This window comes from Halobellus captivus, from assembly GCF_007655485.1.
GTDB lineage: Archaea > Halobacteriota > Halobacteria > Halobacteriales > Haloferacaceae > Haloquadratum > Haloquadratum captivum.
On the sequence record NZ_VJXQ01000002.1, the window covers coordinates 259812 to 312909 of the forward strand.

65 protein-coding genes (1 of these 65 running past the window's edge) are annotated in these 53098 nt (G+C 66.0%); 31 read left to right on the plus strand and 34 right to left on the minus strand.

All coding sequences use genetic code 11. The annotated features are described in order from the left end of the window. Positions 1 to 422, plus strand: a 422-nt coding sequence (locus FJT57_RS06635) for an FAD-dependent oxidoreductase (RefSeq protein WP_238993934.1), incomplete at its 5' end; no start/stop codon positions are given. A gap of 110 nt (positions 423 to 532) precedes the next feature. On the opposite strand, the gene FJT57_RS06640 is transcribed toward FJT57_RS06635, so the two are convergent. After that, complete coding sequence (locus tag FJT57_RS06640; RefSeq protein ID WP_144903285.1) at positions 533 to 1165, minus strand: TetR/AcrR family transcriptional regulator; 633 nt, start codon at positions 1163 to 1165, stop codon at positions 533 to 535. Positions 1166 to 1498: 333 nt separating this feature from the next. Between FJT57_RS06640 and FJT57_RS06645 the strand changes: the two genes are divergently transcribed. Continuing rightward, positions 1499 to 1843 carry a hypothetical protein gene (locus FJT57_RS06645; RefSeq protein WP_144904468.1) on the plus strand — a complete coding sequence of 115 codons (345 nt, stop codon included), beginning with the start codon at positions 1499 to 1501 and terminating at the stop codon, positions 1841 to 1843. Between the two features lie 99 nt (positions 1844 to 1942). On the opposite strand, the gene FJT57_RS06650 is transcribed toward FJT57_RS06645, so the two are convergent. The 3 genes from FJT57_RS06650 to FJT57_RS06660 all read right to left on the minus strand — a co-directional run bounded on the left by FJT57_RS06650 (position 1943) and on the right by FJT57_RS06660 (position 4158). Further along, entirely contained in the window at positions 1943 to 2680 is a 738-nt protein-coding gene (locus FJT57_RS06650) for an isopentenyl phosphate kinase (protein WP_144903288.1), read from the minus strand. A 2-nt stretch (positions 2681 to 2682) separates the two neighbouring features. Further along, positions 2683 to 3759, minus strand: coding sequence for a mevalonate kinase (gene mvk, locus FJT57_RS06655; protein ID WP_144903290.1), 1077 nt, complete (start codon positions 3757 to 3759; stop codon positions 2683 to 2685). Positions 3760 to 3843: 84 nt separating this feature from the next. After that, positions 3844 to 4158 (minus strand): hypothetical protein, encoded by a 315-nt coding sequence (locus tag FJT57_RS06660; protein ID WP_144903293.1) that lies wholly within the window; start codon positions 4156 to 4158, stop codon positions 3844 to 3846. A gap of 148 nt (positions 4159 to 4306) precedes the next feature. Between FJT57_RS06660 and FJT57_RS06665 the strand changes: the two genes are divergently transcribed. From FJT57_RS06665 to FJT57_RS06700, 8 genes are all read left to right on the plus strand, one after another. Then, complete coding sequence (locus FJT57_RS06665; RefSeq protein ID WP_144903296.1) at positions 4307 to 5365, plus strand: M20/M25/M40 family metallo-hydrolase; 1059 nt, start codon at positions 4307 to 4309, stop codon at positions 5363 to 5365. Between the two features lie 152 nt (positions 5366 to 5517). Then, positions 5518 to 5994 carry a 50S ribosomal protein L11 gene (locus tag FJT57_RS06670; RefSeq protein WP_144903300.1) on the plus strand — a complete coding sequence of 159 codons (477 nt, stop codon included), beginning with the start codon at positions 5518 to 5520 and terminating at the stop codon, positions 5992 to 5994. A 300-nt stretch (positions 5995 to 6294) separates the two neighbouring features. Continuing rightward, positions 6295 to 6933, plus strand: coding sequence for a 50S ribosomal protein L1 (locus FJT57_RS06675; RefSeq protein WP_144903303.1), 639 nt, complete (start codon positions 6295 to 6297; stop codon positions 6931 to 6933). Beyond that, on the plus strand, positions 6930 to 7973 hold the full coding sequence (locus FJT57_RS06680; protein WP_144903306.1) for a 50S ribosomal protein L10: 1044 nt from the start codon (positions 6930 to 6932) through the stop codon (positions 7971 to 7973). The genes FJT57_RS06675 and FJT57_RS06680 overlap by 4 nt, the downstream gene beginning before the upstream one ends. An 18-nt stretch (positions 7974 to 7991) precedes the next feature. Next, entirely contained in the window at positions 7992 to 8327 is a 336-nt protein-coding gene (gene rpl12p / locus FJT57_RS06685; protein WP_144903309.1) for a 50S ribosomal protein P1, read from the plus strand. A gap of 177 nt (positions 8328 to 8504) precedes the next feature. Then, a complete protein-coding gene (locus FJT57_RS06690; protein WP_144903311.1) occupies positions 8505 to 9797 on the plus strand; it encodes a tripartite tricarboxylate transporter permease in 1293 nt (430 codons plus the stop codon). A gap of 67 nt (positions 9798 to 9864) precedes the next feature. Beyond that, on the plus strand, positions 9865 to 10044 hold the full coding sequence (locus tag FJT57_RS06695; protein WP_144903314.1) for an HVO_2753 family zinc finger protein: 180 nt from the start codon (positions 9865 to 9867) through the stop codon (positions 10042 to 10044). Positions 10045 to 10047: 3 nt separating this feature from the next. Next, entirely contained in the window at positions 10048 to 10314 is a 267-nt protein-coding gene (locus FJT57_RS06700; RefSeq protein WP_144903317.1) for an elongation factor 1-beta, read from the plus strand. A gap of 177 nt (positions 10315 to 10491) precedes the next feature. Here the strand turns inward: FJT57_RS06700 and FJT57_RS06705 are convergent, their stop codons facing one another. Next, on the minus strand, positions 10492 to 10752 hold the full coding sequence (locus FJT57_RS06705) for a hypothetical protein (RefSeq protein ID WP_144903319.1): 261 nt from the start codon (positions 10750 to 10752) through the stop codon (positions 10492 to 10494). A 143-nt stretch (positions 10753 to 10895) separates the two neighbouring features. On the opposite strand from FJT57_RS06705, the gene FJT57_RS06710 reads away from it, so the two are divergent. The 8 genes from FJT57_RS06710 to FJT57_RS06745 all read left to right on the plus strand — a co-directional run bounded on the left by FJT57_RS06710 (position 10896) and on the right by FJT57_RS06745 (position 17471). Beyond that, positions 10896 to 11186 carry a 50S ribosomal protein L21e gene (locus FJT57_RS06710; protein WP_144903322.1) on the plus strand — a complete coding sequence of 97 codons (291 nt, stop codon included), beginning with the start codon at positions 10896 to 10898 and terminating at the stop codon, positions 11184 to 11186. Positions 11187 to 11198: 12 nt separating this feature from the next. Beyond that, positions 11199 to 11555, plus strand: coding sequence for an RNA polymerase Rpb4 family protein (locus FJT57_RS06715; RefSeq protein WP_144903324.1), 357 nt, complete (start codon positions 11199 to 11201; stop codon positions 11553 to 11555). 64 nt (positions 11556 to 11619) lie between these two features. Beyond that, positions 11620 to 12276 carry a DUF655 domain-containing protein gene (locus FJT57_RS06720; RefSeq protein ID WP_144903327.1) on the plus strand — a complete coding sequence of 219 codons (657 nt, stop codon included), beginning with the start codon at positions 11620 to 11622 and terminating at the stop codon, positions 12274 to 12276. A 98-nt stretch (positions 12277 to 12374) separates the two neighbouring features. Beyond that, positions 12375 to 13241: a 16S ribosomal RNA methyltransferase A gene (locus tag FJT57_RS06725; RefSeq protein WP_144903329.1), complete on the plus strand. Its 867-nt coding sequence runs from the start codon at positions 12375 to 12377 to the stop codon at positions 13239 to 13241. 12 nt (positions 13242 to 13253) lie between these two features. Further along, positions 13254 to 14669 (plus strand): mechanosensitive ion channel family protein, encoded by a 1416-nt coding sequence (locus FJT57_RS06730; protein WP_144903332.1) that lies wholly within the window; start codon positions 13254 to 13256, stop codon positions 14667 to 14669. Then, positions 14666 to 15319, plus strand: coding sequence for a HemK2/MTQ2 family protein methyltransferase (locus FJT57_RS06735; protein WP_144903335.1), 654 nt, complete (start codon positions 14666 to 14668; stop codon positions 15317 to 15319). Before FJT57_RS06730 ends, FJT57_RS06735 begins: the two co-directional genes overlap by 4 nt. A 74-nt stretch (positions 15320 to 15393) precedes the next feature. Next, on the plus strand, positions 15394 to 16404 hold the full coding sequence (locus FJT57_RS06740) for a 5-methyltetrahydropteroyltriglutamate--homocysteine methyltransferase (protein WP_144903338.1): 1011 nt from the start codon (positions 15394 to 15396) through the stop codon (positions 16402 to 16404). Continuing rightward, positions 16404 to 17471, plus strand: a complete 1068-nt coding sequence (locus FJT57_RS06745; RefSeq protein WP_144903340.1) for a methionine synthase — start codon at positions 16404 to 16406, stop codon at positions 17469 to 17471. Before FJT57_RS06740 ends, FJT57_RS06745 begins: the two co-directional genes overlap by 1 nt. A 152-nt stretch (positions 17472 to 17623) precedes the next feature. On the opposite strand, the gene ndk is transcribed toward FJT57_RS06745, so the two are convergent. From ndk to rpl7ae, 4 genes are read right to left on the minus strand one after another with little or no spacing between them, the layout of a single operon-like run. Then, positions 17624 to 18103 (minus strand): nucleoside-diphosphate kinase, encoded by a 480-nt coding sequence (ndk, locus tag FJT57_RS06750; protein ID WP_144903343.1) that lies wholly within the window; start codon positions 18101 to 18103, stop codon positions 17624 to 17626. Continuing rightward, positions 18100 to 18297 carry a 50S ribosomal protein L24e gene (locus tag FJT57_RS06755; RefSeq protein WP_144903346.1) on the minus strand — a complete coding sequence of 66 codons (198 nt, stop codon included), beginning with the start codon at positions 18295 to 18297 and terminating at the stop codon, positions 18100 to 18102. The genes ndk and FJT57_RS06755 overlap by 4 nt, the downstream gene beginning before the upstream one ends. Positions 18298 to 18300: 3 nt before the next feature. Further along, complete coding sequence (locus FJT57_RS06760; protein ID WP_049986948.1) at positions 18301 to 18525, minus strand: 30S ribosomal protein S28e; 225 nt, start codon at positions 18523 to 18525, stop codon at positions 18301 to 18303. Between the two features lie 6 nt (positions 18526 to 18531). Continuing rightward, positions 18532 to 18894 carry a 50S ribosomal protein L7Ae gene (gene rpl7ae / locus FJT57_RS06765; RefSeq protein ID WP_144903348.1) on the minus strand — a complete coding sequence of 121 codons (363 nt, stop codon included), beginning with the start codon at positions 18892 to 18894 and terminating at the stop codon, positions 18532 to 18534. Positions 18895 to 19272: 378 nt separating this feature from the next. Between rpl7ae and tmcA the strand changes: the two genes are divergently transcribed. The 4 genes from tmcA to FJT57_RS06785 all read left to right on the plus strand — a co-directional run bounded on the left by tmcA (position 19273) and on the right by FJT57_RS06785 (position 23137). Then, complete coding sequence (gene tmcA, locus FJT57_RS06770; RefSeq protein WP_144903351.1) at positions 19273 to 21630, plus strand: tRNA(Met) cytidine acetyltransferase TmcA; 2358 nt, start codon at positions 19273 to 19275, stop codon at positions 21628 to 21630. A 74-nt stretch (positions 21631 to 21704) separates the two neighbouring features. Further along, positions 21705 to 22184, plus strand: coding sequence for a DUF456 domain-containing protein (locus FJT57_RS06775; RefSeq protein ID WP_144903352.1), 480 nt, complete (start codon positions 21705 to 21707; stop codon positions 22182 to 22184). A 79-nt stretch (positions 22185 to 22263) separates the two neighbouring features. Next, positions 22264 to 22755, plus strand: coding sequence for a GNAT family N-acetyltransferase (locus FJT57_RS06780; RefSeq protein WP_144903355.1), 492 nt, complete (start codon positions 22264 to 22266; stop codon positions 22753 to 22755). 58 nt (positions 22756 to 22813) lie between these two features. Continuing rightward, on the plus strand, positions 22814 to 23137 hold the full coding sequence (locus FJT57_RS06785) for a DUF7130 family rubredoxin-like protein (RefSeq protein ID WP_238993936.1): 324 nt from the start codon (positions 22814 to 22816) through the stop codon (positions 23135 to 23137). Between the two features lie 77 nt (positions 23138 to 23214). On the opposite strand, the gene FJT57_RS06790 is transcribed toward FJT57_RS06785, so the two are convergent. From FJT57_RS06790 to FJT57_RS06800, 3 genes are all read right to left on the minus strand, one after another. Next, complete coding sequence (locus FJT57_RS06790) at positions 23215 to 24072, minus strand: translation initiation factor eIF-2B (RefSeq protein WP_144903357.1); 858 nt, start codon at positions 24070 to 24072, stop codon at positions 23215 to 23217. A 93-nt stretch (positions 24073 to 24165) separates the two neighbouring features. After that, entirely contained in the window at positions 24166 to 24435 is a 270-nt protein-coding gene (locus FJT57_RS06795) for a DUF5822 domain-containing protein (RefSeq protein ID WP_144903360.1), read from the minus strand. Positions 24436 to 24544: 109 nt separating this feature from the next. Next, positions 24545 to 25324 carry an alpha/beta fold hydrolase gene (locus FJT57_RS06800; RefSeq protein WP_144903363.1) on the minus strand — a complete coding sequence of 260 codons (780 nt, stop codon included), beginning with the start codon at positions 25322 to 25324 and terminating at the stop codon, positions 24545 to 24547. A gap of 300 nt (positions 25325 to 25624) precedes the next feature. On the opposite strand from FJT57_RS06800, the gene FJT57_RS06805 reads away from it, so the two are divergent. Together FJT57_RS06805 and FJT57_RS06810 are read left to right on the plus strand one after the other, a co-directional pair. Beyond that, the gene (locus FJT57_RS06805; protein ID WP_144903365.1) at positions 25625 to 25873 is read left to right on the plus strand and encodes an Hsp20/alpha crystallin family protein; all 249 of its coding nucleotides are present in this window, start codon (positions 25625 to 25627) and stop codon (positions 25871 to 25873) included. Further along, positions 25870 to 28131, plus strand: coding sequence for a CDC48 family AAA ATPase (locus FJT57_RS06810; RefSeq protein ID WP_144903368.1), 2262 nt, complete (start codon positions 25870 to 25872; stop codon positions 28129 to 28131). The genes FJT57_RS06805 and FJT57_RS06810 overlap by 4 nt, the downstream gene beginning before the upstream one ends. Before the next feature lie 306 nt (positions 28132 to 28437). On the opposite strand, the gene bcp is transcribed toward FJT57_RS06810, so the two are convergent. The 4 genes from bcp to trmB all read right to left on the minus strand — a co-directional run bounded on the left by bcp (position 28438) and on the right by trmB (position 32250). Continuing rightward, positions 28438 to 28905: a thioredoxin-dependent thiol peroxidase gene (gene bcp, locus FJT57_RS06815; protein ID WP_144903371.1), complete on the minus strand. Its 468-nt coding sequence runs from the start codon at positions 28903 to 28905 to the stop codon at positions 28438 to 28440. Positions 28906 to 28976: 71 nt separating this feature from the next. Continuing rightward, on the minus strand, positions 28977 to 29939 hold the full coding sequence (locus FJT57_RS06820) for a DNA replication complex GINS family protein (protein WP_144903373.1): 963 nt from the start codon (positions 29937 to 29939) through the stop codon (positions 28977 to 28979). Next, on the minus strand, positions 29936 to 31093 hold the full coding sequence (gene priS, locus FJT57_RS06825) for a DNA primase small subunit PriS (protein WP_144903376.1): 1158 nt from the start codon (positions 31091 to 31093) through the stop codon (positions 29936 to 29938). Before priS ends, FJT57_RS06820 begins: the two co-directional genes overlap by 4 nt. 95 nt (positions 31094 to 31188) lie before the next feature. Next, a complete protein-coding gene (trmB, locus tag FJT57_RS06830; RefSeq protein ID WP_144903379.1) occupies positions 31189 to 32250 on the minus strand; it encodes an HTH-type sugar sensing transcriptional regulator TrmB in 1062 nt (353 codons plus the stop codon). A gap of 186 nt (positions 32251 to 32436) precedes the next feature. Here trmB and FJT57_RS06835 point away from each other — a divergent pair, with 186 nt between their 5' ends. The 4 genes from FJT57_RS06835 to FJT57_RS06850 all read left to right on the plus strand — a co-directional run bounded on the left by FJT57_RS06835 (position 32437) and on the right by FJT57_RS06850 (position 37599). Then, positions 32437 to 33249, plus strand: a complete 813-nt coding sequence (locus tag FJT57_RS06835) for an XdhC family protein (RefSeq protein WP_144903381.1) — start codon at positions 32437 to 32439, stop codon at positions 33247 to 33249. Positions 33250 to 33520: 271 nt separating this feature from the next. Continuing rightward, positions 33521 to 34171: a (2Fe-2S)-binding protein gene (locus FJT57_RS06840; RefSeq protein WP_144903384.1), complete on the plus strand. Its 651-nt coding sequence runs from the start codon at positions 33521 to 33523 to the stop codon at positions 34169 to 34171. Positions 34172 to 34177: 6 nt separating this feature from the next. Further along, positions 34178 to 36607 carry a xanthine dehydrogenase family protein molybdopterin-binding subunit gene (locus FJT57_RS06845; protein WP_144903387.1) on the plus strand — a complete coding sequence of 810 codons (2430 nt, stop codon included), beginning with the start codon at positions 34178 to 34180 and terminating at the stop codon, positions 36605 to 36607. 2 nt (positions 36608 to 36609) lie between these two features. After that, entirely contained in the window at positions 36610 to 37599 is a 990-nt protein-coding gene (locus FJT57_RS06850) for an FAD binding domain-containing protein (RefSeq protein WP_144903389.1), read from the plus strand. Between the two features lie 68 nt (positions 37600 to 37667). Here the strand turns inward: FJT57_RS06850 and FJT57_RS06855 are convergent, their stop codons facing one another. After that, a complete protein-coding gene (locus FJT57_RS06855; protein ID WP_144903392.1) occupies positions 37668 to 38363 on the minus strand; it encodes an FxLYD domain-containing protein in 696 nt (231 codons plus the stop codon). Between the two features lie 193 nt (positions 38364 to 38556). Here FJT57_RS06855 and FJT57_RS06860 point away from each other — a divergent pair, with 193 nt between their 5' ends. Then, positions 38557 to 38889 (plus strand): hypothetical protein, encoded by a 333-nt coding sequence (locus FJT57_RS06860; protein ID WP_144903394.1) that lies wholly within the window; start codon positions 38557 to 38559, stop codon positions 38887 to 38889. A 99-nt stretch (positions 38890 to 38988) separates the two neighbouring features. Here FJT57_RS06860 and FJT57_RS06865 read toward each other — a convergent pair whose 3' ends face one another. The 6 genes from FJT57_RS06865 to FJT57_RS06890 form a co-directional block, all read right to left on the minus strand. Beyond that, on the minus strand, positions 38989 to 39408 hold the full coding sequence (locus tag FJT57_RS06865) for a hypothetical protein (protein WP_144903395.1): 420 nt from the start codon (positions 39406 to 39408) through the stop codon (positions 38989 to 38991). Between the two features lie 84 nt (positions 39409 to 39492). Continuing rightward, positions 39493 to 40092 carry a nucleotidyltransferase family protein gene (locus FJT57_RS06870; protein ID WP_144903397.1) on the minus strand — a complete coding sequence of 200 codons (600 nt, stop codon included), beginning with the start codon at positions 40090 to 40092 and terminating at the stop codon, positions 39493 to 39495. A 1-nt stretch (position 40093) separates the two neighbouring features. After that, positions 40094 to 40507: a hypothetical protein gene (locus FJT57_RS06875; protein ID WP_144903400.1), complete on the minus strand. Its 414-nt coding sequence runs from the start codon at positions 40505 to 40507 to the stop codon at positions 40094 to 40096. A 26-nt stretch (positions 40508 to 40533) separates the two neighbouring features. After that, positions 40534 to 41688 (minus strand): hypothetical protein, encoded by a 1155-nt coding sequence (locus FJT57_RS06880; protein WP_144903403.1) that lies wholly within the window; start codon positions 41686 to 41688, stop codon positions 40534 to 40536. Between the two features lie 44 nt (positions 41689 to 41732). Continuing rightward, positions 41733 to 42692, minus strand: a complete 960-nt coding sequence (locus FJT57_RS06885; protein ID WP_144903405.1) for a cytochrome b/b6 domain-containing protein — start codon at positions 42690 to 42692, stop codon at positions 41733 to 41735. Between the two features lie 123 nt (positions 42693 to 42815). Further along, complete coding sequence (locus tag FJT57_RS06890) at positions 42816 to 43553, minus strand: proteasome assembly chaperone family protein (RefSeq protein ID WP_144903408.1); 738 nt, start codon at positions 43551 to 43553, stop codon at positions 42816 to 42818. Positions 43554 to 43841: 288 nt separating this feature from the next. On the opposite strand from FJT57_RS06890, the gene FJT57_RS06895 reads away from it, so the two are divergent. Further along, entirely contained in the window at positions 43842 to 44816 is a 975-nt protein-coding gene (locus FJT57_RS06895; protein WP_238993958.1) for a mechanosensitive ion channel family protein, read from the plus strand. Between the two features lie 75 nt (positions 44817 to 44891). Here FJT57_RS06895 and FJT57_RS06900 read toward each other — a convergent pair whose 3' ends face one another. From FJT57_RS06900 to FJT57_RS06935, 8 genes are all read right to left on the minus strand, one after another. Then, positions 44892 to 45299 (minus strand): universal stress protein, encoded by a 408-nt coding sequence (locus FJT57_RS06900; RefSeq protein ID WP_144903413.1) that lies wholly within the window; start codon positions 45297 to 45299, stop codon positions 44892 to 44894. Positions 45300 to 45499: 200 nt separating this feature from the next. Next, positions 45500 to 46894: a bifunctional metallophosphatase/5'-nucleotidase gene (locus tag FJT57_RS06905; protein ID WP_144903416.1), complete on the minus strand. Its 1395-nt coding sequence runs from the start codon at positions 46892 to 46894 to the stop codon at positions 45500 to 45502. A gap of 54 nt (positions 46895 to 46948) precedes the next feature. Beyond that, positions 46949 to 47152 (minus strand): dodecin, encoded by a 204-nt coding sequence (locus FJT57_RS06910; protein ID WP_144904472.1) that lies wholly within the window; start codon positions 47150 to 47152, stop codon positions 46949 to 46951. A gap of 105 nt (positions 47153 to 47257) precedes the next feature. Then, positions 47258 to 47914: a hypothetical protein gene (locus FJT57_RS06915; protein WP_144903419.1), complete on the minus strand. Its 657-nt coding sequence runs from the start codon at positions 47912 to 47914 to the stop codon at positions 47258 to 47260. Continuing rightward, entirely contained in the window at positions 47911 to 48687 is a 777-nt protein-coding gene (locus FJT57_RS06920; RefSeq protein ID WP_238993937.1) for a hypothetical protein, read from the minus strand. The genes FJT57_RS06915 and FJT57_RS06920 overlap by 4 nt, the downstream gene beginning before the upstream one ends. Before the next feature lie 102 nt (positions 48688 to 48789). Further along, on the minus strand, positions 48790 to 49131 hold the full coding sequence (locus FJT57_RS06925; RefSeq protein WP_203229120.1) for a DUF7116 family protein: 342 nt from the start codon (positions 49129 to 49131) through the stop codon (positions 48790 to 48792). Positions 49132 to 49235: 104 nt separating this feature from the next. Further along, positions 49236 to 49487, minus strand: a complete 252-nt coding sequence (locus FJT57_RS06930; RefSeq protein WP_144903422.1) for a DUF5816 domain-containing protein — start codon at positions 49485 to 49487, stop codon at positions 49236 to 49238. 147 nt (positions 49488 to 49634) lie between these two features. Next, the gene (locus FJT57_RS06935) at positions 49635 to 50003 is read right to left on the minus strand and encodes a HesB/IscA family protein (RefSeq protein ID WP_144903426.1); all 369 of its coding nucleotides are present in this window, start codon (positions 50001 to 50003) and stop codon (positions 49635 to 49637) included. A gap of 188 nt (positions 50004 to 50191) precedes the next feature. Between FJT57_RS06935 and FJT57_RS06940 the strand changes: the two genes are divergently transcribed. Further along, positions 50192 to 50611, plus strand: a complete 420-nt coding sequence (locus tag FJT57_RS06940; protein WP_144903428.1) for a universal stress protein — start codon at positions 50192 to 50194, stop codon at positions 50609 to 50611. A gap of 155 nt (positions 50612 to 50766) precedes the next feature. Here FJT57_RS06940 and FJT57_RS06945 read toward each other — a convergent pair whose 3' ends face one another. The 3 genes from FJT57_RS06945 to FJT57_RS06955 all read right to left on the minus strand — a co-directional run. Beyond that, positions 50767 to 51543, minus strand: a complete 777-nt coding sequence (locus FJT57_RS06945) for an SAM-dependent methyltransferase (protein WP_144903431.1) — start codon at positions 51541 to 51543, stop codon at positions 50767 to 50769. Between the two features lie 4 nt (positions 51544 to 51547). Continuing rightward, on the minus strand, positions 51548 to 52900 hold the full coding sequence (hisD, locus tag FJT57_RS06950) for a histidinol dehydrogenase (protein ID WP_144903434.1): 1353 nt from the start codon (positions 52898 to 52900) through the stop codon (positions 51548 to 51550). 130 nt (positions 52901 to 53030) lie between these two features. Continuing rightward, a protein-coding gene (locus tag FJT57_RS06955) for a hypothetical protein (RefSeq protein WP_144903436.1) crosses the window boundary here: on the minus strand, positions 53031 to 53098 show its 3' end. It continues 484 nt past the right edge of the window; the window shows 68 of its 552 coding nt (coding positions 485-552); its start codon lies off the right edge, out of view; its stop codon occupies positions 53031 to 53033.

Sequence of the window (53098 nt, forward strand, 5' to 3'; positions counted from 1 at the left end):
CGGTGCGGAGCATCAGCGGCGACGAGTTCCTGACCGTCGCGCGCGGGCAGGTCCGCGACCGCGGCGCAACCCTCGTCGAAGAGGAAGTGACGGCTGTCGGGGAGGCCGACGAAGGCTTTGTCGTCTCGACTGACGACGACGAGTACGATGCCACGTACGTCGTGCTCGCGACAGGCGGCGATCGGAGTTTCGCGGAGGAGCTCGGCTGCGACTTCACCGAGGAGGACGTCGTCGACGTGACCCTCGATATGGAGACCTCAGTCGAGAACGTGTACGCGACGGGTGCGATGGGCCGCGCCGAGAAGTGGCAGGCGGTCATCGCCGCCGGGGACGGCGCTGCCGCCGTCCTCGACATCCTCTCGAAGGAGAAAGGCGAGTACTACCACGACTTCGATATGCCGTCTGACGTCCCCGAGCTGTAACCGACGACGGCGACATCCGAATCGACTCCGTCAAACACCCGAATCGACTCCGTCAAACACCCGAATCGACTCCGTCAAACACCCGTAAACACTCAGACCAATCTCTGGAGCTACTGATTCTCGGGCTCGTCGGACGCGCGGTACAGCGAATCGAGAACGAACTCGTCGATCGCCCGTCGGGCCGATTCCGGGGCATCCTCGTGTCCGAGCGCGAGCCGTCGCTCCCGCGAGACGTGTATCAGATCCGTGAGAAGTTGTCCCATCAGATCGGCGTCGACCTCCCGGAACGCCCCCGCTTCGATGCCGCGCTCGATGACGTCGACGATCCGCTCACGAAGGCGGTCGTAGTGTTCGGTGAACAGTTCGCGGTGGGCCTCGTCGTGCTGTGCCGAGGCGTACAGCTCGTGATACACCGTCATCCGATCCCAGTGGGAGAAACCCTCCCGCTCGGGACCGAACAGACAGCGGTCGATCCGCATATCCAACTCCTCGCGGGGCCCCGTTTCCTCGTCGACCTCGATGCTGCCTTCGTACTGCTCGATGACGTACTCCAGGAACGACGACAACAGGTCGTACTTGCCGTCGAAATGATAGTGGATCACCTGCCGCGAGAGGTCCATCTCCGCCCCGATGTCGCGGACGCGGAGGTCCGAGTACCCGTGTTCGCGCAGCGCCCGGAAGGTGGCCTCCATAATCACCTCGCGGGTGTCTTGGGCGTCGACCGTCCCGTCCGATTCGCTCATAGGCGGACGTTGCGCCGCGAGGCACATATCGGTTTCCTCGCGGATTCAGCGATCGATCACGCCGCCGGTGACGAACCCGGTCAAAATCCGCATAAACCGGCGTGAATTTCGGCTGAACCGGGCGAAATTGGCGTTCACGGCCGGTAGCGTTGATTACCGACACACTCCGAAGGGCACCCGGAGGAATCACTGATGAGTTATCGCAGTCTCTTCGCATCGACGATGTCCGGATCGACGCTTCCGACGCAGACAGACGCCGCAGTGGGCGCGGCGCACACAGGCGTACCCCTGCAACTTCCCGTGCAACTCGCTCGGTTTGACCCCCTCGACGGAGTGGTCGTCTTCGCCGTCAGTCTGCTCATCGGCGGTGCGGCGATCCACGTTGCCGCCAAGCACGTGATCTCTCGCGGCGAACCCGGTGGTCTGACCTTCGAGCACGCGGTCGTCACAGCGCTCCTGGGTGCGATCGCGTGGGCGCTGCTGTCGTGGATCCCGCTGTTCGGTTCGCTGTTCGGGCTCGTCGGCTGGATCGCCGTCATCCGCTGGCGGTATCCGGGCGGCTGGGTCAAAGCGGGCGTCACCGGTGCCGCCGCGTGGGCCGCCGCCGTCGTCGTCCTCGCGGCCCTGGAGTTAATCGGACTCGGGTCGGTTTCGGCGCTCGGCGTTCCGGGAGCCTAGTCCGAATCGACACGCCACTTCGCAGGAATAGCCGTGCTCGTCCGTTCGCAGGAATAGCCGTGCTCATCTGTTCGCGGAGATCACCGTGAACGGACGGCCTCAACCGTCGACGACGGTGCCGACCGAGTGGCCCGCGAGGAAGCCGTCGAGCACGTCGGGGCCGAAGATCGACGCGGGTGCGCCCAGTTCGAGCAGCGCGCGCACTTTCGCGGCCATTCCGCCGGTCACATCTGTCGTCTCTGCCCCGCCGAGGGCGTCGGCGACATCGTCGAGGTCCGTGATCCGCGGCACGACCGCCCCCGACTCGTCGTAGACGCCCGGTACGGTCGAACACAGGCCGACGCGGTCCGCGTCGACTTCGCGCGCGAGGTGGGCGACCAGTTCGTCGCCGCTTATGATCGTCGCACCCGCGTCGATCTGTGCGATCACGTCGCCGTGGAGCACGGGGACGAACCCCTCCGCGAGCATCGTCGCCGTCGAGTCGGCCGCGAGCGAGAGCGTCGAGTCGGCGTCCCGCGCGCCCACCGAGAGGGGGTGGACCGGGAGCGCGGGGACGTCAGCCTCCTGCAACCGACGGACGACCTCGTCGTTGAGCCGCCGCATCGAATCGTGGATCGCCCAGATCCCCGCGGCGTCGCGGCTCCCATTCGAGGGGGTGACACCGTGTTTGTCGGCGTAGTGGTGCCCGAAGCTCCCCGCCCCGTGGACGAGGACGAGCCCTGAGACGTCGCTCTCGGCGACGGCATCGACGGCGCGACCGAGCGCGTCGTCGTCGACGGTCTCGGGCGTCTCCTTGTCGGTGATGACGCTCCCGCCGAGTTTGAGGATCGTCGTCATTCTCACTCGGGTCCCGTTTCCGCGTTCGCACTCCCGATCGGCGTCGCGTTCGCGCCGCCGCTCCCGGATCCCTCCGCACGAACGCCCTCTCGGTCCAGTTCGGCGCGGAACGCATCGCGGCATTCGGCCGTGTACCGAAGCGCGGTCCGCGTCTCCGGCGTCGCATCGAGCGCGACGATGCAGCCGCTGCCACCAGCGCCCGTGAGCTTCGCGCCGTGTGCGCCCGCCTCGCGAGCGGCCCACACCATATTGTCGAGCGTGCGCGAGGAGACGCCGAGCGCTTCGAGCAACCCGTGATCGAAGTCCATCAGCCGCCCGAGCTCGTCGAGGAGGTCCGCTTCGGGATCGGCCTCGGGGTCGGCCGCCGCGAGCAGCGATTCGCCCGTGCGGACGATGTCGCCGATGCTCTCGACGGTGTCGGCGGCGAAGTCGTACTCCTCGCGCAGCGCGCGCACGCCAGCGACGAGTTCGCCGGTGTCGCCCGCGCCGCCGTCGAAGCCGACGACGAATGGGAGGTTCGGCGCGTCGATCCGTCGGCAGTCGTCGCCCTCGACTCTGACCGCGCCGCCCATCGCCGAGCAGAAGGTGTCCGCGCGCGAGGCCTGCCCGTCCTGGACGTCGTACTCGGCCCGGTACGCGCGGTCGGCGATCTCCTCCGCATCGAGTTCGACGCCGAGTTCGCGCGTGGCGGCGTCGATCCCGGCGACGACGACCGCGGCGGAGGAGCCGAGGCCCGCCCCGAGCGGGATTTCGCTCTCCACCGTGATGTCGAAGCCCGCGTCGGGCGCGTCGGCGGCGTCGCGGGCCTGTTCGACCGCGGCGTCGATGTAGCCGACCCCGGCGTCGACGAGACCCTCCGGAACGTCGATGTCGGGCCGGTAGTCGGTGTCGCCGGTGTATTCGACGGTGAATCCGTCGAGGCTCAGATCGCGTGCCTCGACTCTGATGTGGTCGTCCGCGCGGGCGTCGACGGTAACGGTGGCACGGCGCTCGATGGCGCACGGGACCGCCGGTTCGCCGTAGACGACCGCGTGCTCCCCGAAGAGGTACACCTTCCCGGGGGCGCTTGAGACGGTCATACGGGAGGAATGCTGTGGCTGCCGCTTAAGCTATCCGACTGGAATTGCTCGGTCGCCCGGCACGAGTCGCTCGGTCGCCCCCAGCTACTCGTCGATGTCGTCGAGCTCCGAGAGCGCGTCGCCCCCGCCGCGGAGGTGCTTCGCCGCGGCCGCGAGCGCGACGAGCAGGGCGAGGGCGACGAGACCGCCGATCTGGAGGGACCTCGATCCGCCGCAAAACGGCGCACAGCGCTTCGTATCGGACGAGCCGGAGTCGCGCTCGTCGGGCTGGGATTCGGTGGCGTCATCGTCAGACTCGCCCGCAGACGATCCGCCGATCGCGGGTGCCGTGTTGGTCGCGCTGAAGCTGAGTCCGTCGTGCAGATGGATCTCGAAGAACGTGAACGATTTCTCTGTCATCTCACGTCTAGATACGCCGACAGGACGGAAAACCGTTGTGGAGATCGGGAATAGAAGTCCAATATGGAGGCCGAGAAAACGGGCGATCGAGGACCCGCCCCGAGAGAGAACTCGGTGGATTCACGTGTCAGGCAGTCTGAGCGATCGTATGGACGATGACAGACGCGCGTTTCTGACTGATCTGCTGACGACACCGAGCCCCTCGGGGTTCGAGGCCGTCGGCCAGCGGGTGTGGCTCGAATACGTCCGCCAGTTCGCCGACGACGTGTGGACGGACGCGTACGGCAACGCGGTCGCCGTGCACCAGGGCGGATCGGACGTCTCGATCGCCTTCACCGGACACGCCGACGAGATCGGGTTCATGGTCCGCGACATCACCGAGGACGGCTTCCTCCGGATCAGCCCGATCGGCGGCGCGGACCGGACCGTCTCGAAGGGCCAGCACGTGACCGTCCACGCCGAACCGCCGGTCGCGGGCGTCATCGGCCAGACGGCGATTCACCTGCGCGATCGCGACGAGGAGCGGTACGACGACATCGAGGCGCAGTTCGTCGACATCGGCGTCGGCGACGACGACGAGGCGCGCGAACTCGTCGAGGTCGGCGATCCGGTGACTGTCGAGACGCGCGTTCGACCGCTGCACGGAACGCGGCTCGCCGCCAGGGGGATGGACAACCGCGTCGGGATCTGGTCGGCCGCGGAGGGTCTCCGCGCTGCCGCCGAAGCCGAGGTCGAGGCCACGGTGTACGCCGTGAGCACGGTGCAGGAGGAGGTCGGCGTTCAGGGCGCGAAGATGATCGGCTTCGAGCTCGATCCCGACGCCGCGATCGCGGTCGACGTGACGCACGCGACCGACAACCCCGATATCCCGGGCAAGCGCAGCGGTCCCGTCGAACTCGGCGCGGGGCCGGTCGTCTCCCGCGGGAGCGCGAATCACCCCTCCCTTGTCTCGCTCGCGCGCGACGCCGCGTCGAGCGCCGACGTCGACGTGCAACTGCAGGCGACCGGCACGCGGACCGGGACTGACGCCGACGCGTTCTACACCGCCCGCAGCGGGATTCCCGCGCTGAATCTCGGGATCCCGAACCGGTATATGCACACACCGGTCGAAGTGATCGATACCGACGACCTGAGCGCCGCCGCCGACCTGCTCGGGGCCGTCGCCGCGCAGGCCGTCGACGCCGCCCCGTTCGGGCTGGAGCTGTAGGACCGACGCGTTGCCGCACGGATGTGCGTCAATCGCGCTGACTGCACGGCCGCGCGTCGGTCGTGTCGTCCCCGTGTCGTCCGTGCCGAACCGTAACACGCCCGTTCGGGCGAAAGAAAACCGTTAAAAGTCGCCGCAGGGTGTTGTGAGGTATGGCTGGAACTATCGAAGTACTCGTTCCCGGCGGGGAGGCCAACCCCGGCCCGCCGCTCGGTCCGGAACTCGGACCGACTCCGGTGAACGTGCAGGACGTCGTTCAGCAGATCAACGATGAGACCGCCGCGTTCGACGGAATGGAAGTCCCCGTTACCGTCGAGTACGAGGACGACGGCTCCTTTACGATCTCCGTCGGCGTTCCGCCGACGGCCGAGCTCATCAAAGATGAGGCCGGATTCGACACCGGATCGGGCGAACCGCAGAAGGACTTCGTCGCCGACCTGACGGTCGAACAGGTGAAGAAGATCGCCGAGCAGAAGTCCACCGACCTGCTCGCGTACGACCCGTTCAACGCCTCGAAAGAGGTCGTCGGGACGTGTACGTCGCTGGGCGTCACGATCGAAGGCAACAATCCGCGCGAGTTCAAACAGCGGATGGACGACGGCGAGTACGACGACGTCTTCGCCGAATAGAGCTCCGTTCGATTCTGCACGTCACAGCGCACGTCGCTGCTGTGGATTCGATCCCCCGGCGGGTCTTTTCGTCACCAACAGTACCCCAGAGCCGTGCGGCCGTCACGCGATCCGGTGGTTTCCTCGCCGGAACCGTGCCGACCGTTCCCACAGATCTGGCGTCTCACCCGCGAAAACCGGCACGAGGAGGGATCTGCTTCGACGGACTTAAGGCCGCCATACCCGTTCGATTCGACGAGACAGGCAGACGCCTGTTTCACTGACCCGTAGGAGCAATCCTGCGTACTACGGAGGTGAATAATGGCAGATACGATAGTTGACGCAGTCTCTCGCGCACTCGACGAGGCACCGCCGCGGAACTTCCGCGAAACGGTCGACCTCGCCGTGAATCTGCGCGATCTCGACTTAAACGACCCGTCGAAACGTGTCGACGAGTCTGTCGTTCTCCCGTCCGGTACCGGACAGGAGACGCAGATCGTCGTCTTCGCGAGCGGTGAGACAGCGCTCCGAGCGGAGGACGTCGCCGACCAGGTTCTGGACGGCGACGACCTCGAAGAGCTCGGAGACGACACCGACGCGGCAAAAGACCTCGCCGACGAGACCGACTTCTTCGTGGCCGAAGCCAGCATGATGCAGGACATCGGCCGCTTCCTGGGGACGGTTCTCGGTCCGCGCGGTAAGATGCCGACGCCGCTTCAGCCGGACGACGACATCGTCGAGACAGTGAATCGAATGAAGAATACGGTGCAGCTCCGCTCCCGCGATCGTCGGACGTTCCACACCCGCGTGGGTGCACAGGACATGGACGCCGACGAGATCGCGGACAACATCGACGTCATCATCCGTCGTCTCGAGGCGAACCTTGAGAAAGGTCCGCTCAACATCGATTCGATGTACGTGAAGACGACGATGGGGCCGTCCGTGGAGGTCGAGGCATGAGCGAAAGTGCCTCCGCCCGACGAACGGAGATCATCCCCGAGTGGAAGAAAGAGGAAGTCGCCGAACTCGTCGAGTTCCTCGAAGGCTACGAATCCGTGGGCGTCGTCGACGTCGCCGGTATTCCGAGCCGACAGCTCCAGAGTATGCGCCGCGAACTCCACGGCAGCGCGGAACTGCGGATGAGCCGTAACACGCTCACCGTCCGCGCGCTCGAGGACGTCGACGACGGGCTCGAAGAGCTCGTCGACTACGTCTCGGGACAGGTCGCGCTCGTGGGCACCAACGACAACCCCTTCGGGCTGTACAAGCAGCTCGAAGCGTCGAAGACGCCCGCACCGATCAGCGCCGGAGAGATCGCGCCCAACGACGTCGTCATCCCCGAGGGTGACACGGGCGTCGACCCCGGCCCGTTCGTGGGCGAACTCCAGCAGGTCGGTGCCGCCGCGCGCATTATGGACGGTTCGATCCAGGTCACCGAGGACTCGAAAGTTCTCGAGGCGGGCGAGCCCGTCTCCGTGGAACTCGAAGGCGTTCTCGGGGAACTCGGCATCGAGCCGAAGGAGGTCGGTCTCGACCTCCGCGGCGTCTTCTCCGAAGGCGTCCTCTTCGAGCCCGACGAGCTCGCGATCGACGTCGACGAGTACCGCGCGGACATCCAGTCCGCCGCCGCGGCCGCACGGAACCTCTCGGTCAACGCGGGTTACCCGACGGCGCAGACCGCGCCGACGCTGCTCGCGAAGGCCGCTGGCGAGGCGAAGGCCCTCGGGCTGTTCGCCGCCATCGAGGACCCCGACGTGCTGCCCGATCTCGTCGCGAAGGCCGACGCGCAGGTTCGCGCGCTCGCCGCCCAGATCGACGACGACGAGGCGCTCCCGGAGGAACTCCGGGGCGTCGAGGCACCCGCACCGGCCGCCGAGGAGGCGGCCGACGCGGACGAAGACGAATCGGCTGACGAAGACACAGAAGCAGAAGCCGACGCCGACGACACCGACGACGATGACGACGACGGTGCCGAAGGCCTCGGCGCGATGTTCGGATAACCACAGAGGATTACGACAATGGAATACGTTTACGCAGCTCTCACCCTGAACGAGTCGGGCGAAGAGATCAACGAAGAGAACATCACCGCGGTCCTCGAGGCCGCCGGTGTCGATGTCGAAGAGTCCCGAGTGAAGGCGCTCGTCGCCGCGCTCGAGGACGTCGACATCGAGGAGGCCATCGAGACGGCCGCCGCCGCTCCCGCGCCCGCCGCGGGCGGTGCCGGTGGCGAAGTCGAGGCCGCTGACGACGACGGCGACGACGAGGCCGACGAGGCCGAGGAAGCCGACGACGGCGGCGACGACGACGAGGAAGAAGAGGCCTCCGGCGAGGGTCTCGGCAACCTCTTCGGCTGAGCGCGGACGCACAGCACGAAGACGCCGAACGTCCCATCCGGACGTCGCGCCAACTCGTCTTTCGATCCGATTTCTTTCGACGCTACCGGTGAGCGGCGGCGCTGGGACGTTCTCCGAAGCACGGGAACCCTCCCGTAGACGAACGTTCAAATACCGGGACGGGGCCACTGCGTCGCAATGGCGTCGGCGACGATCATCCTCGCGTACGCACTGCTCGGCGTGGCCCTCGGCACGCTCACCGGTCTGCTCCCGGGCCTCCACGTCAACAGCGTCGCGTTTCTCCTCGTCGGCGTCGCGCCGAGCGTTGACGGTCCACCCGCCGCGGTCGGCGCGGCAGTCCTCGCGGCGGGCGTCGTGCACACGTTCCTCTCGATCGTCCCCGGACTCGTTCTCGGCGTCCCCGACGCCGCGACCGCGCCGGGGGCGCTCCCCGGCCACCGACTGGTCCTCGCGGGTCGCGGCCGGGAGGCGATCCGGCTCTCCGCGCTCGGAAGCGGCGTCGCCCTCGTCGTCGCCGCCGGCGTCGCGCTCCCGCTGTCGCGCGCCGTCGCCGCCGGACGCGACTGGCTGCTCGCCGCGCTTCCGGTTCTCCTGGCAATCGTCGCCGCCGCGCTCGTGCTCGCCGAACCGACCCGCCGCTCGCGGTTGGGCGGAGTCCTCTGTCTCGCCGTCGCGACCGCGCTGGGGTTTCTGACGCTCGATCTGCCCGCACAGGGCGTCTTGACACCCGAGGGCGCAGCCTCGATGCTCGCGCCGATCTTCGGCGGCCTGTTCGGCGCGCCCGTCCTGCTGGACGCGGTCGACGCCGACGGGATGATCCCGGAGCAGGACGGCGCGACGCTCGGACTGTCGCGGACCGAGACGCTGCGGGCCGCGGTGTCCGGCGTCGGCGGCGGAGCGCTCGTCGGGTATCTGCCGGGCGTCTCCGCGGGCGTCGCGGCGGTGCTGGCGCTGGGCGGTGCGGGCGGCAGCGGCCCCGCCGGGCGCGGCTCGGATCGCGCCTACGTCGTCGCGACCAGCGGTGCCGACACGGCGACCGCGGTCTTCGCCGTCGCGTCGCTCGCGGTACTCGGCGCGCCCCGCAGCGGTGTCACCGTCGCACTGTCATCGCTCGTGGCAGGCGGATCGGCAGGGACAAAAGAAGTACCCGGGTCAGCGACGACGGCGGCGGGTGGCCCGCTGGCGCTTCCGGAGATGCTGCTCGTGATCGTCTTCGCCGCGGGGCTGGCGATCGCGGTGCTCGTGACCGTCGGCGAGCGGTACCTCCTCGTCGTGCGTCGGCTCCCGCGACAGCCACTCGTGGTTGCGGTGTTAGCCCTCCTGCTGGCCCTCGCGGTCGGCTTCGCCGGAGCGCTCGGCGGGGCGGTGTTCTGTCTCGCCGCGGTCGTCGGCCTGCTGCCGCCGCGAGTCGGCGCGCGCCGCGTACATCTGATGGGTGTGCTCTTCGGACCGATCGTACTCGGTGGATGACTGTCAGCGGCCGAGCGGATGACCGGGAAAGACAACCGTTAAAAGTCGCGGCCGGGTGCTGTAGAGTATGAGCCAATCCGAACAGCGACTCGCCCGACAGTGCGTGTCCTGTGGCATCAACATCTCCGGCATGAGCGCGGCGACGTTCAACTGTCCGGACTGTGGTCACGAGATCTCGCGGTGTGCGAAGTGCCGAAAGCAGAGCAACCTCTATGAGTGCCCCGACTGCGGGTTTATGGGACCCTGAACGATGGGAAAAGTAGCTGCCAAAATCAAGGTTATGCCGAGCAGCCCCGAAATCGACCTCGACGAGCTTCAGGAGCGACTCGAACAGTCGCTCCCCGAGGGCGCGAAGATCAACGGCTTCGAGCGCGACGACGTCGCGTTCGGGCTGATCGCGCTGCTCCCGACCGTGATCGTCCCCGACGACGCGGGCGGCACCGAAGCGGTCGAAGACTCGTTCATCGGCGTCGACGGCGTCGAATCCGTCTCCGTCGAGAACGTCGGTCGCATCTAACCCGTCAGTTCCGACCGTAGCTGTCGGCACTCGCCGACGACTGCGCTGACGACTTTTTCCGTTGGCTCTCGCTTCGCCGAGGCGCGGCTGCGTACGTTCGAATCCGGTTCGACACGATCGGATAGCCGATGCTCCGGACGGAGAACGTGATTGAACGGGTTCGTCGAAGGGAACCGGTCACTCCGCGCGACGGAGGAAGAGCAGCCCGACGAGCGGCGAGAGAATGAAGCCGATTCCGAGGGCGACGAGCAGCGGCAACCCGCCCGCGTCGACCGAAGCGGTCGCGGCGACGCCGACGACCGCGCCGAGGAGAATACTCGCGGAGACGCCGACGCCGAACTGTTCGAGCCGAGTGCTGGAGTCCTGATGCGCCGATTCGTCGGCACCGCCGGAGGCACCCTCCGGAAGTTGTCCACCGGTTGCGAATTCCTGTGCCATAGCCGAGCGTACGGTACCCGGTGGTTTAGATGTTGCCGAGACGCTCCGGTGAGGGGGAGTGTGACGGGTGCGATTCGCCGACCATCTCGCGGGACGGGAACGTGCGTTTTATAACCGCGTCGGAAGTACTGCCTGCAACGACTATGCCGAGTTCCAACGGTCCACTTCACGGTACGCGAGGAAAGCTCTCGAACAAACCGCGCGAACGCGGAACGTCCCCGCCGCAGCGCGCCATTCAGGAGTTCGACGAGGGCCAGAAGGTCCATCTGAAGATCGACCCAAGCGTCCGCGAGGGGCGCTTCCACCCGCGGTTCAACGGTCACACCGGCGAGGTCGTCGGTAAGCAGGGTCGCGCGTTCAAAGTCGAGATCGTCGACGGCGGCAAAGCGAAGACGCTCATCGCTCGCCCCGCTCACCTGCGCGCTCAGGAGTAACTCCGCACGCCGATGACCATCTTCAAAGAGAAAGTGAGCGAGGAGTATTTGACCATTTCTGAGGTCAAGGTGCTCCTCGAGGACGTCGAGGCCGAGCGAGCCGCAGACGAAGAGCGCGAGCTCCGATACGAACTGGCCCGCGCCATCGAGCACGTGAACCGGTTCGCCCACCTCGACCCCGAGGAGTCCCGCGACTTCGTCGACGAACTCCTCGAACTGGAGAAGGTCGACATCACGACGGCGATCAAGATCGTAGACCTCCTGCCGCAGAGCCGAGACGAACTTCGCGCGGTGTACGCACAGGAGCGCTACGCGCTGAGCGGCGACGAACTCGACGAGATATTAGACGTCGTTGCAAAGTACGCCTGAGGCGTCTCGTCACAGCCCGATCCGCGGCCAACTATTTAAATAGGCCCTCGCCGTACGTCATCTTATGACCACGACCGAGAGCGGAGACGCCGATGAGGCTCCCGAGTCGGCGGGTGACCCCGACGACGCCCCCGACGCGGAAGACGCGAGCGACGCCGACGAGACGGAGGTGCGCTATGCGGTCATCTTAGATCACCTCCCGCACGGACGTGCGGACGACGATCGACCCCGACACCGCAAGTCGCCGCTGGCGTACGCGATCGGCGAGCGGGATTTCCGACTCTTCGAGATCACGCTCGAAGACGACGCGGACGTCTCGATCGGCGACCGCATCGTGATCGGCCCGAGCGAGGCGCGCGACGCAGTGGCGGGCTTCAAACAGGTGATGTACGACGACCTGTCGAACACCGCCTCCGCGGAGCTCGAATACGCGATCGAGGAGATCATCGAGGCGAACGAGCGGCGTTTCGTCGACTTTTACAACGACGCGCAGCCGATCACGCTGCGGCTGCACCAGCTGAATCTCCTCCCCGGAATCGGGAAGAAGCTCCGGAACAACGTGCTCGATCAGCGAAAGCGCGGCCCCTTCGAGAGCTTCGAGGAGCTCGAAGAACGCGTCTCCGGGCTCCACCGCCCGAAGGAAGTCCTCATCGAGCGAATCATCGAGGAGTTGCGCGACGACGACCTGAAGTACAAGGCGTTCGTCGGTCGCGACGCCTGACTGTTAGCTAACGACAGTCGTCTTTCGATTCGACGGGGTCGCGACCGCGAGGTGTGTGACCCGAGACGTTTACACTCTCCCGGCCGCAACGGGGGGCAATGACAGATTCGACGGTTGACGCCGCGGCCGACCTTCGCGATCCCGACGACCTGCGTCGGCGGGCGGGCGTGCGCGGCGATCCCGACCGCGATCAGCACTTTCTTGTCGACGATCGAGTGCTCGATCGGATTCCGAGCTACCTGCCGGACGACGCCGACACGACGCACCTGCTCGAGATCGGCGGCGGCACGGGCGCGCTCACGGATCGGCTCCTCCGCGTCGCCGACGAGGTGACGGTCGTGGAGCGCGACCCGCCGCTTTCGGCGTTCCTCCGCGAGGAGTTCCGCGAGGCGGTCGACGCCGGACGGCTGCACGTCGTCGAGGGCGACGCGCTCGACGTCGACGTACCCGACTTCACAGCGTCAGTCTCGAATCTCCCGTACGGCATCTCCTCGGAGATCACGTTCCGGTTGCTCCCGGCGGAACGCCCGCTGGTGTTGATGTTCCAGCGGGAGTTCGGCGAACGGATGGCCGCGGAGCCCGGAACCGACGCCTACGGTCGGCTGTCGGTGAGCGCCCAGCATTACGCTGACGTCGAAGTCGTCGAGATCGTGCCGCCGACGGCGTTCGACCCCGCACCGGCCGTCGAGAGCGCGATCGTCCGCCTGCGGCCCAGAGCGCCGGAGTACGTCGTCGACGACGAGGCGTTCTTCTTCGACTTCGTGAAGGCGCTGTTTACCCAGCGGCGCAAGACGATCCGAAACGGGATTCGGAACACGGCGCACATCTCGGGACTCGAAGACCCGGAGGCGGTGGTCGACGCGGTCGAGTCAGCCGACGGGGATCTGCTCCGGGCGCGGGCTGGCTCGCTCACGCCTGCTGAGTTCGCCGAACTGACCGCGATCGCCGACGAACACGGCCGCTGAGGGGACACCAGCATGTCCGAACTACTCCAGACGGGAATCGGAATCAACGGGATCGGCAACGCCCTCTCGGGACTCTCGGAGGTGGTGCCGACGTTCACCGGCCGGATCGCTGTCACCTTCGCGATCGGCGTGGCCGTGATGGCGTTTCTCGCCCGGACGGACCACCTCCACGAGGCCGCCCCGGAGCGATTGGAGTCGACGGCGTGGCACCTCGTCGTCACGCTCGGGACGATGGCGATCGCCACGGGTGCTGGGCTCGCGATCGTCGGGCTCTGGGGGCTCTCGGACGAACTGTTCGTCGTCTTTGGGACGAGCTACGGCCCGGAGACGCTCGTCAAAGTCGGCGTCTCCGTGCTGTTCCTGATCGGCGCATACACGATGACGGGCCTGGTCAAACAGTTCGTCGACGAGTTGGTGGATACGCGGTCGTCGATCGGCGAGCACGAGCGCGAGATCGCGTACAGGCTGGGACAGGTCACGCTGTATCTCCTCGCGCTCACGATCATCCTCTCGCTGTGGAACGTGAACGTCGGCGGATTCCTCGTCGGCGCGGGGTTCCTCGGCATCGTGATCGGGATGGCCGCCAGACAGACGCTCGGGGCGATGCTCGCCGGGTTCGTCCTGATGTTCTCCCGCCCGTTCGAGATCGGAGACTGGATCCAAGTCGGCGAGCACGAGGGCATCGTCACCGACATCACTATCGTCAACACGCGAATGCAGACGTTCGACGGCGAGTACGTGATGATCCCGAACGACGTCGTCTCCTCGGAGAGCCTCGTCAACCGGAGCCGAAAGGGCAGACTCAGAATCGAGGTCGAAGTGGGCGTCGACTACGACGCCGATCCCGAACGCGCCGCCGATATCGCGAAAAAGGCCGTCACGACGCTCGACGATCCGATGAGCGTTCCCACGCCGCAGGTGGTCTTCAAGCGGTTCGGCGACTCGGCCGTCGTCCTCGGCGTCCGCTACTGGATCAACAACCCGAGCGCCCGGCGAAAGTGGCGCTCGCAGACGGCCGTCATCGCCGCGGTCAAGCAGGCGTTGAAGGAGGAGGGCATCAAGATCCCGTTCCCGCAGCGGGAGTTGACGGGCCGACAGGAATCCGGCGGGTTGGTCCTCGCTGGCGATTCGCGGCCGCCGGAGGACCAGATCGAGGACGGACCGTCCGAGAGCCGAACTGACGGCGTGCCGACCGAAGCGGGGTCGGAAAGCGAACGTTCATCGGCGGCACAGACCGACGGCGTCGCCGACGCCGAGCGGTCGGGGGCGCGGTCGAACGGTGAACCGAAGGGGACATCGGACGCGAAAGAAGAGAAATCTGACGCGGAGAAAGAACAACCGAGGACGGAAACCAAACAGTCCGAGACAAAAACTGACGGCGTTCCCGATCCGGCGCAGCCCGACGACGCGGGCGGGAATCAGTCGTGAGCGACGAGACGAAACGAGACCTCGCCGGTCGGCGAGGCGTCGAGACGAGCGTGTATCAGCCAGCCGAGGACTCTCGGCTCCTCTCGGAGGCGATCGGAGCGCGGGGACGGGGCCGACTGCTGGAGGTCGGGACGGGATCGGGTTGGGTGGCTTCTCAGGCGGTCTCGGTCGACGCCGTGTCGGCGGTCGTCGCGAGCGACGTCAACCCCCACGCGTGTCGAGCGGCGCGTGAACGGGCGCTGGAGCCCCGCGGATCGACCGAGTCGCGGAGGGCCGAAGTGCCGCGGTTCGACGTCGTCCGCGCCGACCTCCTCGCGCCGTTCGTCGACGACGCGTTCGACACCGTCGCGTTCAACCCGCCGTACCTCCCCACCGATCCCGACAACGAGTGGGACGACTGGATGGAACGCGCGCTCTCGGGCGGTGAATCGGGACGCGAACTGATCGATCCGTTCCTCGACTCCGTCGGGCGCGCCCTCGCGCCCGACGGAGTCGTGTTGCTCCTCGTGAGTTCGCTCACGGGGTTCGACGCGGTTGTCGAATACGCCGAAGCGCGCGGTTTCGACCGCGAGGTCGTTGTCGAGGAGTCGTATCCCTTCGAGACGCTCTCGGTGCTCGCGCTGACCGCCGCGGACGGAAACGGAGCGTAAGCCGCCGGTGTATTACTGAAAAGAATATAATTCTTTGGTAAATATTAAGCGCCAGCATTTCGTATCGGATTCCGATGACTGAACTCGTCGCGACGACGCCCGGGTTGTTTCCGCTTCCGGACTGGGCGAAGTCGGACCTCGCGGACCTCAAGGGCCGCCAAAAGGCCGATCTCATCTCCGGTGACGAGTCAAACGCCGTGGTCTCGACGTACGAGCGCGCCCGAGCGGCGGTCGTCGACGATCAGTTCGACGCCGACCTCGACCTGTTCGTCGAGGGACAGCTCCGGTGGGACGATATGCTCGCGCATCCGCTGACCGTTCACGATCGCGTCGAGGCCGGACGGATCGCCCGTTACTACGACAACAACAACTTCTATCGGGATCCCCGCGTCGTCGGCGAGTTGACCCCGTCCGGCGACGTCGGGGTCGAACTGACGGCCGCCTCGGAGTTGATCGACGAGACAGCCCCGCTGCAGGCGGTGCTTCCCGGGCCGTACTCGCTCGCCGACCTCGCGACCGACGCATATTACGGCGACGAACGGGAGTTCCTCTCGGCGCTCGCGGAGTTCCTGGCCGCGGAAGTCGACGCGTTCCCCGACCACGAGACACTCTTCCTCTTGGAGCCGTCGCTCGTCGAATCGCCGCCGGGAGACGACGTCGCCGAGGCCGTTCCGGAGGCGATCGACGTCGTCGCGTCTGCGACCGACGCCGACGTCGTCGTCCACACGTACTTCGGCGCGCTCGGCGAGAAGACGTACGCGCACCTGATGGACGCCGACGTCGACGCGTTCGGCCTCGACCTCGTCGCCGATGACCGCGAGGCGACCGTGTACAACGCCGTCGAATACGGCGTGCCCGACGCCGTCGCGCTCGGCGTCGCCGACGGACAGAACACCCGAATCGAATCCGCCGAGACCCTTCGCGAGCGCGCCTCGTGGTTCACCGAGCAGGTCCCGATGGCGGACTTCGACACGGTCTATCTGAGCACCAACACCGAACTGTTCTACCTCCCCGTGAACCGCTATCGAGAGAAGCTCGCCGCGCTCGCCGCGGCGGCCGACATCGAACGGGAGGTAAGCGCCTGATGGTCCGAAACCCGTCGAACCGCGAGCAGTTCCGCCCCGCCGACCACGACGCCGAGCACTTCCTTCTGACGACCGTCGTCGGGAGTTACCCCAAGCCGACGTGGCTCACGCGCGCGAAGAAGCTGGCTGACGACTCCGAATCCGGCTTCGACGAGCGGGCGCTCGCGGAGGCGCAGGACGACGCCGCTCGACTCATCACTCACGAGCACGAGCGCGCCGGGTTGGACACCGTCGTCGACGGCGAGATGCGCCGCGACGAGATGGTCGAGTACTTCGCTCACCGCATCCCCGGCTACGAGTTCAACGGCCCGGTCAAGGTGTGGGGGCACAACTACTTCGATAAGCCCTCCGTCGTCTCCGAGGTCGAGTACGACGAGCCGTGGCTCCTCGAGGAATTCGAGTTCACCGCGAGCGTCGCCACCAGACCGGTCAAAGTCCCGATCACCGGCCCGTACACGCTCGCGCGCTGGTCGTTCAACGAGGCGTACGACGACGAGGCCGCCCTCGCGTACGATCTGGCCGAACTCGTCAACGAGGAGATTCACCGGCTCGTCGAGGCCGGAGCGCGCTATGTTCAGATCGACGAACCCGCGCTCGCGACGACGCCGGGCGAGCACGCGATCGTCGGCGAGTGCCTCGAACGCATCGTCGACGGGGTGCCGGAAGACGTCCGCGTCTGTCTGCACGTCTGCTACGGCGACTACTCGAAACTCTACCCGGCGATCAACGACTTCCCGATCGACGAGTTCGACGTCGAACTCTGCAACGACGGTTACGAGCAGATCGACGTGTTTCGATCGCCCGCGTTCGAGCCCGACCTCGCGCTCGGCGTCGTCGACGTCCACACCGCGGAGGTCGAATCCGTCGCGGAAATCAAATCGAACATCGAGCAGGGGCTGAAGGTCGTCTCGCCCGATCGACTCACCGTCTCGCCCGACTGCGGCGTGAAGTTGTTACCCCGTGAGATCGCCTACCAGAAGCTCGAAAACCTGGCCACGGCAGCCCGCGAGATCGAGGCCGAACTCGACGCGGACGAAATCGAGATTGCCGGGCCGAGCGACGACTGAATAGGTTCGATGGGTCGCCGAAACCGGCGCACACAGACGGTCAATCGCCGATTTCGACGTTTGCTAGCACTTCGTCGAGCGCGACGCTCACTACTGAGCGCGTGTGCGGACGAACGCAGTCCGCAGTCGATGTCAAAAAGCGGTCGGTGCGATCAGTGCGCTTCGTCTTCGTACAGCCAGGCGGCGTCAATGCGCTCGTAATCGAGCAGTTCCTCGTCATCGAAGAACAGCCCGATCTCGCGCTCGTTTGCACCCTCGTCCTCGTGGTCGGAGGCGTGGATGACGTTGCGACCGAGATCGAGGCCGAAGTCGCCGCGGATCGTGCCCGGAGCGGACTCGGCGGGGTCGGTCTCACCGACCATCGAGCGGACCTGTCGGGTCGCGTCAGCGCCTTCCCAGACCATCGCGAAGACCGGACCCGAGGTGATGAAGTCGACGAGGTCGTCGAAGAACGGCTTGTCCTCGTGCTCGCCGTAGTGCTCGTGGGCGAGCTCCTGATCGATCTGCATGAACTTGCCGCCGACGAGCTTCAGACCGCGCTCCTCGAATCGGGAGACGACCTCGCCGATGAGGCCGCGCTGGACGCCGTCGGGCTTGACCATCACGAAGGTTCGCTCGTCGTGGTGGCTCATTTGTCAGATTCCTCGCTCGCGCCGCGGCCCGCTTCGGTCCACTCCAGATCTCGGGGCTCGCGGCCGAGTCGGTAGTTCTTCTCGGCCTTCGAGTCCTTGAAGTGGAGGATCGTCCCGTCGTTTTTCACGAGCATCGTTCCCGTACCCGGTTCGATCTCCTCGCCGGTGTAGTCGCACGTGCGCGTTTCGACCATAGATTATCGACCTCCGATGGAGTCAGCATCCCGCTGCGTCTCGCGGAGCTGGAGGATGTCGCCCTCGCGGACGGGGCCCAGGACGTTCCGCGTGATGATGCGGCCCTGGTTCGAGCCCTCGCGGATGCGGCATTTGACCTGCATGGCCTCGCCGTGCATCCCTGTCTTGCCAACGATCTCGATGACCTCGGCGGACGTCGAGTCGCTGGCGGTCTCTTCTGCGCTCATCGTCGGTTACCGCAGTTCCTCGAGCTTCGCGGCGATGTCTTCGACCTGGCTCTCCGAGTCACCGGCGTCGACGATGGCGGCGGCGGCGGAGCCGACTTCGAGGCCCGCGGCCTGTCCGACTTCGTCCTGCGTCTCGATGAAGACGTACGGGATACCCTTCTCGTCGGCGAGCTCGGGCAGGTGCATAACGATCTCTTCGGGCGAGACGTCCTCCGCGACGAAAACGAGCTCGGCGGTGCCGCGCTCGACGGCTTTGGTCGTCTCGTTGGTTCCTTTCTTTACGGTTCCTGTGTCTCGTGCGACCTCGAGGGCCTCGAGGGCATCCTCTGCGAGGTCGGCTGGGACGTCGAATTCTACGTAGACTGGCATTGGTTGTTCACCTCTCCTGCTCGCGGGCTCGACTGCCCCGCCGGAAATTCGGGTTTCCCTGTCGGCGGGGAGTATCATCAACCCCGGGCAGGCTGTACACTTCGGTTGCTTCGGACCGCATAAAAGCGCTTTCAATGGCGTCGTGCCGTGGCACGACGACACACACGAATGTCAGCCACGTCGAACCGTCAGGCGAGCGACCGTTGGCCGATCGGCGAATAATCGACGAAATTCAGACGAACGACCAGTAAAGAACCGGTAAACGACCGGAAACGGTAGGTGAACGACCGGATACGACAGGTGAACGATCGACGAATGGTTGAAGGACGGGCGACCGGCGAACGCAATTTCCTTACGCTCCGGCGACGACGCCGGAGTATGAACGTGGCCGCCCTCGCTGCGGACCTCCGCGCGGCGGCAGCGCGGACGAACCACAGGCGGTTGCTCGTCCTCGCGGGCGACCGCGACATCGGCATCGACGCCGCCTTCGACGCGATCGAGGGGGCCGACATCCCCGACGACGAGACGACGATCGTCACGACGCGCGAGGGGTTCCGCTTCGATCGTGTGGAGCCGAAACGCGCGCGAGAACTCCTCGGAACGACCCGGGCGGCCGTGATCCTCGACGCTCACGAGGGCTTCTCTCCGAACGCGCTCGGCCGATTAGTCGGCAGCGTCGACGGTGGAGGTCTCCTGATCCTGCTCGCGCCACCGCTCGATTCCTGGCCCGCGCACGGGAGTTCGTTCGAGTCGTCGCTGGCCGTCCCCCCCTACGATATCGAGGACGTCGGCGGCCGGTTCCGCGCGCGCCTCGTCGCCACCCTCCGCGATCATCCCGGAATCGCGGTCGTCGACGTCGACACCGGGACGGTCGAACGCCGCGGAGAGGCCGACGACGCGTCGGGGCACCGATCGACGCCCGCCGTTCCGCAGTCCGCATCCCGGCGGTTTCCGCGCGCGGCGTACGACGCCTGCCTGACCGCGGACCAGTCGCACGCGCTTCACGCGCTCGAAGCGCTCGACCGAGGGGGAGACGATCGCAGAGGAGACGATCACCGAAGAGGAAACGAAAACGGGACTGCGGTCGTCGTCGAGGCCGATCGCGGCCGAGGGAAGTCGAGCGCGGCCGGACTCGCCGCCGGATCGCTGGCGGCGGCCGGTCGCGACGTCCTCGTCACCGCCCCCGACCGACGGAACGCCGAGGACCTGTTCGCCCGGGCCCGCGAGTTGGTGTCTGCGCTCGGCGTGTCCGCAGGTGAGACCGATAGCGATACGTCGCGGACCACAACCGACAGCGATACGTTGCGGACGGCATGCGGCGGTCAGGTCCGATATCTCTCACCCCCCGATGCCGCAGCCCTCCCCGGCGACCCCGACGTCGTCCTCGTCGACGAGGCGGCGGCGCTCCCCGTTCGACTGCTCTCGGCGCTGCTCGACGCCCCGGCGATCGGCTTTTTCACCACCGTTCACGGTTACGAGGGTGCCGGTCGGGGGTTCTCCGTGCGCTTTCGGGACCGGTTGGAAGCGTCGGATCACGACGTGACCGACGTGACGCTCACGGAACCGATCCGGTACGCGCCGGGGGACCCAATCGAGTCGTGGGCGTTCCGCGCGCTGTTACTCGACGCCCGTCCGCCCGTCGACGCGCTCGTCGCCGACGCCTCGCCGTCGACCGTCGAGTACCGGGCGCTCTCTGCGGGCGACCTCGACGGCGACGAACACCTGCTGCGTGCCGTGTTCGGCCTCCTCGTGTTCGCGCACTACCGGACGGAGCCGAACGACCTCGCGCGACTTCTCGACGCGCCGAACCTCCGCGTTCGCATCCTTGAACACGACGGGCACGTGGTGAGCGTCGCGCTGTTGGCGCGCGAGGGCGACCTGGACGCCGAGTCCCGAAAGTCGGTGTACGAGGGATCGAGAATCCGCGGGAATATGATCCCCGACGTGCTGACGAGTCAACTCCGCGACGAAGACGCGGGGACGCCGCTCGGCTACCGCGTGGTGCGCATCGCGACGCATCACGCGGTTCGGTCGCGGGGACTCGGATCGACGCTCCTCACGGAGATTCGCGCCGAATTCGACGGCGAGGCCGACTACCTCGGCACCGGCTACGGCGCGACGCCCGAACTGCTGGATTTCTGGGCCGACAACGGCTTCTCGACGGCTCACCTCTCGACGACGCGAAACCACTCCAGCGGCGAGTACTCGGTGGTGATGCTGTCGCCGCTTTCGGCGGCGGGGCGGGAACTTCGAGACCGGCACGCTCGCCTGTTCCGGAACCGGATCGGCGACGTGCTCGTCGATCAGCTCCGCGACGCCGACCCCGACATCGTCCGCGGGGCGCTCGCAGGGTGTCCGGCCTCGGTCTCGCCGACGCTCTCGGAATACGAGTGGCGCGTCGTCGTCGGCGTCGCAGACGGCCCCGGTCAGTACGCGACCGCGCCGGGTGCGTTCCGTCGCCTGGCGCTGGCGGCGCTGCTCGGCGATGACGAGGACGGCGACACGGGCCGCGAGGCCACCGAACCCACCGCGACGCTGCCGCCGCGGCAGGAGCGGCTGCTCGTCAGGAAGATCCTCCAGGCACAGCCCGGTGACACCGTCGCCGACGAACTCGGGTACGTCTCGACGCGCGAATGTCTCCGAGCGCTCGGTGCCGCCTACGCGTCGCTCGTCGATCGGTACGGCGACAGCGAGGTCGTCGGGGCCGAGCGCGCGCGATTCGGCCGGAACGAGTAGTACATACTCGTCGAGAGTAGCAGTTCGGAACCGTCGGCAAAAGCGTTCATCACCCTCGGCGACCACTCTCGCATATGGATCCCCTCAGTTGGTTCTTTTTCGGTCTCGTCGCGCTCGGCGTCGCGGGATCGGTGTTGCCGCTCGTTCCGGGCGGATTTCTCTCGGTCGTCGGCGTCGTCGGCTACTGGTGGTCGACCGGGTTCGCGGAGCCCTCGCCGCTGCTCGTCGTCGTATTGGTCGGCGTCGGCCTCCTCACGATGCTCGTCGACTACTTCGGCGGCGCCATCGCGGCCCGCGCTGGCGGGGCGTCCATCATAACGATGGGGGCCGCGGTGCTCGTCGGATTCCTGCTCCTCGTCGTCGCCGGACCGGTGGGATTCATTGTCGGCATCGCCGGGACCGTCTTCGCCGTCGAGTTCGCCCAGCACGCGGACACCGAACGGGGCCTCCGCGTCGCACTCTATGCGACGGTCGGCGTGCTGGCGTCAACAGCGGTCCAGGTCGTCCTGACCGCCTCGGTGTTCCTCGTGCTCGCGTTCGTCGTGTTCATCTGAGGGAGGGTCAACGAAGATCCATTCGGCAGATTTGCGATCCGACGGTGGAATTATATCGTTCGTGGTTCTATCTATCCCCGTGAGCGTCAACGTCGAGACGCGGGTGGACGCCCCGGGATCCGCCGAGTTCGCCGCCGAGGCGTGGGAGCTCAAAGAGCGCATCCGCGAGCGCGAAGGCGTTCTCAAGCAGCGACGCGCCTTCTTCGTCGACGCCTACCGTCGCGCGACAGATCACCTGCTTTATGAGGGCGACGACCTCGTCGGGTTCGCGTCGGTCCGGCGCGACGGCTACATTCTCTTTCTCGCGGTCGCGCCCGAACGCCGCGGCGAAGGCTACGGCAAGCGGCTCGTCGCCGCGGCGTTGCAGGATCACGACTCGATCTCCTGTCACGCGCGGGCGTCGAACGAGGGCGCGCTGTCGTTCTACGATCACCTCGGCTTCGAGACCCTGCGGCGGATCAACGGCTATTACGAGGACGGCGGCGACGCGTACTACCTCCGCCTCGGCGACGGCGCATCGCTGCGGGAGAAGTTCGCCGAGTTCTTTCGACGGTCCGTGACCGGCCCGTGATCCCGGACGGTCGAGACCGCAGTGGCGATTTATCTCGATGGCGCGCCAATACGGCTGTATGAGCAATACAAACACCACCAGCGACACGAGCACCACCGAGCCGTCGACGCGAGTGCTCAAACCCGGAGAGCTGTTGTACGACGCGGACGGGGCCGAGGTCGGTACGGTCCGAGCGATAACCGAGTACGGCGTCGAAGTCCGAACCCGCGGCGGCGTCGAGACCGCGTCTCTCAAACAGGCGCTCAGGGGAGACTCCGGAGAAGGGTACCTGCTCTGGCGCTGCGCCACCTGCGGCGAGTTAGGTGACCTCGAACAGATTCCGGATCGCTGCCCGGGGTGTGACGCCCCGCGCGAGGAACTCTACGCGTATCTGGAAGACTAACGTCGACGGAAATCTGGAAGACTAACGTGTGGCGGCTGGTCTCCCCAGACGTCCTGCGCCGGTGGTCCCTGAACTCGTCACTGTCGCGGGAGGCTCTCGATACCGTTGTCGGTGATCACCTCGTCGAGCAGTTCGACCGGTGTGGCGTCGTAGGCGGGATTCTCGATCACGACGTCTTCGATGGGTTCCAGCGACACCTCCGCGGGCGGGCGGAGCTCGTTCTCGAAGACGAAGCCGTCGTCGACAATCTTCGCCGCCGACCCGACGACCGTGACGGGGACGTCGAGGTAGTTCGCCGTGGCGACAATCGGGAACGTGCCGACGCGGTTGTACAGCGTGTCGTCGACGATGCAGTCCATGCCGACGACGACCCGATCGCACTCCTCGAGGAACGTGCCAGCCGCGCCGTCGACCAGTAGATGCGGTTCCACGCGATCCAGGGCCGCGAGCCTGCGTGCCGTCTTCCGCCCGAGGAAGCGGGGCCTGGCCTCGGTGACGTAGGCGGTCAGGTACGTACCGTCGGCGGCGGCCCGCTCGACGGCTTCCAGGACGGTCGACGAGTAGTCGTGGATGAGAAACGTCCCGTTGTCTTCGAACGTCGGAACGGCGTTTGTGGCCGCGCGCGACTTCCCCTGTTGGACGTCCTCGACGACCCGTTCGATCACTTCCTCGAGGAGCGACTTTGCCTCGGGGACCGCGTCCTTCCGGTCGACGACGTTCACGAGGACGGTCTGCATCGCGTTGTACAGCGACGCGTGCGAGGGGTTCGCCCGCTTGAGCGCGCTCGCGTTCCGTTCGAGGTCGCGCTCGAACTCCTCGACTGTGGCGTGATCGCGTTCGAGCAGGTCCGAGAGCGCCTGCGTCGCCTTCATAGCCACGACGGACGAACTGTGCGTCTGCATCTCCCGGATCTCCGCGATCGTCTCGTCGATCATATTCGAGAGTCGACGACTCGGGTCAAAGACCTTCCGACGACGGCGACCTGCGAGAGAGCGGGCGACAGGCGCTGCGAGAGATGGATCGGCCGATCACTCCTCGGGGACTTCGTCGGGATCGCGACCGCCGTCGCCTGCGTCGAAGCGCCACGCGTATCCGAAGACGCCGAGCGCGACGAGAACCCAGATCACGCTCCCGACGCGAACGGCGAACTCGACGCGCGCGGCCCACGTCGGCAGCGAGGTCTGCAGCGAGAGCGCCGCGACGATCGGCGCGCCGACGACAATCGTGAGGACGAACGTCGTCTGCATCACCCAGCCGTAGTCGATCCCGTCCGGTTCAGAGGTCTCGACGGGTTGCACGGATTCGACTTCGGCGGCGGCGTGAAATTGATGCCGGTTTCGAGCGGTACGGTCGAACAGAGAAGATGTCGAAACGAGGCCTAGAGGAGATGTCGAAACGAGGCCCAGCCTACGCGGACACGCGCCGGTCGAGAAAGTCGGTGAGTGCGTCGTTGAACGCTCCGGGGCGCTCGAGCATCGCGAGGTGTGCCGCGTCGTCGATCACTGACAGCTCACAGTCGGGAAGGGCAGCGCAGAGTTCCTCGTGATAGTGTGGGGGTGTGAGCCGATCGTACTCACCGACGAGGGCGAGCGCGGGGACGTCAATGGCGGAAAGCTGGCCCCGGACGTCGAAGGCGTGCGCCGTGCGGAAGTCGCGTTCGAGGACCGCTTGTCCGGTGTTTCGGAGTGCGCTCTCGGAGACCCCGAGTGTCCCCTCGTCGGCGTCGTGAAAGAGGTGATCCGGCTTGTGAAAGAACTCGACGACGCGGTCGAAATCCGTCGCGACCCACTGGAAGAGGTCGTCGAGCACGGGGAGTCGCGCGCCCGTCCCCGCCAAGACTGCACCGGAGACGTCGAGGTCGCGTTCGAGGAGCGCCGTCAGGACGACCGCGCCTCCGAGCGAGTTGCCGAGGAGGACGTCCGCGTCGGCGGCCTCCGCGACGGCGACGACGTCGTCGACGTACGCCGAGAGCGCCTCGTAGCCCGGTTCCGCGGAAACGTCGTCGCTGTCGCCGTGACCGCTCAGATCGACCGCGATCAGCGGGAACCGGTCTGCGAGTTTCGCCTGTGCGCTCCAGACGCGGTGGGTGCCGCCGCTGCCGTGGACCGCGAGAACGGTGGGGCCCTCCCCCCCGCGATCGAACGTTCGGTAGGCCGTCTCCCGGCCGTTATGAGTTATCGATTGCATACCGTTTGGTTGGATCGGCCCCAGTATAAACCCTGAACGTGGTGGTTGTCAACTGTCCGAAAGGTATCGGATTCCCGCATCCCGATCGAGAAACCCTCCGCTGGGCGAGCGCCACGGTCACTGGACAGCCGGGAGAGGGCCAGGCTGTGAACCGACCCACTGCGAAAGCGGATGCAAAATCGATCGACCGTGAGATCGGACCGCAATTCAACCGTAGTTGACGACCATCCCTCGCTGTCTTGCGATTAGTGGTAGAAAAGTTTAAATACTAAAGCGACTAACTTGTGGTTAGGAATCACGATGAGTATCAAACAATTAGCCGGTGGAGACGAGCGGATTGTCCGTCGGTACGAATACGAGGACCGCTGGGTTCTCGCCGCGGACGTCGGCGTCGATGACGAGAATCTCGACGTTGATGTCGTCGGCACGACGGCGATTGTCGTCGCCGAGACCGGTGGCGAAATTTCCGAGGCCGAGTTCGAGCTTCCCGGAACGAACGCGACGATCACGACGAACAACGGCGTACTCACCATCACTGTGGAACAATGAAGCTCACTGTCAAACCCCTAAAACAAAAGGACGCGGGCCGGGGACTCGCGGCGATCGACCGGCAGGCGGCCGAAGAGTTGGACCTAGAAGGCGGCGACTACATCCGAATCGACGGCGACGGCGGCACCGCAATCGCCCGCGTCTGGCCCGGCTATCCCGAGGATAGCGGGACCGGCGTCATCCGGATCGACGGGCGGCTCCGCCAGCAGGCGAACGTCGGAATCGATGACCGCGTCGAGGTCGAGAAGGCCGACATCAAGCCCGCGAAGCACGTTTCCGTCGCACTCCCACAGAACCTCCGGATCAGCGGCAACATCGGCTCGCACCTGCGCGATAAGCTCGCGGGTCAGCCCGTCACGCAGGGGCAGAACATCCGGGTCCCGTTCGGGTTCGGCTTTATGTCCTCGTCGAGCCAGCCCATCCCGCTGAAGGTCGCCTCGACCGAACCGGAGGGGACGGTCGTCGTCACCGACTCGACGGAAGTGACGATCAGCCAGACGCCCGCCGAAGAGATTCAGTCGGGCGCTGACGCCGAGGCCGACACGCCATCTATCACCTACGAGGACATCGGCGGACTCGACCGTGAGCTCGAACAGGTGAGAGAGATGATCGAGCTGCCGATGCGACATCCCGAGCTGTTCCAGCGGCTCGGCATCGAGCCGCCGAAGGGCGTGCTTCTGCACGGCCCGCCCGGAACGGGGAAGACCCTGATCGCGAAGGCCGTCGCCAACGAGATCGACGCCTCCTTCCACACGATCTCCGGTCCGGAGATCATGTCGAAGTACTACGGCGAGTCCGAAGAACAGCTTCGGGAGATCTTCGAGGAGGCCGAGGGGGCCGCCCCGGCGATCGTGTTCATCGACGAGATCGACTCGATCGCGCCCAAGCGCGGCGAGGCGGGCGGCGACGTGGAACGGCGCGTCGTCGCGCAACTGCTCTCGCTGATGGACGGGCTCGACGAGCGCGGCGAGGTCGTCGTCATCGGCGCGACCAATCGGGTGGACGCGATCGATCCGGCGCTGCGGCGCGGGGGTCGCTTCGACCGTGAGATCGAGATCGGCGTCCCGGACCGCGAGGGACGGAAAGAGATCCTGCAGGTCCACACGCGGAATATGCCGCTCTCCGACGCCGTCGACCTCGACGAGTACGCCGACAACACGCACGGCTTCGTCGGTGCCGACATCGAGAGCCTCGCGAAGGAGGCGGCGATGAACGCGCTGCGGCGCATCCGTCCCCAGCTCGATCTCGAATCCGACGAGATCGACGCCGAGGTGCTCGAATCGCTCACGGTGACCTCAAAGGACTTCAAGGAAGCCATCAAGGGTATCGAGCCCTCGGCGCTACGGGAAGTGTTCGTCGAGGTCCCCGACGTCTCCTGGGAGAACGTCGGCGGTCTCGAAGACACCAAAGAGCGCCTCCGCGAGACGATCCAGTGGCCGCTCGAATACCCCGAGGTGTTCGAGGCGATGGATATGCAGTCGGCGAAGGGCGTCCTGATGTACGGTCCGCCCGGAACTGGAAAGACGCTGCTCGCGAAGGCCGTCGCCAACGAGTCGGAGTCGAACTTCATCTCGGTGAAGGGGCCGGAGCTGCTCGATAAGTACGTGGGCGAGTCCGAGAAGGGCGTCCGCGAGATATTCAAGAAAGCCCGCGAGAACGCGCCGACGATCGTGTTCTTCGACGAGATCGACTCGATCGCGACCGAGCGCGGCAGCAACACGGGCGATTCGGGCGTCTCCGAACGCGTCGTCTCCCAGTTGCTGACCGAACTCGACGGGCTCGAAACGCTGGAGGACGTCGTCGTTATCGCAACGACGAACCGCCCGGACCTGATCGACTCGGCGCTGCTCCGTCCGGGACGGCTCGACCGCCACGTGCACGTGCCCGTCCCTGACGAGGAGGCCCGCCGGGCGATCTTCGCGGTCCACACCGAGCACAAGCCGCTGGCCGACGACGTCGACCTCGACGAACTCGCCTCGCGGACCGAGGGCTACGTCGGCGCCGACATCGAGGCGGTCGCCCGCGAGGCCTCGATGGACGCGAGCCGCGAGTTCATCAACAGCGTCTCGCGCGAGGAAGTCACCGAATCGGTCGGCAACGTCCGCGTGACGATGGAGCACTTCGAGCACGCGCTCGGGGAGGTCGGCCCCAGCGTCACCCCCGATACGCGCGAGCGCTACGAGGAGATCGAAGAGCGCTTCCAGACCAGCGAGGTCGAGCGCGAACCCGAACCGGACGTCAGCCGGACGTTCCAGTAACGCGAGCGCCGTCCCGGCGCGTCTCTAGGCACCCCAACCGGCCCATCGACGGGCTTTTATTTCCGATCTCTCGAAGAACGTAGTACGGAACGCCACACGGCGACAAAAGTAAATCAGATTACTGTTTCTTTCACCGGAAATCCGGTGTCGTCTCACGGTCAGGGTTCGTCACCGCCTCCGGGAACGACGTCCGTCGCTCACAGCGTCGTGATTCTATACCGCGTCGCAATTCCATACCGTAGCTCACGCCGTCCTGGAATCACAACGTCTCACGGTTCGAGGCAGTCGGTACGAACGACTGCCGCGCTAGTCGTCGAGCGCGGCGAGATCGTCGAGGATCTCCGACGCGTGACCCTCGGGTGAGACACCCTCGTAGGCGAGGGCGACGTCGCCGTCGGGGCCGACGACGTACGTGTTGCGGAAGACGCCGTCGAAGGTGTTACCGAACATATTCTTCTCGCCGTAAGAGTCGTAGGCCGTCGACACCGAGCCGTCCTCGTCGGAGAGCAGTCGGAACGGAAGGTCGTACTCCTCGGCGAACGGCGCGAGGTCGTCGACGGGGTCGTCGCTGATCCCGAGGACGGTCACGCCGCGGTCTTCGAACTCATCGTAGGAGTCCCGGAACCCGCACGCCTCGGTCGTACAGCCGGGCGTGTCGGCCCGTGGGTAGAAGTAGACGACGACGTACTCGCCGCGGTAGTCCGACAGGGAGACGGTCTCTCCGCGCTGGTCTGTTAATTCGAATTCGGGGGCAGTCTCGCCGATATCGAGCATCGTCCGTACCTCGGACGAACCCGGCTTCAACGTACCGCTCGAATGCGAGCGAAGTCACTGAGAGAGCGGAATTAATCGAGTCGTTCGGCCGCGTCGCGATCCAACAGCGGCCCCGCGTTCGTCGTCGGAAGCGTCACCACGTCCTCGGATTCGAGGTCGTACTCGCGCTCGTCGACGCCGAAGATCTGTCCGACGTCCTCCGTGATCCGCAGCGTCACGCGCTCGGTGTCGTCCGGTCGCCCGTCCAAGCCGTCTGTCCCGTCGGTTCCGTCGCCGATCACAGGCGCATCCGGGGCCGTCGCGTCCGGCGGCGCGTCCGGTGGGACGTCGGCTGGAACACCCGAAGCATCTGACACCGACTCCGCTGACTCCGAAACCGGCGAGTCCGCCGGTTCCGACACCGACCCGCTCGCGTCTGCCGATGCTCCGTCCGTGTCGGGCGATGCTGTGTCCGTCTCAGCCGATGAAGCGCCATCGCCGCCCATCGCCTCGCTGAGAACGTCGTCCGGCGCGAGCGGCTCCGGAGCGGACGTCGTCGGCTCCGGCGTCGACGACGCTGTCGTAGCCGCCTCGGTCGTCGCATCTGTCTCGGTGATCGCCGCATCCGCCTCAGTGGTCGTCGCGGCCGGGCCGCCCTCCGAGCCACCTTCGCCAGCCAGCACGTCGAGGACGGCCTGACGGTTCTGCTTGATCCGACCGACGAGCCCGTCGAACAGTTCCCGCTCCTCGGCGGTGAGGCCCTCCGTGTCGGCGCTCATATCCGCCGCCGCGAACGACGCGAGCTTGACGACCTTGCCGACGCGGCGCTCGTAGATCGATTCGACGACGTCCTCGGCCGTCTCGATCTCGTCGGTCAGTCGTCCGACGTCGGGATCGGCGAACGGGTCCTCGGCCGCGTCGGCCGCGCGGCGGCGCTCGGCTTTGCGCTCCGCGATGAAGGCCGCGACGTCCTCGTAGAACGAGTCACGGAGATGCTGGAGGCTGTCCTTCTGCCGCTCTGTCCGTCGGACGCTCCGTAACTCGTCTAAGTTCATTCTTTGATCTTCTCCGCGCGTCCCCGGGCCATCAAGAAGATCCCGAGGCACTCCTCGACGGATCGCTCTCCCTCCGACATAGTAAACGTGTCGCCGTCGAACGTCGTCTCCCCCGGCTCGGTCACGTTCACCTTGATCTCGCGGCCGCGGAACCGCTCGGGAATCGCGTCCTCGAGGGGATTGAAATCGTCTAGTTCGTCGCGGGAGAGCGCCTTGACCACCAGTCCGGACCCGCCGTGGAGGCTGCCGGGCAGGCGAATGAGGCGCTTCGTGTCGGTGGTGACGGGTTCGTCGATCGGCGCGGTCTCCTCCTCGGTGGCTTCCGTCGCCAGCGCGTCGACGAGGATACGTGTCCCGGGGCCGCCCGCCTCGACGTTCCCCTCGCGGATCGCCTCGAAGTTGTGTCGCACCTGTCCGAGGATCGTCTGCGCGCGTCCCTCGCCGATGCCGTCGAGCTCTTGGAGTCGGTTCAGCGCCTCGTCCTCGCCCATCTCGCGCAGCCGTTCCGCGAGCGCGACGAGGCGGCGGTGCACGCGAGCGCCCCAGCCGCCGCGACGGCGGAGGACGCGGCGGGTCGTTCCGCGGTTCGATTCCGTTTCGATCAACCCGTCGACGTCCAAATCGATCGCGCGAACGTAGTCGACGATCTCTCTGCGGGCCTCGCTGTCGAGCCCTCTCACCCCGGGATCGCGGACGTGGACGTGGTAGCCGCGGCCCCCGGAGAAGACCACCTCGGTCTCCTCGAAGGCGAAGTCGTCGTCGATGAAATCCAGGAGGTTCAACAGCTCTCCTTTGCACGCCGCGAGCATCTCCGCGTACGACGTCGTCTCGGGATCGACCCCGGGGAGGTGGTCGGCGTCGAGGTCGAAAACTAGGTCGGCCGACTGCCAGCCCTTCTCGTCCATCGAACTCGCGCCGGGGTCTGCGAACCGGGCCGACGAGAAGTAGACGTGCTGCGGCGCGGTGCGGTGCAGGAAGTCGCCGAGGTCGCCGACGTCGAGCAGCGACTGGTGGCGGACCATCCGCGTCGCGCCCGCGCTCCAGGGGATGTGTCCCCACTCGCGGCGCTCGGCCGCAGGGGGGAGGGAGACGTCGCTGCGGCGGTAGTAATCGCCGAACCGACCTTCCAGATACGTCCGCGTGCGCGCCTCCATTCGTCGCCGTGGGTTTTGGAGCGAGGAGTAAAGCCGTTGCGCCTCGGCGACGCGTCCCGGCAGCGATCGCGATTCGAGGGCGTCGACGGTGCGGTTCAGGCGAACTGTTCGCGGTCCGGAACCCCGTCGCGGCCGAGGAGGATCTCCTGGGCCTCGACGTCCTCGAAGGCCGCCACCAACCCGCCGATCTCCAGCACGCCGTCGTCGGTTTCCAGACGCAGCGACGCGACCTCTTCGGACGCTTCCAGCGTGGCGGTCTGGACTTCGCCCTCGACGATCACGGGTTCGCCGGTCTCGACGTCCCGCCCCGTGATCGAGGCGTAAAACGGTCCGTTCAGTTCGCGGACGTCCTTCACGGCCCTGCGGATCGACGCGTAGCGCCGAGGGAACGGTCGACGCTTGCCGTCGGCGGCGAGCACTTCGGCCGTCGACCACAGGACGGTTCCGAAGAAGCCCGAGACCAGAAAGCCGAGCGCCGAGCGGTTGAAGATGACGCCGTAGCGGTCGCGGTCGTCGCGCAGGGCGTCTTGCGTCGCGTAGATCGAGTAGTTGCCGTCGGCGACGGCGAGAACCGGCGTGGTGATCCCCCGGCGAGCGCGTGCGACGGTGGCGACTTCGAGGTAGTCGAACTCGTCCGGATCCGGCGCGCGTGACAGCGGGGTCACGAGCAGGTCGACGCTCACGCCGTCGTCGATGGCGGCGGCGAGGTCCTCGCGGAACCTGCGGAGCAAATCCGGGGTGAGCGAGAGCACGAGTTCGTACTCGGCGCTCTCGATGATCTCTTCGACGTATCGCAGAATCGTCGAGCGGGACTTCACGAGGGACACGGCCTCGGTGTCTCGCGCGGGTGCGGTGTACCGCGCTTCCAACTCCGAGACGAGGCTGTCGAGCGACTGTTTCACGTTGCCGAAGGCGTCATTGGGTTCGACGGCGACGATCTTCATCGGGCGCGACTCCCTGAGTTCGACGAGGCCGCGGTCCGAGAGGCTTCGCACGGTATCGTACACCCGGGGCTGCGGGATCTCCGTTCGGTCGGCGATTTCGGAGGCCGTGAGTTCGCCGTGTTCGAGCACGGCCAGGTACGCCTCGATCTCGTACTCGCCGAGGTTGAAGCGCTCTCCGACCCGCTCCAGCGTCGTGCGGAGTTCGTCTGCCATACTCGATGGCTCTCACCCCGGTCACTTACTGTTTACTATGCTTCGAGTAGCACCCTATTTCGGAATTCGATGAAAACGGGGTCAGCGAGCGCGCCGGGCAGGCAACAATACCGATTCCCCGGTTAGTGAACACATCGGTTCGCCGTTGAATAAATATAAGCTTCGGCAGCCGATAGCGTGTGTGTGATGGACGAGCACGGAGGGGACGAGGGACCGTCCGGCGTGTACGGTCGCATCGAGGAACTGACCGCGGCCGGGGAGACGGTCGCGCTCGCGACCGTGACGCGAGTAGACGGGTCTGCCCCGCAGGATCCCGGGGCGGCGATGCTCGTTCGCGCCGACGGGAGCACGGAAGGAACGGTGGGGGGCGGAACGGTCGAAGAGCGCACGCGCAGGGCGGCGGTCGACGCGATCGAGGAGCGGACGCCGCGGACCGAACGCTGGGAACTGCGGCCCGAGGGCAACACCGGTATGGTCTGCGGCGGAGAGATGGACGTGTTCATCAACGTGATTCCAGGAACCCAACGACTGATCGTCGCGGGCGGCGGTCACATCGCACAGTCGCTCGCACCGATGGCTGTCGAATTAGGATACGACGTTTTCGTCGTCGACGACAGAGCGGAGTTCGCCACGGAGACGCGATTCCCCGACGCGGAGGTGCACGTCGACGACTACGACGCGGGGATCGAGACGATCGGCGTCACGGACAATACCGCCGTCGTCGTCGCCACGCGGAGCGGCCACTTCGACCGCGTCGCCTCTCGGGAATCCCTCGAACGGGGGGCGTACTACGTCGGTCTCGTGGCTTCCGACACAAAGGCCGAACGCGTCTCCGAGGGACTGCGAGAGGACGGCGTCGCCGAAGACGATTTCGAGCGGTTCCATTCGCCGGTCGGGCTGGACCTCGGCGGGGGAGATCCGGCGGACGTCGCCCTCTCAATCCTCGCAGAACTCAACCGCGTCCGAAACGGACTCACGCCCGGTTCAGTCGATTCCTAGCCGCAGACGTCTTGGTCCCGCCGATATATCGGTTTCCTGACTGTTTGGATTCCGCAGATATCTAGATTCCCAGATCGTCTGGAATCGGCTCCGTCACTCGCCGAGAGCCACCGATCCCACGTGAACGGGTTCCTTTCGTCAGGTGGGGCACTTGCTTCCAACACCACTTGCTCTGGATAGCAATCGAGCGGGCCGAGATCAGTGAAAATTCCACCGGTGTCCCCTTCCGGAGGCCGAACCTATATGAATGTGTGTGAAAGATAATCAAGGTATGTCTACGACAGACGTACCGGACGAGTCGGAGCCGGGGGGAAGCGACGACTCGGGAGGACCATCCCGCCGCGATATCATCAAAGGGACGATCGGTGGGACGCTCGTCGCCGCAAACGCCTATCTGTTCAACAATATCAGGCAGACGTCGGCGCAGGGCGACGGGACACCGGGGGTCCGAGAGCGGTTCTCGAATCAATTGAAACTGACAGTCAACGGTCGCGAGCGCTTCGTCAGAGTCGAAGATCAGGAACGCTTGGCGGAGACGCTCCGATCTAAACTCGGGTTGACCGGAACGAAGTTCGGCTGCGATCGGGCGATGTGCGGTGCATGTACCGTACAGATCGAGGGCGATCCGATCTACAGCTGCACGTACTTCACGAAAGACGCGGTCGGCAAGGAGGTCACGACGGTCGAAGGGCTGTCGGAGGGCGGTCAACTCCACCCGATTCAGGAGTCGTTCATCGAGGAGCTGGGCGGCCAGTGCGCGTTCTGTACGCCTGGGATGATTATGTCCGCGAAGTCGTTGCTGGAGGAGAACGGAGATCCCACGCGCGAGGAAGTCAAAGACGCCCTCGAAGGGAACCTCTGTCGCTGTGGCAACTACGAGAACGAGATCGAGAGCGTGCTCACAGCGGCCGAACGGATGTGATCGTTCGTGTCTGAACACAACTACGTCGGAAACGATTTCGAGGTACCGGACGGCCGAGCGAAGGTAACGGGCGAGGCGAAGTACGCCGACGACTACCAGTTCGACAACCTGCTGCACGCGAAGACCGTCAAAAGCCCCTATGCACACGCGAGGGCCAGGAGTATCGACACGTCCGCGGCGGAGGCGATGTCTGGCGTCGAGGCGGTCATCACCCACGAGGACGTTCCGGACGCGGCGATCGGGGAACCGGTGCTGGCCGAGGAGCCCCTGACGTTCGGCTATCCGGTCGCCGCGGTCGCCGCAACCGACGAGTACACTGCGGCCGCCGCCGTCGAAGCGATCGAGGTCGATTGGGAGGTCCTGGACCACGTCGTCGATCCCATCGAGACGCTCAAGCCAGGCAGCCCGAACGCGCGCCCCGAGGGGAACGTCCCGACCGGCGAGGCGGGAGGCGAGGGCGCGGAAGGGCAGGGCGGAGCGGAGGCCGCCGCCGACACGATCAAGTGGGAAAACGCCGACTTCAGCGGCGATTTCCCCGAGGACCCCGGCGACTTCACGATGGAGTGGAACTGGGGCGACGTCTCGGAGGGGTTCGAGAACGCCGAGACGATCTACGAAGACACGGTCAAGGCACAACCTCAGCCAACGAATCCGATGGAGCCCCGTTCGACCGTCGCCGAGTGGGGCACCGACGGACACGTCACGATCTGGGGCTCCAGTCAGAGCATCAGCCTGACGCATACGGGCGTCGCCGGAATGATCGAGAAACCGCCGACGGAGGTCACCTTCATCTGCAACTTCGCCGGTGGCGGCTTCGGTTCCAAGGGGACCGCATACCCGCAGATGGCCGTTCCGGCGTTTCTCTCCCGGGAGGTCAACCGCCCGGTAAAGATCCGCGGAACCCGCCGCGAGGAGTTCCACTGGGGCAACGGCCGCGCCACGTACATTGCGCGGACGCGGGTCGGCCTCGACGGCGACGGGAACATCACCGCAATGGAGATCGACGCCGTCGGCGACGCCGGAGCCTACTCCGCCGACGCGCTGTCGACGCTCAGTTCCGGGTTCAACTCGCTGACGCAGTGTTGGCAACCCGAGACGCTCCGGTTCCGCGGCATCGGCGTGTTCACGAACACGCCAAAACGATGGCCGCAGCGGGGTCCCGGACAGAACCAAGCGGCGTTGGCCATCGCTCAAGTCATCGACGAGGCGGCGAAACAGGCGGGCTTGGACCCGCTGGACGTCTGTCTGCAGAACTCCCCCGAGAACAGAGGACCGGCGGGCGCAGAGCGACTCCCAATGACGAGCGCGTATCTCGGGGAGGCCTACGAACTGGCGGCCGAGGCGATCGACTACGAGGAGAAGCGAGCCCGTTCGGGGACCCGTGAGGGATCGAAGGTGTACGGCGTCGGGATCGCGTCGGCGTCCCACCAGTCCGGCTACATCGGGTTCGACGGCCTCGTGGTCGTCCACACCGACGGCACCGTCGAGGTGCGGCAGGGTGCGGGGAACCTCGGCACCGAGAGTTTCGCCGCGGTCGCTCGGATGGTCGCGGACACGATGGGCGCCGACTGGGACGACGTCGAGGTCTCGTGGGGCAGCAGCGACAAGTCCTCGTTCACCCTGGGGCAGTTCTCTTCGAACACGACGTTCACCGAGGGGCTGGCAAACGTGAAGGCCGCCGAGACGGCCGTTCAGTACCTGAAAGAACTGGCCGCACAGGAACTCGGGGGAACCGCCGACGCGTACAACGTCGAGAATCACGAGGTCGTCCACGGGCAGTCCGGAGAATCGATCTCCTTCGCCGAGGCCGCTCAGGCGGCCGTCGATGCAGGCGGCAAGTATACGGCCGAGGAGATCCCGGAACAGTACCAAGAGAGTCTCGTCCCCCTGACGATCGCCGCTGCGAGCGACGCGGTGGGACAGGGGCTCGTCGCCTTCGGCAAGAGTACCGGCGAAGACCTCGACGGGTTCGTCACCTCCTTCGCCGGGGCGATCGCGGAAGTCTCGGTGGACCTAGAGACCGGCAAGGTCGTCGTCGAAGAGATGGCGAACTACAACGACTCCGGGACGGTGATCCACCCCGAGAGCTTCAAGGCCCAAGTCGAGGGCGGGGCCATCCAGGGGATCGGCTACACCCTCTTCGAGCAGTACCGCCACGATCAGGACACCGGTATTCCGGTGAATACGGACCTCTACAAGAGCAAGCCGCCGTCGATCCACGACTACGTCTCCGGCGACCTTCACGTCGGCGCGGTCGGCGAGCCCGACCCCTTCGGACCCTTCGGGGCCAAAGGTGTCGGAGAACCGCCGTACGGGGCGGCGTCTGGCGCGGTCGCAGCGGCGATCAAAGACGCCCTCGGCACGAGCTTCAGCGAGTTCCCTGTCACTCCCGACAAGGTGCTTGAGAAGGTCCGCGCAGGGGAGGTGGACAGCTAACCATGCAACAAGATATGATCCCGCCGCTCGAGCACATCGACGCCACGAGCGTCGAGCACGCCGTGCGGCTCTTAGGCGAACACGGCAGTGACGCGGCAACGATCGCTGGAAACACCGACGAGATCAACTGGCTGAAGAACCGCGACCGCACGCCGGAAGTGCTGGTCGACCTCAAGCCGATCGAGGAGCTGAAAGAGATCGAAGAGACGAGCGACGGCGGGCTCCGAATCGGCGCGCTCGCGACGCTCTCGGACGTCCAGAACCACGACGCGGTCAACGACGGGTATTCGATCATCGCGGACGCGATGGGCGAGATCGCGACGCCGCAGATCCGAAACCAGGGGACGATCGGCGGTAACCTCACGCAGGATTCGCGCTGTTGGTACTACCGCGGCGGGTTCGACTGCTACCGCGCGGGCGGGAATACCTGCTATGCGATCACCGGCGAGTCGAGCGACCACGCGGTCACCGACTACTCGCGGTGCATCACCGCGCACCCGTCAGACGGGGCCGTCGCGCTCATCGCACTCGACGCCGAGGTCGTCGTGCGCGGACCTCGAGGAGAGCGACGCGAGCCGCTCTCGGAGTTCTTCGTCGGCCCCGAGGACAACATCACCGTGATGCACGACCTCGCACACGACGAGATCCTCACTCATATCGAGGTTCCCAGCGACTGGCGCGGCACGAACTTCTACTTCGAGAAGGTCCGTGGGCGGGACGCGTGGGACTTCGCGATCGGAAACATCGCCGCCGCGGTCAAAACGAGCGGCGGAACCGTTTCGGATCTCCGCCTCGTCGCCAACGGGTTCGCGCCGACGCCCAAGCGGCTTCGGACCGCCGAACGGTCGATTCGCGGGAGCCGACTCTCCGAAGGCAACATCGCGTCCGCCTCGGAGAACGTGCTCCCGAACGCGAGACCGCAATCGGACAACGAGTACAAGCTGAACCTCGCGGACGGACTGGTCAAGCGGGCGCTGAGTAACGTCGCCTGAGCAGCCCACACATCTTCCCCGATTCTTCTCCGGTTCTCCAAGGGTCACGAATCGCGGAGCGATGCGTCTCAGGAGTCCACCGCGACCGCCCGGGCGTCGAAGTCGTCGAACTCCTGTGCGAGACTGGGGACGTCGCCGACGGTGCGGAACGTCACGGTGAACGGAACCGAGTCGCCGGGCGAGACGTCTCCGTTCGGTCTCGTGGTTCGAACGCCGATCACGTTGTCCTCTTCGTCGTAGAATGCGACGACGATTTCGGCCGCCCGCGACTCGCGACCCTCGTTACGAACGGTCCCGGAAACGGAGATACGGTTCTGTGAGCTGTCGGCGACCGCCGCATCGACGGAGAACTCACCGTCGCTGGCTGTCGTTCGTTCCGTGGTGAGAGAGACGTTGTAATCGTCGACCTCCTCACTCGTGTCGGCGTGGATATCGAAGGGTGCAGCGTCTCCGGGCGCGATCGGTTCACCCAGGACGCCGCCGACCGCTTCACCGACTACCTCACCATCGCGGTAGTAGGTGACCGTCACCGTCGCGTTCCCGACCGGATACGAGTGCCCGTTGTACACCTCGCCGACGACCGTGGGTCTGCCCAATCGGTCGAGGTGGTACGTCGTCCCTTCGACCGTGGCCTCGCCCGCGAGCGGTACTGAGGGGACGTCGATCTCGCTGTCGGTGACGATCAGTTCGACGCCGACGAGCCCCCCGTACGTGAGACCGGCCGCCAGGAGCGCACCGATGAGGACCGCCTTGGTGTCGACCATCCATCGGGACACAGGTTGGCGGCGGACATAAGCACTGGCCCCACCGTTCAGGTGCGAAAGCGACGAACTGCAGTGGCTCCGAAGTTACGGAGACGTTCTATCGTGGCCGAACAGTTGAACCGCACAGATGCCAGTAACGCCCGGAGAGACGCCACTGTTTTCCCGATAGCGCCGCGACAGAAGAGGAGAGCCGATGTCGTTCAACGTGTTCGAGATTCGAGGCGTATACCTCTTCGAGGGGAGCGAGTCTGTGCCACCGTCGCTGGAGGGCTACTACAACGACGCCGAAGATCGATACGAGATCCCGGAGAAGGGCGATTTGAATGCGCTCAGAAACGAGTGGCGTCTCGTAACCGACCTCGACGCGTACCGCGTCGTCTTCGACCGCGACCCGCCCGCGGACGTACGCTCGACCGCGGTCTTCGTCGAGGAAGGCCCGATCCGAACGACCCTTCTCTGTCCCGACGAGGCGGCGGTCGACCGGGCGCTCGAAGCGGGCGGACGGTTGGTCGAGGGCGAAACATAGCTCCGGCTGTCGCGAAAGCGAGGAGCGCGCTTGATACCTCGTGAGTGATGAGAGAAAGTGAGAGAAAAGCGCGCGAAGGGCAATCGGAGCGCCGCTGTTTCAGTTGCTCACCCGAACCGAAAGATCCGCGCCGACGAGGCCGAACACCGACCAGGCGATCGTCAGCACCAACAGCATACCGAAGACGACCGGCCACAGCGTCACGCCGAACGTCCCCGTGATGAAGCCCGACCACGCGCCGAACAGCCCCGCCACGAGGACGACGAGGGCCGTCGTGATCGCGGCGAACGCTCCGGCGACGACACCAGCGACGCGTTCCTCGCCGACGGGTGACAGCCGTGCAGCGACGGTTCCGCCGATGAGCGGCCATCCGACGAGAAGAACGACGTAGCCGACAACGCCGCCGACCTGCAGACCGAACAGGTGAAGCAGGCCTAATACGGTGATCACCGCGCCCCCGACGACGTCGGGGGAGGCCTTCAGGCCGCTGGAATCTGAGTGTGTGACGTTTGTTGCCATAGTTCGCACATCACGTGGCGAGTGGATAAAAATACCGCCGTGACACCCACCGATACCAGTCGCAAAGCGACAAACCGCACGGGGCTATCGTGGCTCGTATCGCTTCACGAGTTCCCAGTACTCCGCGGGCGTGTCCACGTCGGCGAAGATCCGTTCGTCGTCGACGGCGATCTCACGGGTGTCGGTGTCATCCGCCCGAACGACCGCTCGCGCGCCGCGGTCCTCGGGCGCGGATTCGAGCGCATCGAACGTGCTCGCCGTGAAAAGCGGCGGATGGCCGCTCCCGCCGTCGACGGTGGGAACGATGACGTCGCCGCCGTCGGCGGCCGCGGCTGCGAGTGTCTCGACGACAGCGGACGGGGTCACCGGGCAATCGACTGGGTTCAAGAACACGCCGTCGGCGTCGCGCTCGTCCGCGTACTCGACGACCACTTGTACCGATGAGAGCATCCCCGACTCGTACGCTGGGTTCTCGCGAACGGTAGCGCCGGAGAGGTCCGCTCGGGCGCGAACCTCCGCTGCTTCATAGCCGAGAACGACGACCGGTTCGATTCCCGCCTCCGAATACGTCTCGACGAGTCGTTCGACGAAGCGACGGCCGTCGAACGTCAGCAGGGGTTTCGGAAAGCCGCCCATCCGCGTCGATTTTCCGGCGGCGGTGATCGCGGCGACGAACCTCGACATCTCACTCGCGTTCGAGGTGATCCGTCAGTTCGTCGAGGAAGAAGAATTTCATCATCACCGACTGGAACACCGCCATCCCGTTGAGATTATCCGCCATTCGAGACGTGACCGCGTCCTGTTCGGAAAGTAGCTGCAGTACGGTTCGAGCCTCCTCGATTTCGGGTTCCATATCGTCGAGAAACGACCGGTACGTCGGCGTGTCGAACTCGTCGTGGTGGTCGGCGACGGCCAGCGCGGCCTCGTAACCGTCTGCGAGCCCCGCCTCGAAATCCGCGACGTACTCTTTGGTCTGACCCGTCCCCGACTGTACCGTCTCCCGATCGATCCCCTCTCCCGCGAAGGAGATCAGGAACTCGTAGGCGATCTCGACCTGCTCGATCGCGTCACGAAGATCCGTTACTGGCGTCTCAGGCATGGCACTCAGTTGCGTAGCTCTCCGTATTACTCTTCGGGAACCCGCGTCCACGCGCCGGTTGTTAGCCGTCTCACGTCACCCTCGCGCTTCAACCGGTGGAGGGTGATTCGGCAGGTCTCCTCGGTGACGTCGAGGCAGGCACTGATCTCGGTGGTGGACGCCGACGGGAGGGAGTCGAGCACGTCGATCGCGCGTTCGCCGTGGTCTTCGGGGCTGAAACTCTCGGCGTTCATCGGTGCCGCCCCGTACTGCTGCATCACGTTTCGGCTCTGCGTCTCGGTCGTTTGCTCCGTCTCCCCGAGGTCGGGGTCGTACTTTCTGACCGCATCCCGAAGCGCGTCGAACCCCGCTGCGCCGTCGACGACCGTGGTCCCGCTGGGTCCGTCCACGCGGTAAACGGGGGCGGTGAACACCGCGTCAGGTGTTCGTGGCGAGTTCGAGACTTGCGCGTTGTCGTCTCGCGGGCCATCCTCGTCGCTGTCGTCTTGCGGGCCATCCTCGTTGGCGACGTCTTGTGAGTCTCCCCCGTCGACGTCGGCTGTTGGGTCGGCTCCGTCGACGCCCGTTTCCGGGTCTGCGGCCTCTGCCCTGCCATCCGCACCGACTCCGTCGTCCTCGGGACTGTCGAGGGCGCTCCGAGGCCGGAGCGGCTCTCTACCGGGCGTACCGCGGACATCGAACGCAGACAGCTTCGCGACGGTCTGCCTCGCGAGTTCGAGATCCCGTCCAACGGCCGCGGTGGCCCGGCGTGAACCCACCGCGTCCGCTACTGATCGGCCATCCAGACCGGGAACTACCTCGGCTGCCTCGCGTATCGCCTCCGGTGTCGCCGTCGGCTGACCGGCCGCGAACGTCCGATCGGCGATCTCCCTCGCGAGCGCGAACGCCGCGTCGGTTCCGCCCAGTTCACGAGCGGTGGCGACCGCCTCACAGGCCGTCCACGACGACGGGAATCCGTCGGCGGTAACCGATGAGTCCACCGGCATACCGCCACCGTCGGAACGTGAGCGTATCTCGGCCGTAGACTGGGTGTTGTCGAGCGAATGCGGAACAGAGACAGCACATCGGTACGTGATATCGACATCTCCGAACACGTACTCCGCTCGCGATCGGGTCGGTCGCCGTCGGTACGCGTCGATCGATAGCGGATCCGAAAACAGCGTGATCGAGACGTCGGACATAGGTATCCGTCGGTGTGCGGTGAAAAAAGAGATGGCGGTCCCAGTTACTCGCGTCCGTCTGCGGGCTCCTCGCGCGCGGAGTCGCCGCCGTCGGTGGCTTTCGAGCCGCCGATCTGCCAACTCGTCGGCGAGTATTTCTCGGCGTACTCCTCGACGGTGACGCGTCCGGTGATCATACTCTTCGTGATCGCCCACTCGTTCGGGCGGAGCGCGAAGTAGACGTGGCCCATCACCAGCGCCAACAGCGCGACGGCGAAGAAGTCGTGGAAGACGAAACTCCACGCGATCAGCCCGGGCGCGTCGGCCGTCCCGAGGCCGAACTGAACGCCGAGGAGGGAGAACTCACGCGTCGCCCCCCACAGCGGTTCCAGACTCACCCGTCGAAGAAGAACGAACCCGGTCGCGATCACGGCGAGAGAAGCGCCAGTGACGCCCCAGTGTAAGAGCTTCTGTGCGCTCGGGTACTCGAACTGCCTGGGGTATTCCTCGGTCTGTCCGATCAGGTTCCTGAACCGTCGCCAGAGGTCTTTGGCGTCTGCGACGCCGAACCACATCTTCGACCACGTGCCCTTGTACGCCACGTGCGCAACGTGGAAGATCACGTATCCGATGAGGACGACCGCCGATACGATGTGTACGTCGAGCCACGACAGCCCCGGCACCGCCCGGAGTGTCACCTCCTTGTTCATAATCACGAAGCCGGAGAGCATCAGCGCAAAAATCGAGATCGCCATCACCCAGTGAGAGACCCGTTGTGCCAGAGAGAACCGTTTGATGTCATCGACACCTTGCTCCTCCAGTGACCGCTCGACCTCCGACTTCGATGGATCGTCCGGCCGCGTCGTGTGGTCAGTCGGATTCCACAGCTCGCGTAGTATGTAATGGACCAAAAACGTGAAGGTCCCAAGGAATGCGAACACGAGCAAAATGTCCCAGCTCAGGCCGACAATGACCTCACGCCCCGCCCGTTGCGCGTATCTGAATATATCGATTCCGAGAGGCATATCTTAATGATCTTCATACCAAGACTTAAACTTAGGGTAGCCGGAATATGTCGGTCTATGACACAGCAGTGGCGTCACTCGATTTGCGGCCCTCCGAAGGGGGCTGCGGACGAACCACGGTGCTCACATATACATTCGATCTTCGGGTAACTCCTCGTTGTGCTCTTCCATCCGCTCGGCGAGTTCGGCGTAGTACTGTTCGACTTCGGCGGCGAACGCTTCGAGCGGTCCGGCGTCGATGCCGATGTTGTAGACCTCTTCGACGGTCTCGACGAGGCGGATCGAGGCCTGGATATCCGGAACTTGCGCGTGAACGGGCGTGACGAAGGTGCAGACGCCCAGCGGCGAATCGAGTCCGCGCTCGATCAGCGCGGCGTTGGTGCCATCGAGGAAGCCGCGGCCCATCGCCGGGATCGATCCTCCGCGGAGTCGCCGCTCGCGGTAATCGTCGGTCGCGATGTAGTACGTCACGTGCTCGTCGGGTCCGTGCGGAATGGGGATGCCCGAGAGAATCGCGATTTCGAGCACGCCGTTGGCCTCCGTCCAATCCAAGATGGCGTTGGCGAACGTCCGCCCCGCACCCACGGGAACGAACAGTTCGCCGACGAGCACGGTCACGTCGAGATTCTCGCGAGAGAACAGCCGCGTGTGGTGCCGCGGTCGACCGCTTTCGAACGGCGTCACCGTCGGCAACCCCTCGACGGACAGATGCCCCATCTCTTGGAGATCGAGGTGGTCGACGATGTAATCGGCAGCGGTGAGTCCCGCAAGCCCGTAGGCGGAGAACCCGGCGAGAAGCGTTTCACTGGGTGCCGTCTCGTGTGTGATCGTGAAACCCGGAGTGTGTTGCGGCGCGCTCATCGTACGCCCGGATACGCCGACCTATCACCTTACTGTTTCTACGAGGTGGTTGAAGGCGCACGCGCGGCCTGGCGACGGCGTCGGTGATACTCTCAGGGGGTCGCGATGGTGACACTCTCAACAATCGCGGCGGTGACACTCTCAGCGGTCGCGACGAGAAAGCCTCGAATTAGCATCGATTTTCCCATCCTCGAATCCGGGGACGGCAGCCGTGGGGCGGAACGCTTTTTGCCCGACCCTCTCGTGGACGGAGGTATGCAGTCGGCGACGACCCCCACGACGACGCCTATGCCCGCAGCGGTCACCGGTGGTGACGTGCTCGTTGCCGTACCGGAGTGGCTCCAGTTCCCCGGTTGGCGGGTGGTGTTCGCCGTCCTCGCCCTCGTCACGGGGGTGCTCCTCTCTCGGTACGTCGTCCGACTCGTCGGGCGACCCGTCGCGAGGCAGTTCCGTCGCCAGAGCGTCGCCCAGACCGTCCTTCGGCTCGTCCGTTTGGCCGTCGTGTTCGTCTCCGTCGGCGTCGCGGCCCGCATTCTCGGCCTCAAAGTCGGCGACTTGGTGCTCTCGGTAACGGTGTTCTCGGCCGTGCTCGGTATCGTCCTCGCGCCGATCGTCGGGAGCGTGATCAACGGGCTGTTCATCCTGGCCGATCAGCCCTACGAGATCGGCGATCTGATCGAACTGGACGACGGCCGAAAGGCGTTCGTCGACGAGATCACCATTCGATACACGAAGCTGTTCACCCTGGATAACACGTTCCTCGTCATCCCGAACTCGGCGATCCGCGACCACTTCGTGACGAACTACTCCGCGGAGGACGAACGCGTCCGCCAGGATCTTGAGGTCGTCGTCACCTACGAGTCCGACACCGAACAGGCCAGAAAGCTGATGCGCCGCGCGGCCGCGACCGACGAGGAAGTGATCGAGGGCGGCCCGGACATCCGCGTCGGAAGCGCCCGCTATCCCGCGCGGCCGACGGTTCTGCGCTCCTCGTTCGGGGACGACGGGGTCGTGCTCAACCTCCGGTACTGGGTGAAGCGACCGTACAAGCTCCCGACGGTCGAATCCCGGGTCCGCGATCGGATCTGGGAGGCGTTCAAAGCAGACGACGCGGACATCGAGTTCGCGTACCCGCACCGACACCTCATCTTCGACGAGTCGAGCGGGACGCTGGACGCCGCTGTTGGTGAGCGGGAAACGTCACGAGGACCGTCGAGAACGGTGGTCGATACGTCGACAGGCGCGCCGTCCGAAGAACAGTAGGCGAGACGACGCCGCTGCCCGCTCGGCCGTGACTGGCACGGCTCCTGGGCCGGTTAGTCATCGGTAGAGGTGCCCTCAACTATCGGCACGGACCGTGATAACCGTGCATTCGAGCTTTTCTCGCAGGTACGTCTCGATGTCGGGGTCGTCGAGGAACCGACGAAGCATCTTGCGCCACCGACTGGCCTGTTTCGAGCCGAGGACGACGACGTCGGCGTCGTCCGCCGCGACCTCTTCGAGGATCGTCTCCTCGACCAGAAATCCCCGGCGAACGACGTACCGCGTTCGCTCCAGTGGGCCGAAGACCGATTCGACCGCTCGTTTTAGTTCGGCGCGGGTCACGCCGTGGCTCTCCTGATAGAGGTCGACGTGGAGGACTGTCAGTTCGGCTTCGCGCTCCTCGGCGATGCGTACCGCCTCCGAGAGCGTCGCTCGCGAATGCTTCGACAGCGGATACCGAACGGGGACCACGACGCGCGTCATCGTCGTGACCGAGGAGGTGATGGCCCCTGAACGTTTCCACTTGGATCGGGGACCGGAAGCGGGCCGCCGGGCGGGCCACGAACCCGTCGTCGAGCGGTCCGTGAATTCGTCGATCAGTCTCGGCCGATACGTAGAACCGATCTCGACCCACGTTCCGGTCCAACCTCTGTTCCGGTCCAGGCCTCTGTTCCGGTTGCGGCCTACTCTCCGGACGGTCCGGCGACCGTCTCGGAGTCCGAGACGCGAGCAATCCGCCCTTCGACGGTCGCGTTCAGTCCGAACGCTCTCGCGTAGGCGGCAACGACCTCGTACTGAATGTCGCCCTCGCCGACCCGGTGGCGCTCTTCGAGTGTCGGAAACTCGTGATCGCTGTGAAGCAGATACGCCGACGTCGCGACGGTGTAGCGCCTGTCGGCGTCGACGGGATCGCCGCCGACGCGAGCGCCGAGTAGCTCCCGTGTCTCGTCATCCCAGCGGATCTCCGCTCCGGCGAAGTGCCCGTGCCACCACTCGGAGTCCCCGAAGTCGATGACGGCCGCCGCGGACTCGCGAAAGACATCCAACAGCTCGCGTCCGGTGAGCTCCGCGCTGACGACGCGTTCTTCGAACGGTACGACGCTCACGATGTCGGCGACGGTCACTTCGCCCGACAGCGCCGGTCCCTCGCGGATCCCGCCGCTGTTCTGCAGTCCGACGTCGGCATCGAGCGACCAGCGGTAGGCGTCGGCGATCACGTTGCCGATCCGACACTCGCCAGCGTACACCGTCGCATCGCTTCGGTCGAGCGGTTCGTCGACCGACGCGACCACCTCGTCGAGCCCCGCGGCGTCGACGCGACCCCGGAGCGACGTTACCACGTCTTCGGCCACCGGTGCGTCTGCGGTCTCGTGTCGTTGGACCTCGATCTGGCCCGTCGCGTCGAACGCGACCTCGAAGATCACGTGCCCGTTCGCCCCCGGGCGGAGCAGGAGCGTCCCGTCAATCCGCTCGCAGCGCTCGACGTGCAGGTGACCGCCGAGGATCACGTCGACGTCGACGCGGCGCGCGAGTTCGTCGTCGCCGGTGCCGAGATGTGAGAGCGCAACCACGCGATCGACGCCCGCGGAACGAAGTTCGGCGACGGCCTCTTCCGCCGCTTCGTAGGGGTCTGCGAATCGGAGTTCTCCGGCCATCGGATTAAGCGAGGGCGTCGCCGGGTCGGTGACGCCGAAGAGTCCGAGGCGGACGCCGTCGACCTCCTGGATCACGTGCGAGCGGACGTGCTCGGCGGCGAACCGCTCGCCGTCGGCGTCGTAAACGTTCGCCGACAGCCATAACTGGGGCGCGTCGGCGACGAGCGACCGGGCCGCTTCCGGTCCGAAATCGAAGTCGTGGTTGCCGAACGTTTCGACGTCCGCGTCGATCGCGGAGAAGAAGTCCAGCGCCTGACGGCCGCGTTCGATCAGCGCGAGCACGCCCGGAGCGGTGTTGTCGCCGGTCCCGCAGACGAGCGCGTCCGCACCGTTACGTGACCGAATCGCGCCCGCGAGGCGACCGACCCGAACCGGGTCGTCGTAGACGTTCTCGACGTCGGAGTACTGGAGGAGACGCGGCATTCACGCGCAGTGGTCGCGCTGGAAAATTGAAGTCGTCGATGTCGGCAGACGACGCTACTCGCCGCGAAGTTCGAAGGCGACCGTGACCTCCGCTTGGTATTCGTGGCCGTCGACCGATGCGACCTCCACGCCGAGTTCGTCGACCTCGATCCAGTGGACGTTGTCGAGGGTCTCTTCCGCGCGGTCGATCGCGTCGTCGACCGCGTCGTCGAAGCTGTCTGCACTCCGGCCGATCAGGGTTACTTTCTTGAACACCATCGCCGTGCGACTGTACAGCACGGAACAGGATAAGTTTCGGGGACGAAAGGGGATCTCTCCCGCTGGTCGTTGCCACGGCACAGGTGATCCGAGCCGTCATCTCCGTTACCCCCGCGAATCATCTAACCTGGCGGTGAGCGCGTCGGTGACCTCGCCGAGCTGGTTGCTGCCGTAGACCGCGACGAGGATCGCGCCGATGGTGTTGAAGACCAGATCGAGCATCGAATCGCTGAGGCCGTACTGCGTGAGTACTCCGGGGGTTCCGGTGTATCCGGCGAGGAGACTGATGCCGAACTCGATGACTTCCCAGAGGACCCCGAAGGCGAGCACGAAGAGGAGGATGAAGACGAAGTGAAAGCGCGGCGGAAACGAGACCGCATCGGAGTGGATGTCGACGGCGCGGGTGGTGGCGTAGCCGACGCCCGCGACGATACTGGCCGAAAGGGCGTGCGTGAGGTGATCCCACCACCAGACGTTCGCGTAGGGCTTGCCGATCCCCGGCCACGCGATCGTCCCGAGCGCGTGCAGGAACACCGCCGCGGAGATCCACAGTGCCAACCCCGCGTCCATCGGAATGCCGAGGTCGCGTTCGAGGATCCCCGGCAGGAACGTTACGAGCAGGCCGATCGAGGCGTTGACGACCACGCCGCCGCTGCGGAGCGCGAGCCCCGCGAGGAGCATCACCGCGAGAAAGATCTGCATCCCGCGGGCGGCCTGCCGCTGACGACGCTCCGAGATGTGAAGGAGGTCCCGGACTCTCACGGCTCGTTCACCTCCTCTGTCGACTGGGACGGCACGCGGTCGGTCTCTACGTCGACACCGGTGTTCTCCCCCGCGTCGACACCGGTGCTCTCCCCCGCGTCGGCGACGTCATCCTCCACCGAATCGGCCACAGGATATGCCGCCGCGGCACTGTCTGGGATGCGGCGCACGAGTCGGGCGTGACGCCGGAAGTAGTACTCGAAGAGCACGCCCGCGAACACGCCAGCGACGGTGGCGGCGACGAAATCCCACATCATCGCCTCCTCGATGACGTGCTCGGGGCGGCCGTCGTACAGGAACCGGGTGCCGAGGAGCACGTCCGAGAGCCACCGGACGACGGCCCAGATCCCGGCGGCGGCCATCGTCGTCACGACGACGAAGACGACTGCGAACCGGTGGTTCATTTTCACGGCCGTGAACACGTCGAGTTCGACGGCGATCAACAGGGCGACGGCGGCGACGGCGACGTACGTCACGATCCGTCCCGAGAAGGTCATCCCCCCCACCGACTCGCCCGCGACCAACGCGCGGATGACGATCGGCAGTGCCGCGAGAGAGACGACCTCCCAGGGGAGCATCGCGGTCGGGCTCCGGCGAGCGATCAGGGGGACGAGCCCGATGGCGAGCACCGCGAGCGTGAACCCGGCCCACTCGTAGTCGCCGCTGAGAGCCTGGCCGACGGTCGCGACCGCCAGGAAGAGGAGGATCGTCCCCGCCAACACGGCGTTGAGCCGACGGCTCTCGACGACGCTCGACAGCCCGGAGTTCGACATACCACTCGGTAGGCGCGTCTTGCTACTAAACGGTTCGTGCGGTGTCGCGAAAAACGAGCCCTCGTTGGGCGGTCGATTCTGCGCGCGTCTGCGAGCGTCGGTTCAGCTCGCGTCCGGGTGATAGACGTCGTAGTCGCCGTCGTCGTCGACGCCGATCACGGCCCACTCGTAGGCGGGATCGACGCTCGCGAGTCGGTTCTGTACGTCCCCTGTCTCTCCTTTCGGAGCGACGAAACAGCGGAATCGATACGTTTCGGACGGCTCGCCGCCGTCTGCGAGTACGCGGCGTCCGCGTAGGTCTTCGCCGTCCGAAAGCGCCGTGACGCGAACCGTGCGCCACTTTCGCTCGGCGACGAAGTCCGGTCCGTCGCCCGAGACACTGTAACCCAGGCGGGTGAAAATCGCCCGAGCGTCCTCCGAGGGAGGCATGCTGACAGGGGGCATGTATCTCAGCCTTCTACGGCTTGGAGCATAAATCTTGTTACGGTCTAACATACAATGGCGCGCAGACGGAGCGTTGGCCTTCCGCGCTCGCGCTCTCGGTCGCGCTACTCGTGGGCCGCGTCCCACTCGTCCGGCTTTCGGATGTTACCGCAGACGTTACACTCGATGCGGCCCATCGTGTCCATCGCGTTGTCGGTGGACTCGCAGTTCTCACAAAAGAAGCCCCATCGCTCCGTTCGCTCGGGAGTGGCGTAGACGACGAAAAAGGGACCGTTCGCGCCGCGTTCGGCATCAGTCCGATCGACGTACACCGTCTCGCCTGCGACTGTTTCGACGGGATCGAGTTCGACGGCCATACCCGCGATTACCGGAGGAGGGGTATAGCGTTCACGCTCGGGAGCGGCGGTCGAGACGAACAAAGAGTCGGTGATTGCGCAAGTCGGATTCCGGTAACTGCTCAAGTTGGATCTCAGTAACTACTCAAATCGAATCACTAGAGCTTCCTATGTGCGGAACGACTCGCCGCAACCGCACTCGCTGACGACGTTCGGGTTTTCCACGTGGAAGCCCGCGCCTTGGAGGCCGCCCTCATAGCGCAGCGTGGAGCCGCCGACGTAGTTCTGACTCGCCGGATCGACGAAGACGCGAAGCCCGTGCTGTTCGACGATCGCATCGTCGGGTTCGGGCTCGTGATCGAACCGCATCCCGTAGGAGAGCCCCGCGCAGCCGCCCTGCTGGACGAACAGACGGAGGCCCGCCTCGTCGGCGTCGAGTCCCTCGGATTCGATGAGCCGAATCGCCTCCGACGCCGCCTCCTCGGTGACGGTCACGGCGGTTTCCCCGCCACTGTTGTCGGCCGTCTGGGTGCTCATATGAACGTAGATAGCGGACCCAAGGTGTTAATCTTGACGCCCGCGGAATACCGTCGAGAGTGACATCCGGACGACGCCCCCACCGCTCGGTCGCTCTCACGTGCCCCAGCCCCTCCCCGGAACCTCACGAATCCGGTCACCCCCAGCGCGTCACGGGATATATGATGCCCCGTTGAGTACCGCCAGGTATGTACGAGACGATTCTCGTTCCGACGGACGGTAGCGAGCAGGCAGACGCCGCTCTCAAACACGCAGTTTCGCTGGCCCGCGAGCACGACACGACGGTTCATCTGCTCTACGTCGCTGACAGCAACCGCGACAGCGTCACGACGCTCGGCGGCAAGGTCGTCGACGCGCTCGAACGCGAGGGAGAACGGATCGTCGAAGACACCCTCGGCGATCTGGACGGAACCGTCGACGTCGTCGACGCCGTCGAGGTCGGCGATCCCGTCGAGACGATTCTGGCGTACGCAGAGAAGATCGACGCCGACGTCATCGTGATGGGCACGCACGGGCGCCGCGGCCTGGATCGCTACCTCCTCGGAAGCACCACCGAACGGGTCGTCAGACGATCGTCGCTGCCGGTTCTGACGATTCGCGGCGAGTGAGCGGGCGGCCGAAAACGTATCCGAACCCGCGTATGCAGTCGAATCGGCGTCCGTCGGAACAGTAGCGGTTCGCGGGAAGCAGCGGCTTCGCCGGGAACCGGCCTCTTCGCCGGAAAATCAGCGCCTTCGTCGAGAACCAGCGATCACCAAGAGAATCAACGATCCACAGGGACGTCCGTTTCGATCGGGCGAACCCCGCGACCGACCACGACGCCGGGGAGGTCGCTCTCGCCCGCCACCAACACGTGCTCGAATCCCGCCGATTGGAGCGCCTCGGTGAGTCCGTCGGCAGTGGTCGTCTCGATCGATCGCCGCTCGGTCACGACGGCCGTTGCGCCTGTTTGCCGATCCGTGACTCGGTAGTCGATCTCGACGGCTCTCGATCCGACGACGTCGACGGCGCGTTCCAAGAGGTACCGCGTGCCGCTGTACGTTTCGACGCCAGATTCGAGCACGGCGGTCGGCTCGGTGGGCGCGGCGACGACGGCGATGCCTCCCGGCCTGAGCGCCCGGTACGCTGTCACACAGATCTCGGACGCGGAGAAACGGGCGGTCGCCTCCTCGACGGCACAGACCGCGTCGAAGACGGGCCTGACGGGCGGAGCGGTCGGGTTGCCTCGGACGACCGTCCCGCCGCGTGCAGCGGCGAAGCGGAGCTGCCGCCTCCGGTCGTCGACCCCGACCACATCGTAGCGGTGGCCGAGCGGCTCCAACAGTGCGCCGACGCCGCAACCGAGTTCGAGCACGCGGTCGACGTCCGCGGGCAGCCGGGCGGTGACGAGCTGCGCGCGGCGTCCGCCCCACTCCTCGGCGACCGTGCGCGCGATCACCGGTGCCAGCGTCGTCGCGGCCGTGTGGGTCGCGGACGGCTCCGCCAGCACGGCCGCACAGGCGTCCGCGAACGACGGCGGGCGACGCGGTCGGTCCGTCATCGCGTCACTCGTCGCCCGATTCCGACTCGGTGTCCGCCGCCGACGTGGCTGCCCCGTCCACCGAGCCGAACCGCGCCCGGACGCTCTCTGCGTGGGCCTCCAGGCCCTCGGCCTCCGCGAGCGTCGTTATCGTCTCCGAGAGGGCGTCGAGCCCCGCACGGTCGAGACGCTGTACGGTCGTCGAGCGGAGGAAGGTATCAACCGAGAGCCCGCCGTAGCGCTTCGCGCCGCCGGAGGTGGGAAGGACGTGATTCGTCCCGGAGGCGTAGTCGCCAGCGGCGACGGGCGTGTACGGGCCCAAGAAGACGCTCCCCGCGTTCGAGATCCGGTCTAAGAGCGCCTCGTCGTCGTCGGCCTGGATCGAGAGGTGCTCGGCGGCGTACTCCTCGGCGAACAGCACGGCCTCGGACATCGACCGCGCGTGCAGGACGCCCGAGGCGTCGTTCTCGAGTGCGTCGCGGATCACGTCGGTTCGCTCGCGCTCGCCCGCCTGTGTCTCGACGGCCTCGACGACGTCCGCGGCGAGCGCCTCGTCGTCGGTCACGGTGACGACCGACGCGTTCGGGTCGTGCTCGGCCTGCGCGAGGAGATCCGCGGCGATGAACCCCGGATCGGCGGACCCGTCGGCGAGGACGAGGATCTCGGAGGGTCCAGCGAGGAAGTCGATGTCGACGTCGCCGCGCACCTCGGCCTTCGCCGCGGTGACCCACTTGTTCCCGGGGCCGACGACCTTCTGTACCGAGGTCACGGTTTCGGTCCCGTACGCCAGCGCGCCGATCGCCTGCGCGCCGCCGACACTGTAAACTGCGTCCGCGCCCGCGACGTGGGCGGCCGCGAGCGTGACGGGGTTGATATCCTTGGCGGGGGGCGTCGCGAGCGCGACGTGCTCGACGCCCGCGACTTTCGCGGGGACGACGCCCATCAGCACGCTGGAAGGGTAGGCGGCGGTGCCGCCGGGGGCGTAGACGCCGACGCGCTCCAGCGGTCGGAAGCGGCGGCCGAGTTCCCTGCGGCCGGACTCTCTGCCTCCCGCATCGAACGCCTCTCGCCAGTCTGCGGGGACCTGTCTCTCGTGGAACCGCCTGACGTTCTCCGCGGCCGTCTCGATCGCCTCGCGCAGGTCGTCGTCGATATCCTCGTAGGCGCGTTCGGCGGCGTCGCTCACGTCGAGATTGCCGACCTCGACGCCGTCGAACTCCCGACAGAACTCGCGGATGGCGACGTCTCCCTCGGTTCGCACGCGATCGAGGATCTCCCGGACGTCGCCGCGCACGTCGGCCACGCCAGCATCGCGATCGAAGAAGGCCGCTCGTTCGTCGGGCGAGAGTTCCGAGATGGCCCGAACTTGCAGCGTCATACCCCGCGATTCGGCGCGGGCGGGTAAGGACGTTCCGGATGTTCGATACTGGCGAGGAAGGACGTTCCGGACGTTCGTCGCGATGCGAGTAAAGACGTTCCAAAAGTGGAAGTCGCGAGAGGGCCGACGGTTACAGCACCTGTCGCTGCTCGGTGAACGTGACCGTCCGGTCGGCCGTTTGGACGGTCGTCTGGATGG

Excerpts from the sequence above, each read along its gene's own strand:
- FJT57_RS06850 (WP_144903389.1), top strand. The coding sequence starts at position 36,610 with ATGCAACAAGATATGATCCCGCCGCTCGAGCACATCGACGCCACGAGC.
- FJT57_RS06940 (WP_144903428.1), top strand. The coding sequence starts at position 50,192 with ATGTACGAGACGATTCTCGTTCCGACGGACGGTAGCGAGCAGGCAGAC.
- FJT57_RS06640 (WP_144903285.1), bottom strand. The coding sequence starts at position 1,165 with ATGAGCGAATCGGACGGGACGGTCGACGCCCAAGACACCCGCGAGGTG.
- FJT57_RS06885 (WP_144903405.1), bottom strand. The coding sequence starts at position 42,692 with ATGCCTCTCGGAATCGATATATTCAGATACGCGCAACGGGCGGGGCGT.
- FJT57_RS06660 (WP_144903293.1), bottom strand. The coding sequence starts at position 4,158 with ATGACAGAGAAATCGTTCACGTTCTTCGAGATCCATCTGCACGACGGA.
- FJT57_RS06945 (WP_144903431.1), bottom strand. The coding sequence starts at position 51,543 with ATGACGGACCGACCGCGTCGCCCGCCGTCGTTCGCGGACGCCTGTGCG.
- FJT57_RS06925 (WP_203229120.1), bottom strand. The coding sequence starts at position 49,131 with ATGCCCCCTGTCAGCATGCCTCCCTCGGAGGACGCTCGGGCGATTTTC.
- FJT57_RS06745 (WP_144903340.1), top strand. The coding sequence starts at position 16,404 with ATGGTCCGAAACCCGTCGAACCGCGAGCAGTTCCGCCCCGCCGACCAC.
- FJT57_RS06675 (WP_144903303.1), top strand. The coding sequence starts at position 6,295 with ATGGCAGATACGATAGTTGACGCAGTCTCTCGCGCACTCGACGAGGCA.
- FJT57_RS06835 (WP_144903381.1), top strand. The coding sequence starts at position 32,437 with ATGGACGAGCACGGAGGGGACGAGGGACCGTCCGGCGTGTACGGTCGC.
- FJT57_RS06900 (WP_144903413.1), bottom strand. The coding sequence starts at position 45,299 with ATGACGCGCGTCGTGGTCCCCGTTCGGTATCCGCTGTCGAAGCATTCG.
- FJT57_RS06840 (WP_144903384.1), top strand. The coding sequence starts at position 33,521 with ATGTCTACGACAGACGTACCGGACGAGTCGGAGCCGGGGGGAAGCGAC.
- FJT57_RS06790 (WP_144903357.1), bottom strand. The coding sequence starts at position 24,072 with ATGATCGACGAGACGATCGCGGAGATCCGGGAGATGCAGACGCACAGT.
- ndk (WP_144903343.1), bottom strand. The coding sequence starts at position 18,103 with ATGAGCCACCACGACGAGCGAACCTTCGTGATGGTCAAGCCCGACGGC.
- FJT57_RS06680 (WP_144903306.1), top strand. The coding sequence starts at position 6,930 with ATGAGCGAAAGTGCCTCCGCCCGACGAACGGAGATCATCCCCGAGTGG.
- FJT57_RS06895 (WP_238993958.1), top strand. The coding sequence starts at position 43,842 with ATGCCCGCAGCGGTCACCGGTGGTGACGTGCTCGTTGCCGTACCGGAG.
- FJT57_RS06740 (WP_144903338.1), top strand. The coding sequence starts at position 15,394 with ATGACTGAACTCGTCGCGACGACGCCCGGGTTGTTTCCGCTTCCGGAC.
- FJT57_RS06760 (WP_049986948.1), bottom strand. The coding sequence starts at position 18,525 with ATGAGCGCAGAAGAGACCGCCAGCGACTCGACGTCCGCCGAGGTCATC.
- FJT57_RS06720 (WP_144903327.1), top strand. The coding sequence starts at position 11,620 with ATGACCACGACCGAGAGCGGAGACGCCGATGAGGCTCCCGAGTCGGCG.
- FJT57_RS06890 (WP_144903408.1), bottom strand. The coding sequence starts at position 43,553 with ATGAGCGCGCCGCAACACACTCCGGGTTTCACGATCACACACGAGACG.
- FJT57_RS06665 (WP_144903296.1), top strand. The coding sequence starts at position 4,307 with ATGGACGATGACAGACGCGCGTTTCTGACTGATCTGCTGACGACACCG.
- FJT57_RS06730 (WP_144903332.1), top strand. The coding sequence starts at position 13,254 with ATGTCCGAACTACTCCAGACGGGAATCGGAATCAACGGGATCGGCAAC.
- rpl7ae (WP_144903348.1), bottom strand. The coding sequence starts at position 18,894 with ATGCCAGTCTACGTAGAATTCGACGTCCCAGCCGACCTCGCAGAGGAT.
- FJT57_RS06880 (WP_144903403.1), bottom strand. The coding sequence starts at position 41,688 with ATGTCCGACGTCTCGATCACGCTGTTTTCGGATCCGCTATCGATCGAC.
- FJT57_RS06860 (WP_144903394.1), top strand. The coding sequence starts at position 38,557 with ATGTCGTTCAACGTGTTCGAGATTCGAGGCGTATACCTCTTCGAGGGG.
- FJT57_RS06820 (WP_144903373.1), bottom strand. The coding sequence starts at position 29,939 with ATGAACTTAGACGAGTTACGGAGCGTCCGACGGACAGAGCGGCAGAAG.
- FJT57_RS06870 (WP_144903397.1), bottom strand. The coding sequence starts at position 40,092 with ATGTCGAGGTTCGTCGCCGCGATCACCGCCGCCGGAAAATCGACGCGG.
- FJT57_RS06700 (WP_144903317.1), top strand. The coding sequence starts at position 10,048 with ATGGGAAAAGTAGCTGCCAAAATCAAGGTTATGCCGAGCAGCCCCGAA.
- FJT57_RS06670 (WP_144903300.1), top strand. The coding sequence starts at position 5,518 with ATGGCTGGAACTATCGAAGTACTCGTTCCCGGCGGGGAGGCCAACCCC.
- FJT57_RS06800 (WP_144903363.1), bottom strand. The coding sequence starts at position 25,324 with ATGCAATCGATAACTCATAACGGCCGGGAGACGGCCTACCGAACGTTC.
- tmcA (WP_144903351.1), top strand. The coding sequence starts at position 19,273 with ATGAACGTGGCCGCCCTCGCTGCGGACCTCCGCGCGGCGGCAGCGCGG.
- hisD (WP_144903434.1), bottom strand. The coding sequence starts at position 52,900 with ATGACGCTGCAAGTTCGGGCCATCTCGGAACTCTCGCCCGACGAACGA.
- FJT57_RS06920 (WP_238993937.1), bottom strand. The coding sequence starts at position 48,687 with ATGTCGAACTCCGGGCTGTCGAGCGTCGTCGAGAGCCGTCGGCTCAAC.
- FJT57_RS06695 (WP_144903314.1), top strand. The coding sequence starts at position 9,865 with ATGAGCCAATCCGAACAGCGACTCGCCCGACAGTGCGTGTCCTGTGGC.
- trmB (WP_144903379.1), bottom strand. The coding sequence starts at position 32,250 with ATGGCAGACGAACTCCGCACGACGCTGGAGCGGGTCGGAGAGCGCTTC.
- FJT57_RS06905 (WP_144903416.1), bottom strand. The coding sequence starts at position 46,894 with ATGCCGCGTCTCCTCCAGTACTCCGACGTCGAGAACGTCTACGACGAC.
- FJT57_RS06810 (WP_144903368.1), top strand. The coding sequence starts at position 25,870 with ATGAAGCTCACTGTCAAACCCCTAAAACAAAAGGACGCGGGCCGGGGA.
- mvk (WP_144903290.1), bottom strand. The coding sequence starts at position 3,759 with ATGACCGTCTCAAGCGCCCCCGGGAAGGTGTACCTCTTCGGGGAGCAC.
- FJT57_RS06710 (WP_144903322.1), top strand. The coding sequence starts at position 10,896 with ATGCCGAGTTCCAACGGTCCACTTCACGGTACGCGAGGAAAGCTCTCG.
- priS (WP_144903376.1), bottom strand. The coding sequence starts at position 31,093 with ATGGAGGCGCGCACGCGGACGTATCTGGAAGGTCGGTTCGGCGATTAC.
- FJT57_RS06805 (WP_144903365.1), top strand. The coding sequence starts at position 25,625 with ATGAGTATCAAACAATTAGCCGGTGGAGACGAGCGGATTGTCCGTCGG.
- FJT57_RS06705 (WP_144903319.1), bottom strand. The coding sequence starts at position 10,752 with ATGGCACAGGAATTCGCAACCGGTGGACAACTTCCGGAGGGTGCCTCC.
- FJT57_RS06650 (WP_144903288.1), bottom strand. The coding sequence starts at position 2,680 with ATGACGACGATCCTCAAACTCGGCGGGAGCGTCATCACCGACAAGGAG.
- FJT57_RS06755 (WP_144903346.1), bottom strand. The coding sequence starts at position 18,297 with ATGGTCGAAACGCGCACGTGCGACTACACCGGCGAGGAGATCGAACCG.
- FJT57_RS06690 (WP_144903311.1), top strand. The coding sequence starts at position 8,505 with ATGGCGTCGGCGACGATCATCCTCGCGTACGCACTGCTCGGCGTGGCC.
- FJT57_RS06725 (WP_144903329.1), top strand. The coding sequence starts at position 12,375 with ATGACAGATTCGACGGTTGACGCCGCGGCCGACCTTCGCGATCCCGAC.
- FJT57_RS06775 (WP_144903352.1), top strand. The coding sequence starts at position 21,705 with ATGGATCCCCTCAGTTGGTTCTTTTTCGGTCTCGTCGCGCTCGGCGTC.
- bcp (WP_144903371.1), bottom strand. The coding sequence starts at position 28,905 with ATGCTCGATATCGGCGAGACTGCCCCCGAATTCGAATTAACAGACCAG.
- FJT57_RS06785 (WP_238993936.1), top strand. The coding sequence starts at position 22,814 with ATGAGCAATACAAACACCACCAGCGACACGAGCACCACCGAGCCGTCG.
- FJT57_RS06935 (WP_144903426.1), bottom strand. The coding sequence starts at position 50,003 with ATGAGCACCCAGACGGCCGACAACAGTGGCGGGGAAACCGCCGTGACC.
- FJT57_RS06865 (WP_144903395.1), bottom strand. The coding sequence starts at position 39,408 with ATGGCAACAAACGTCACACACTCAGATTCCAGCGGCCTGAAGGCCTCC.
- FJT57_RS06875 (WP_144903400.1), bottom strand. The coding sequence starts at position 40,507 with ATGCCTGAGACGCCAGTAACGGATCTTCGTGACGCGATCGAGCAGGTC.
- FJT57_RS06910 (WP_144904472.1), bottom strand. The coding sequence starts at position 47,152 with ATGGTGTTCAAGAAAGTAACCCTGATCGGCCGGAGTGCAGACAGCTTC.
- rpl12p (WP_144903309.1), top strand. The coding sequence starts at position 7,992 with ATGGAATACGTTTACGCAGCTCTCACCCTGAACGAGTCGGGCGAAGAG.
- FJT57_RS06715 (WP_144903324.1), top strand. The coding sequence starts at position 11,199 with ATGACCATCTTCAAAGAGAAAGTGAGCGAGGAGTATTTGACCATTTCT.
- FJT57_RS06855 (WP_144903392.1), bottom strand. The coding sequence starts at position 38,363 with ATGGTCGACACCAAGGCGGTCCTCATCGGTGCGCTCCTGGCGGCCGGT.
- FJT57_RS06930 (WP_144903422.1), bottom strand. The coding sequence starts at position 49,487 with ATGGCCGTCGAACTCGATCCCGTCGAAACAGTCGCAGGCGAGACGGTG.